Genomic DNA, 57671 nt, shown 5'->3' on the forward strand with positions numbered 1-57671 from the left:
CAATCACCACTTCAATAAGCTGTTCCAGCTCCTCGTACTCAATCAGTAACGAGATATCGCCCCCCGGGTCGCCCAATGCTTTTTCGATGGATTCAGGATCATTTCCCAAGGTTCCTGGAAAACGGTGCGCAAAATGGCGGGAAAGGAGCTGGAAGAAGCGCTCAATGAACGGTCGCGCATCTGGCTCGCCTGCCGGCCCGTTCTCGGTCCAGCAGCCGACAATCTGGGTCAGGCGCTCAAGGGTTGCAGCTGCCAAGTGCGACTTGGCTCCATCGAAGCGAAACCAATCCCAGCACGCGTAAGCGGTCACGGGAAATACGGCCGAAGGAAAGCCTCCCCCTTCGTCGATTTCGAGGTCAGGAATTGTGTACTTCCGAGGGACAAAAGGAGTAAGCGCCGACTGCAATGCGGCAGCGACGTCGTCCTTGTTATACTCCTTGCCGAACGCAAGGGAGTAGCCAAGCACGGCGCGGGATTGTACGTCGAGCAGGACAAGGATCCAGATACGGTGAAGCTCGAGAGTTCGCTCGAAGCCAAGTGGGTCCTTGAGCCTAATGGTAAGACGCAGATCCAGCTTATGACCGTCGAATTCGATTACTTGGAACGGCCGGGTGGCTGCCGGCGCCTGTTCCTCATCCCCTGGTGCTGCACCGGTGCGCTGCCCTCCAGCGTCGGTTGCGGCGTTTGGATACTTTTTTGCGCTCATTTTTCTCAGGTAGGTCTGCATAGTGCGAAACCCCTGCCGCTGCTCAGTAAATGGATACTCGTTGGACTTGATCTTCTCGGCCCGGCACGCTCTGATAAATTCGTCGTGGATCGCGCGTAGCGGCTTCCGGACTTGCCGTGCCCTCTTCTGCCCCTTGATCGGCCGAACTCGTTCGACGGCGCGCTTGAGCAAGAGTTTTTCGATCGGAGGATGTTCGCGGAGGAGCTGTGCGAAGGCGCCTGCGCATCCGCTGTATCCTTCCCGTTCCCCGTCGACTCGTTGCTGACGTTCATAATCCGCGAGCCGTTCGTATGGAATCACGGCTCGAAAACCATAAATTCTCCCGTCCGCGTGCTTTTGCCAGCACTTCTCGATCAACCGGTACAGGGTGGACCGCGAGACCCCCGTGTTCTTCAAAATAGCGTTGACCGGTACGTGTTTCTCTTCGATAAAGTCCTTTATCGCATCGCAGCGCGCTCTGAAAGGAGCCCGATCCTCTTCGCGCAACGCGGATGGGTCGACACTTGGCCAGGTCTGCAGGTCCGCAAGAAAATCCGGGATCGACGCCCGATCGAAGCGCAACTTGCCGTACGAAAGATTTTTCATGCAGGCGTGAACGTCATTGACGAATTGAGAGGAGAATGCTCAAGCTGCGGACAAAGCGCCAGGCCTCGGTGTAGCAGAGAAAAGAGCGCAACGCGGGCGAGCACTGGGTCCTGATCGTCAAAGTCTTGCTCGAGCTGCTCAAGAGCGAGGCCATCTTCTATCGCTTTATGGACCTCTTCAGAAAGCGCCCGAGGAACGTAACGGGCGAACGCGGAAAGATCCCGGATAATCAAGCCCCAATTCTCCAGTAGTACGAGGCGGCGCACATCGTCCGCAGGATCGACGAGTACGACCGGCGTGCGACTCGCGTCGAGCCATGATTGCACCTTCTTCGGCAGAGATATTTTGCCCTCTTCCGGCAGCTCGGATTGTCTCAGCAGAATGACAAAACATTCGCTATCTTTCCTTCGAACCCAGAAATCGACAATACGACTCGTTTCCGGTATTACTAGCGGCCTCTCGCAGTAGGTCTCGACGCTTGGGTCTGCTTCGAGACTTGTCCACGCAAGCAAAGCGGGCCGGCCAAAAATCGTAAGTTCACGGCTAACCTTCGGACCGAACACGTCATAACGATGGGCTTTCGAATTACGGGCGTTACTCGCTGGACGTACAAAGCGCGGGTTAGGTGCCATGACCATCCTTTCGCTGACGACCCGGATCCCGCGAGCAGACCGGCAGCACAAGCCCCCCGACGCCTCCGTCAAACTCCGTTGTCCGCTGTGCCAAGAGAAGTGCAGACCGAAGCACGCCAGCGGCCCCTGCCTGTGGCGGCGCCAGCCTGTTTTCATTCGCCAACGTCGCGATGCCTGTACCGATCATGTTGCACCTCGTTCTAGTTAACTTTTAAATATCTTAATAGAAATCTGTCAACAGGTCGACAATGCGTCGAAGTTCGAAGTAAAATTGGGACACTTCGGAGGAATTTATCCAAATATTCAGTGGTTTAGCTTGCCGCGATAGTCTCTAGACTGGTTTTCTCGTGCGGAAGTTCGGCAGCAGTGTGCACTCATTGGCGAGTTTCAAAATTACTTCATTCGAGTATGAAGTAATTTTGAAACAGGCGAAAAAAAAGCACTGACGAATCAATGCTTTGCGTGTTCATGGGGTGACCACTTTTACTTCACTGGACGGCCGAACGACGAGGTATGTAAAAACGTCCGCACCTCGAATGCGTATGCCCGGGGTCGGGTTGCGCATCAGGAGCCATGCAAGCATGCGCATCACACGTCGTTGGATGGATATGCCATCCTGTACGCATTCCCGAGGACGGTGCCGCTGACCGCTCTCGCGCAGGACACGCGACTGTACGAACGGTTAGCAAGCGATGGGCTTCCGAAATACCGCGTCTGTTTCACGTTCCAGCGCACCAATGGGAAGATCAGCTGCGTCAGCGTGCACCACTCGGCCAATTTGGTTCGGGTGAAAACCACCAAACCGATCCTGCCACGGCGTTCTCAAGCAACGTGGCCGGGGAACGCTACAGGAGCATCTACGCTTTCATGGGCGATAAAGAACAACCAACTTTGGTCAAAGCAGCCAAGGGATCGGCCGGCATGAAGGTATCCGCCAGGTACCGCCAGCTCGCCGCAAGACAGCCTGGCAAGCGCTGGCACGCGCTCAACGCGTCCCGGGTTGCAGACCAGCCCCTAGCTGTTCCTACCCGAGCGCAAGCTCTGTGTCGGGAGCGTGATGGCGAGTGCATGCATGGCATCCGGGTGCTTTTCCCAGCATTCGACAGGGAAGTTTTCGGCGTTTCGGGGCGTGACCGGGGTTGTGGAACGAATCGCGATCACACGAAAATCTGCGATGGAGGCCGTTCGGACGCTAGCGCGCATAGGCTGGCTTGATCAAGGGACCACTTCCGGTCGGGTCCGCGCTGCTGTTGAATAAAGTCGACACACAGTCATGGTCGCGGGCGGGGACCTGCTCTACGGAGTCCAAGAAGCTTGGCGTCACCCAACTCGACAATATTTTGCGTAATGTCGAGTTGTATATTCGATGCGGAATAGGCGCTTTTCGCGTACGTTCGAGCAAATTTTAGCGCCGTTGATCAGTAGTCGGCGCGGAGCCGGCGCGCATCCAGCATGGAGTCAAAGCGAGCTCAATGCACAGCCGAACCAGATGCATCCAGCCCGAAAACAGCATTTGCCGATCCGGTCTTCCTTCCCCCTGGCCTGGCACGCCTTCCACACTGCCACGCCAGCCGACCTCCGCTCCCACCCGCAACACCTGAGCCGCCAGGCCAGAGGCGCACGCCTCCACCCGCACTTCCCGCCCCACCCTACGCAATCCTGCGCACCGACTCCCTCACCATCAATCCCAGCTGCGGCGCCTCCACGTCCACCTGCTTCTGGCCCAGCATCCCCAGCATCATGCGTCCGATGCCCTTCCCCACCTCGTACAGCGGCTGCCGCACCGTGGTCAGCGGCGGCGTCGTGTACATCGAGCTGTGTAGGTCGTCGAAGCCGACGATCGAGATGTCGTCCGGCACGCGGATGCTGCGCCGGTACAGGGCCAGCCGCGCCCCATAGGCGCTCAGGTCGTTGCTGGCGAAGATGGCGGTAAAGCTCTGCTTCTCGGCCAGCAGCTGGTTCACCGCCAGCAGCCCGCCCGATTCCTGGAAGTCGCCCGGCACGACCAGCGCCGGATCGGCCGCGATCTTGTGGCGCGCCAGGGTGTCGAGGTAGCCGGCCAGGCGGGCGCGCGCATCCTCGTGGTCGTCGGGGCCGGTGATGAAGGCGATGCGGCGGTGCCCCTGCTCCACCAGGTGCTCGACAGCGTCGCAGGCGCCCTGGTAGTTGTCGAGGCGCAGGCTCATCAGGCGCTCGCCTTCGAGCTGGCGGCCAAAAGCGACGATCGGCACGCGCTGGGAATAGCCGACGATCTGCTCGTCGCTGAGCTTGCCGGTGAGGATGGCGACGCCGTCGACGCGGCGCCCGATCAGGAGCTCGACGCGTTCGGCTTCCTCGTCGGCATGCCAGTGGCCGCTCATGATGAGAAGCGCATAGCCCGACGCCTTGACGGCGTCCTCGATGCCGATCATGGCCTGGCTGAAGTAGCCGCTCTCGAGCGACTGGGTCAGTACGCCGATGGTGCGGGTGCTGCCCATCTTGAGGCTCTGCGCCAGGCGGTTCGGCTTGTAGTTGAGTTCCTCGATGACGCGCTCGATGGTCCTGCGCTTGTCGTCGGACACCTTGGCGGTGCCGTTCAGGAAGCGCGACACCGTCGCCGGCGACACACCCGCCGCACTCGCGACTTCGTACAGGGTAGCGGTACTGCTGTCGTCGTTCTTCATCGTGTAGGCACCGTGGCGCCGTCGCCGGCTAGTTGACTGAAGTATATCACGCGGGTTTTTCTCCTTTTTACAACACCTGTTCGCGGCTAGTTCGCACACAAGAGCGGCCGGCCGCTTCCATGAAACGCTTTCATGCCAGCACTGCCAAGTCTAAGAAAACACGCTCCGCAACACTGTTGCAAATTTTGTTTGACTTTCGAATAAGTCCAAATGTAGCATGAAATCGTTTTCACGGCGGATGAAATCGATTTCTTACAAAAGCTGCCGGCTGACGCACAAATCAATAATTCCACATTGGAGACAACCATGGAAACCCTTGCACCGCAACGCGGGCGGCACGTCAACGCCCAGATCCAGTTCGCCATCCTGACCTTGCTGGCCGGCATCGCCAGCGCCCACGCCCAGACCGCTCCCGCCGACCAGACGCCGGAGGCGAACGCCGCCGCTGCAGTGCCGCAGCCCGCCGCTGCCGACACCAACGTCATCCCCGAAGTGCGCATCACCGCAACCAAGCGCAACACCTCGTTGCAAAAGACCCCGGTGGCCGTCACCGCGCTCTCCGCCGCCACCCTGGCCGACAACCACGTCCAGACCATGCTCGACGTGGTGGCCCTGGTGCCGGGCTTCCAGGCAACCGCCCAGGGCGACCACGGCGTTACCACCATGACCCTGCGCGGCATCGGCAACGACAGCGCCAAGACCCAGTACGCCGATCCGGAAGTCGCCTCGTTCGTCGACAACGTGTATTCGCCGCGCGCCGAAGGCGCGACCGCCCTGCTGTTCGACGTCGAGGGCATCGAGGTGCTGCGCGGTCCGCAGGGTACCCTCTGGGGCCGCAACTCGACGGTTGGCGCGGTGAACATCCAGACCGTGAAGCCGACCCTGAACAGCCGTTCCGGCTATGTCGAGGGCGGCATCGGCGACTACAAGCGCTACGGTGCGCGCGGCGCCTTCAATGTGCCGCTGTCCGATAACGCAGCCCTGCGCTTTGCGATCGTGCACGAGCAGCACGACGGCTACGTCGATTACCAGAAATTCCCCGGCGTGCCGCTCGCGGACCAGCAGGCCGCCTTTGTGGCCGCCGGCGGCGACCCGGCCGCCTTCCGCCCGATCAACCCGAACAACTACGTGGTCGGCAACCAGAAATACAGCGCCCAGAACCAGACCGCCGCCCGCGTCAGCCTGCTGTGGCAGATCAATCCCGACCTGCGCTGGAACATCGCCTACGAAAACTTTGCCGACCGCGGCACCCCGAGCGCCAACCTGATGCAGACCCCGCGTCCGGGCCAGAAGCACTGGTCGACGCTGAGCGACAGCGCTCCCTGGATCGACCGCGACAGCCACAACATCCGCAGCCGCCTCAGCTGGGACCTGAACCCCGACCTGGCCTTCCACTATATTGCCGGCTTCTCGAAGTACCGCGGCTCGATGCGCTTCGACCAGGACGGCGGCTCGGTGCTGCCGACCAGCATCCGCTCGGGCGGCATCTGGCAGGAACACACGACGGTCGACTCGAACTACCGCAGCCACAGCCATGAACTCGAACTGCAGTCGCTCGGCAGCAAGACCGTCGACTGGCAGGCCGGCCTGTATTATGCGGCCGAAAAGAACGACATCCGCTTCGACATCCCCGCCTTCGACGGCACCCAGGACGGCACGGTCCGCTGGCAGGGTTCCTTCATCCAGCCCGAGGAAACCGTGGAATCGAAGGCTGCCTTCGGCCAGGCCACCTGGAACTTGAACGCCGCCCTGCACCTGACCGCCGGCGTGCGCTATACCCACGACCGCCGCGAGAACGTGGGCGGGCGCGCCTTCAACTGGGTCGGCGGGCCGGGCCTGGCGGTGATTCCGCTGAACCCGTCGATCGACCCGAGCGTGCCGGGCCAGGGTTTCGTGGCCGGCGTGCCGGGCAACGACGGCGTGTTCAAGGGCAGCAAGGTCACCGGCCTGCTGCGCGCGAACTTCGACATCGACCGCAACCATATGGTGTATGCGAGCGTGGCCACCGGCTACAAATCCGGCGGCGTGCAGGACCGCGGGCTGCCCTACCAGCCTGAAACGCTGACAAACTACGAGATCGGCAGCAAGAGCACCTTCCTGAACGGCGGCCTGCGCATCAACAATGCGATGTTCTATTCGGACTTCAAGGACTTCCAGTTCAATTCGCCAGTGAACTTCTCTGACGGCAACCGCGGGCTGGCCATCGAGAATGCCGAAGGCGCCAAGGTCAAGGGGCTGGAAAGCGAGATCGCGGCGCGCATCGGCGACAACGGGCGCCTGCAAGTCACGCTGGCCCTGCTCGACGCCAAGCTCGGCCGCCTGGTGGCCGGTTCCAACGACTACGCACTGCCGCGCTGCACGGTGGACACCACCATCGAAACCTGCGTCGACGTCACCGGCAACAAGATGCCGCACGCGCCGCGCTTCTCGACCACGGTCCAGTACCAGCACAACTTCCACATCGGCAGCGAAGGCACCCTGTCGCCGCGCATCACGGCCCACTACGAGACCGATGCCGAGCTGAGCGTGTTCAACCTGGGGCCGGAAGACCGCCAGGAAGCCTACACCACGGCCGACGTCGGCCTGCGCTACCAGAATGGCCGCGGCTGGTGGATCGACGCCTGGGTGCGCAACGTCAACGACAAGCGCATCAAGACCAGCGCCTTCAACGGCTTTGGCCCATGGCTGGCCCAGTACAAGCCGCCACGCACGGTCGGCCTGAATACCGGCTTCGATTTCTAGGCCGGCGCCCGCCTTTCCGTACTACCGCATCGCCCTTGGCCACCTGCATCGGCCAGGGCGGCGCACATCCCAGCATAACCACGAGCTAACGTATGAAACCGATTTCAATCTCTGCCCGGCAGTTTCCGAGCGACTTCGTCTGGGGCACCGCCACCAGTGCCTTCCAGATCGAGGGCGCGTCCAGCGCCGACGGCAAGGGGCCGTCGATCTGGGACAGCTTCTGCACCCGCCCCGGCGCCATCAAGGACGGCAGCGACGGCAAGGTCGCTTGCGACCATTACCACCGCTACCGCGAGGACGTCGAGCTGCTGGCCGGGCTGAACGTCGACGCCTACCGCTTCTCGATGGCCTGGTCGCGCGTGCAACCCAGCGGCAAGGGCGCCTGGAACGAGGCAGGCTTCGGCTTCTACGACCGCCTGCTCGACGCCCTGGCCGAAAAACGCATCGCGGCCCACCTGACCCTGTACCACTGGGACTTGCCCCAGGCCCTGCAGGACGACGGCGGCTGGCTGAACCGCGACACCGCGCACCGCTTCGCCGACTATGCCTACGAGGTCAAGCGCCGCTTCGGCGACCGCATCGCCGCGATCGCCACTCACAACGAGCCCTGGTGCACGGCGAACCTCGGCTACGGCAATGCCCAGTTCGCGCCCGGCGTGGCTGACCTGAAGCAGAGCGTGCAGGTGTCGCACCACCTGCTGGTCTCGCACGGGCTGGCGATGCAGGCGATGCGCGCCGCCCCCGGTTCGGCCCGGCTGGGCATCGTGCTGAACCAGTGGACCGCCGATCCGGCCACCGACTCCGAGGCCGACCGCGCCCTGGCCGAATGGGAATACGCGCGCTCGGTGCAATGGTTCATGGACCCGATCTTCAAGAAGCGCTACCCGGAACTGGCCCTGCGCGGCTACGGCGAGAATGCACCCCGGGTGCAGGAGGGCGACTTCGACATCATCGCCCAGCCGCTCGACTTCCTCGGCTGTAATTATTACTTCCGCGCCTGGTGCAGCGCCGAAGACCCGCCCCGCCCTGCCCCCGCGCCGCTGGGCACGACGGACATGGACTGGGAAATCTATCCCGAAGGCTTGCCGGAACTCCTGCTGAAGCTGAAGGCGGAATATCCGCTGCCGCCGCTGTACATCACCGAGAACGGCATGGCGCGCGCCGATGCGGTCGAAAACGGCAGCGTGCACGACCCCGAACGCATCGCCTTCGTCCAGGCTCACCTGGCGGCGCTGCACCGGGCCATGTGCGAAGGCGTCGACGTGCGCGGCTATTTCCTGTGGAGCTTGCTGGACAACTTCGAGTGGAACTCGGGCTATGCCAAGCGCTTCGGCATCGTCCACGTCGACTACCAGACCCAGCGCCGCACGCTGAAGGACAGTGCGCGCTGGTACCGCGATTTCCTGGCGCGCGCTGCGCGCTGAACCGAGGAGACCCCATGCATCCCGGCCCGCACACTCCCTTCCACATCGATGGCCCGCGCCTGCTGGCCGACATCGGCGGCACCAATGCCCGCTTCGCGCTGGAGCGCGCGCCAGGCCAGATCGGCGCCGTGCGCACCCTCGCCTGCGGCGACTATCCCCGCTTCGAAGATGCCGCCGCGGCCTACCTGGCCGGCGCCGGCATCCTGGTGCGGCACGCGGCGATCGCCATCGCCAATCCGGTCGACGGCGACGCCATCCGCATGACCAACCATGGCTGGGCCTTTTCGACGGCGCGCGCGGCGCGCGAGCTCGGACTGGAAACCATGCTGGTGGTGAACGACTTCACGGCGCTGGCGATGTCGCTGCCGGTCTTGCCGCAAGCGAGCCTGGTGCAGATCGGCGGCGGTACGGCGCGGCCCGGCTGCGCCATCGGGCTGGTCGGCGCCGGCACGGGCCTGGGCGTGTCGGGCCTGGTGCCGGCGCCGGGCGGCGGCTGGACGCCCCTGCACAGCGAAGGCGGCCACGTGGCGTTCTCGCCGGCGGACGAGCGCGAGATGGCGGTGCTGCGCCATTGCTGGCAGCGTTACGCCCACGTGTCGGCCGAGCGCCTGGTCTCGGGGCCGGGCCTGGTGCTGGTGCGCGAAGCGCTGGCGGCGCAGCAGGGACTGGTGTTCGAGACCCTGGACCCGGCCGATATCGTGGCGCGCGCCCTGGAAGGAGGCGATGCCCTGTGCCTGGAAACGCTCGAGTGTTTCGCTGGCATGCTGGGCACGGTGGCGGCCAACCTGGCGGTGACCCTGGGCGCGCGCGGCGGCATCTATATTGGCGGCGGCGTGGTGCCGAAACTGGGCGCCTGGTTCGGGCAATCGCCGTTTCGCGCCCGCTTCGAGAATAAGGGGCGCTTCAGCGCCTTTACGGCCGCGATCCCGACCTTCCTCATCACGGCACCCTGCCCGGCCCTGCTGGGTGCGGCGCGCATGCTGGCCAGCCACCTGGGCGAGGATGCGGCGCCGGCTGCGGCAACTGAAGCGGCAACTGAAGCGGTAACTGAAGCGGCAACGGAGCCGGCGCTGGTGACCGCAGCGTCAGCGGCCCCGCACGAGGAGCGCGAACATGTCCATTGCTGAGCGCCGCCGTTCCCCGCTGCTCTGGGTGCCGACTGGCTATTTTACGATGGCCCTGGGCTACGTGATGCTGACCAGCGTCACCGCCATCATGTTCAAGAACCTGGGCATGGACAACGGCAAGGCGGCCCAGTATTCGAGCCTGCTGATCCTGGCCTATACCGTCAAGCCGCTGTTCGCGCCTTTCGTCGAGATGTACCGCACCAAGAAGTTCTTCGTGCTCTGGGCCCAGGTGCTGATCGGCGCCGGGTTTGCCGGCGTGGCGCTGGCGATGGCGCTGCCCGGCTACATGTCGCTGCTGATGGCGCTGTTCTTCGCGCTGTCGTTCATCGGCGCGACCCAGGACATTGCCAGCGACGGCGTTTACGTGACTTCGCTCGACACCCGCACCCAGTCGCTGTATTGCGGGCTGCAGAGCCTGTCGTGGAATGTCGGGCCGATCGTGGCGGCCGGCGGCATGGTCTACCTGAGCGGCTACCTGCACACCCATGTGTTCGGACACGACCCGGCGCGCTTCGGCCCGGAGTGGATCGAATCCTGGCGCCTGATCTTCCTGCTGGTCGGCGCCGTGGTGCTGGCGATGGCCGCCTGGCATGCACGCACCATGCCCGAGGGCGCGCGCGCCGCCGACACCCCGGCAAGCGTGCGCGATGCCGGCCGCATCCTGTTCGACGCCTTTGTCACCCTGTTCCAGAAACGCGGGATCTGGCGCATGCTGGCCTTTGCTTTTCTTTTCCGCCTGAGCATAGGCTTCCTGGAAAAGATCGGCCCCTTCTTCATGGTCGACCCGATCAGCAAGGGCGGACTCGGGCTGTCCAACGAAATGCTGGGGCTGGTCTACGGCACCTACGGGCTGGCCGCCGTGCTGCTCGGCTCGCTCCTGGGCGGCTGGTACGTGGCGCGGCGCGGGCTGAAGGCGACCCTGTTCGTGCTCTGCTGCGCGGTGAACATCCCAAACCTGACCTTCCTGCTGATGAGCATTTATCTGCCCAGTTCGCTGTTGGTGATCACGGCCGGCGTCGTGATCGAGAAATTCTTCTTCGGCTTCGGCGCGGTCGGCTTCATGATCTACCTGATGCAGCAACTGGCGCCGGGCAAGTACACGACCACGCACTACGCCTTCGGCACCGGCGTGATGGGTTTGTGCGGGCTGGTGACAGGTGTGGTGAGCGGCCATTTGCAGGAGTGGCTGGGCTATGTGCATTACTTCGTGTTCGTGATGGTGGCGACGATTCCGTCCTTCCTGGCGACCTGGTTCGCGCCGTTCTACCACGACGACGGGATGGGCGCGCCCGGCGCCGCGGGGAATGGCAAGGCGGACGGCAAGGCGGTGCCGGCATGAGGCCGCCGTTCTTGCGTGTTCGCCTGGGCCTGGGTTTACACCTGGGCCTGCTCCTGGCCGGCAGTGCCGCCGCGGCCGGCCCGGTCCCGGGCATCAAGCTGAACCAGATCGGCTACCTGCCCCAGGCCAGCAAGCTGGCCCTGGTCCCGGCCGCGCCCGGCGCCGGCGCCGCGTTCGACGTGGTGTCGGCCGACACCGCGCGGGTGGTCCTGCAAGGCCGGCTCGGCCCCCCCGCCAATTGGGCGCCGGCGCACGACACGGTGCGCGTGGCCGATTTCTCCGCCCTGCGCACACCCGGCCGTTACCGCCTGCGCGTGGCCGGCCAGCCGGAGTCCGACGTGTTCACAATCGGCGCCGACTCCTACCGCGCGCTCGACGGCGCCGCCCTGAAGGCCTTTTACTTCAACCGCAGCGGCACCGCCCTGGCGGCGCGCCATGCCGGGCCGTATGCGCGCCCGGCCGGCCATCCCGACGACCGGGTGCTGGTGCACCCATCGGCGGCCTCGGGCACGCGCCCGGCCGGCACCGTGATTGCCGCCGCGCGCGGCTGGTACGACGCCGGCGACTACAACAAATACATCGCCAGCTCAGCCATCTCCACCTATACCTTGCTGGCTGCCTACGAACACTTTCCGCAGTGGTTTGCAAAGCTGGAGACCGGCATTCCCGAATCCGGCGACGCCGTGCCCGACATCCTCGACGAAGCGATGTGGAACCTGGACTGGATGCTGGCGATGCAGGACCCGGAGGATGGCGGCGTCTACCACAAGCTGACCAATTTGCGTTTCGACGCCATGGTGCTGCCGCACGAAGCGATGCGCGAGCCGCGCTACGTGGTGGCGAAAAGCACGGCGGCGGCGCTTGGCTTCGCCGCGACCATGGCCACCGCCAGCCGCGTGCTGGCCGGCCACGAGGGGCGCTGGCCGGGCCTGGCGGCGCGCACCCTGGCGGCGGCCGAGCGCGCCTGGGCCTGGGCCGAGACGCATCCGGCGCTGCCGTTCAAGAATCCGCCCGACGTGTTGACCGGGGAATACGGCGACGCCCATCTGGATGACGAGTTCGCCTGGGCGGCGGCCGAGCTCTACATCACGACCGGGAAGGATAGCTATTACGCGGCGCTGGCGCCGGAAGCCGTGTCGGCCACGGTGCCGGCCTGGGACGACGTGCGCGGCCTGGCCTGGATGTCGCTGGCCCATCACCGCAACCGGCTAGGGCCGGGCGCCGACCGCGCGCTGATCGCCAGCCGCGTCGATGGCCTGGCGGCGCGCCTGGCCGCCGAGTGGCGCGCATCCGGCTACCGGGTGGCCATGAAGGGCGCCGATTTCGTCTGGGGCAGCAATGCGGTGGTGCTGAATGGGGCCATGATGCTGCTCCAGGCCTACCGCCTGAACGGCAAGCGCGACTATCTCGACGCCGCCCAGTCGAACCTCGACTTCGTGCTGGGCCGCAATCCGCTCGGCCTGTCCTTCGTTACCGGCTTCGGGGCGCGCACGCCGCAGCACCCGCACCACCGGCCGTCGCTGGGCGATGCGGTGGCGGTGCCGGTGCCCGGCTTCGTGGCCGGCGGGCCGAACCCGCTGCAGCAGGACCGCGCCGAATGCCCGCCGTATCCATCAACCCTGCCGGCCCTGTCTTACCTCGACCATGCCTGCAGCTATGCCAGCAACGAAGTGGCGATCAACTGGAACGCGCCGCTGGTGTACGTGCTCGGCGCCTTGTCCACCCTCACTCCCGGAGAAGCGTCCATGCCCCAGACAGACTACAGCCTGGCCCAGTTGCAACGCCAGGAAGACCTGCTGCAGTTCGACAGCTTTGGCAACGGGGCGGCGCTCGACATCGGGCTGAAACTGGTGGCGCTGGCGCGCGCCGAGGGCAAGGCGGTGGCGGTCGAGATCCGGCGCAACGGCATGCTGCTGTTTGCCCACGGCATGGACGGCACGGCGCCCGACCATGCCGACTGGATCCGGCGCAAGAGCAATCTCGTGAACCGTACCGGGCACAGTTCGTATTACATGCACGCCCAGGTCAAGGCGGACGGCGGCGACATCGACGCCATGCCTGCCTTTGACGCGCGCGAGTACGCGGCGCATGGCGGCGCCTTTCCGGTGCGCGTGCGCGGCACCGGGCTGGTGGGCAGCATCACGGTCTCTGGCTTGCCGGGCGTCGAAGACCATGCGCTGGTGGTACGCGCCTTGCAGGATTATCTCGGCGTGAACGGAGCACTGTGAGTATGCCAACCGGAGCGACCATGGCAAGGACTATACGTTGGGGCATCCTCGGCACGGGCGGCATCGCGCGCGCCTTTGCCCAGGCATTGCGCGACACGCCGGACGCGCAATTGGTGGCGGTCGGCTCGCGTACGCTGGCGTCGGCGCGGGCATTTGCGGACGAATTTGCAGATGGATTCGAAGAGGGATGCGGCGTGGCGGCCTGCCCATCCTACGAGGCGCTGGTGGCGCTGCCGGAGGTTGACATCGTGTATGTCGCCACGCCGCACACCATGCATGCGCAGAATGCCCTGCTTGCGCTCGAGGCCGGCAAGCCGGTGCTGTGCGAAAAGCCGTTTGCCATGAACCTGCGCGAAGCCGAGGCCGTCGTTGCCATGGCGCGCGAGCGCGGGCTGTTCCTGATGGAAGCGATGTGGACGCGCTTCATGCCGGCCCTGGCCGAGGTGCGGCGCATCGTCGACGCCGGGGAAATCGGCGAGGTCGCCCTGGTGCAGGCCGATTTCGGCTTTGCCGCCACGCGCGATCCCGAACACCGGGTCAACCGGCGCGAGCTGGGTGGCGGCGCGCTGCTCGACCTCGGCATCTATCCGCTGTCGGTCGCCATGGCGTTGCTGGGGCCGGTGGAGAGCGTGCGCGCCGGGGCCAGCATGGGACCGACGGGAGTCGACCTCAGCACCGGATTTACGATGCTGCACCGGGGCGGGACGGTGTCGGTCTCGAACTGCTCGTTGCGCGCCCGCACGCCGTGCGAACTCAGCATTTCTGGTGAGCGTGGGAGCATTCGGATGGAAAGCATGTTCCACATGGCGCGCGCAATTAGCGTCACGGCGGCCGACGGCAGCACGCGCCGCATCGCCACGCCTTTTTTGGGTAATGGCTATGTGCACGAGGCGATGGCCGCCGGCGATGCCTTGCGCGCCGGGCTGCTGGAACATCCCCTGATGAACCACGAGGAAACGCTGGCTGGCATGCGCGTGCTGGACGAGATCCGGGCGCAGATCGGCTTGCGCTATGCGGCCGACGGGGAGGACGGGCGTGTCGGCCGCCTCGGCCGCCTCGGCACCGTATCCGGTAACTAGGCGACAGGCGCCCGGGCGCGCGCTGCCGGTTACCGCGCGAACATGCGCTGGAAGCCGGCAGCGCGCACTACCGCTCGCAGGGGCGACAATCGACTCCAAACACGCGGATTGCCGCTCACCGCGGCAACGCTGAACCCGGCTTCACGTGCTGAAAACCGGTCACCGAGCCACTGGTTACCGGGCTGTCGGGCGCCAGGACGCTGATCACCGGGCTGCTGAGCGTCAGGGGCAACGATCATCCGGCTGCTGAGCGCCGGGGCAACGACCACCCGGTGTCAACCGCGTGCGCTACCGGTCACCGAGGCAATGATCTCGTCATGGCGCTCGTTGTCGGTCTTGTGCAGGTAGGCCGCGGTGGTGGCGATGTTCGCGTGGCCCGCGGTATCCTGCAGGGTCTTCAGTTGCACGCCGTTGTTGGCATGGTTGGTCAGCATGCTGTGGCGCAACCAGTGTGCGGAGGCGTGGCGCAGGGTGGCGGCGGTGTCGCTGTCGCCGTCCCGGGCCGCGCGCGCGGCGGCTTCGGTGAAGATGCCCTTCAACGCCTCGGATGCTGCTTCGTCGCTCAGGCGCGTGATTTCGCGGCTGCGGCTCGACAGCACCAGCGGCGTACGGTCGACGCGCGCCGTCTGCGGCGGCAAGCCGTAGGCTTCGCGGTAGCGCCGGAAGGCGGCGAGCATGTCGTCGGGCACGGGCAGGCGGCGCGGCTTGTTGCCCTTGCCGAGCACGTCGATCCACCAGCGTCCGCCGCCTTCGGTGTAGATAGAGCCCATGTTGGCGCCGACGATCTCGTTCAGGCGCGCGCCGGTATGGGCGAACGCGATCAGGAGAAAGCGGTCGCGCTCGCGGCGCCGCTCGGCGGCGGGCGAATCGGCCAGGCGGTTGGTGACCGTGTCCAGGGCCAGGGCAATGGCGCCCGGCGTGAGGTAGCGCGTGATGCGGCTGGCAATCGGCGTACGCACGTTGCGCACCAGGGCGCCGGGATTACGGCGCAGGTAGCCGGTTTGCTCGGCAAAGGCGAGCAGCCCCTTGACCGCGATCATGGCCTGGCGCCGGCTCGGATCGGACAGCGGCCCGCTGAATGGACGGTAACGCGGGTCGCTGCGCGGCCACTTGGTGGTGGAGATCCAGTCCGGCGGTGGGTTGCGCAGGAAGTCCTTGTAAGCGTTCAGGTCGGCCACGTTCAGCTGGGACAAGGTCTTTTTCGCCTCTTCGCGGCACCAGGTGAGGAAGCGGAACAATTCCTTTTGCGAATTGGCGATCGAGGCCGGGGTAAGTTCGCCGTTGGCGATGAACTCGCGCGCGATCTCGATGTCGGTTTGCGCTTCGGTGATCGGGTCGTCGGCGACACGGAACATCTTGACGCCGAGCCGGCCGCTGGGACCGCCGGCAGCCGGGACTTCGGTGTCGGGACGGGCGGGGCCGAGGTCGATGGGAGCGAACTTTGTCATGGTGAGGCTCAAAAATACTGTATTCATATACAGTATAACATTCAGCCAACATCAGGCACAGCCCCGTCTCTGCCGTGCTACCCTGTCCGCTTGATGTGTATCCATACAGGGAGGACTGCTTTTATGAATCCGATTCGTCTGCAAGACAGCGATGCCTTGCTCGTCATCGACATGCAATACGACTTTCTGCCCGGCGGCAGCCTGGGCGTGCCCGAGGGCGACCAGGTGCTGGCGCCGGTCAACGAGGCCATGGCCAGGTTTGCCGCACTCGGCCTGCCGGTATATGCCTCGCGCGACTGGCATCCGGAAAACCATTGTTCATTCGCAGAACGTGGCGGCCCCTGGCCTCCGCATTGCGTGGCCGAGACCCGGGGCGCGGCGTTTTCCGAGGAACTGGCGCTGCCGGCCGACACGGTGATCATCTCGAAAGCCGACAGCGCCGACGCCGACGCCTATTCCGCCTTCAACGGCACCGCGCTGGCCGAGCACCTGCGCCAGCACGGCGTCAGCCGCGTCTTTGTGTGCGGCCTGGCCACCGACTACTGCGTGCTGAACACGGCGCTCGACGCCCGCACCGAAGGTTTCGAGACCGTGATCCTGCCGGAAGCGATGCGCGCGGTGAACGTGCAGCCGCAGGATGGCGAACGCGCGATCGCCCGGATGCGCGAGGCCGGCGTCACGACGGCGACGCTGGCCGAGCTGGGCGAGGTCGCCGCCGCGGCCTGAGCCGGCCCGCATCGACTATCCCGGTCAAGGTCACAAACAAAAACGGCGCCCGTCGGATTGACGGGCGCCGTTTTCATGTCAGCCTGAAGCGATCAAGCCTTGGTGTTGTTCAACAGCGAGCGCTGGCGGGCGTAGCCGAAGTAGACGACCAGGCCCAACGCCAGCCAGATGGCAAAGGCCACCCAGGTATGCCAGCTCAGGAAGGACATCAGTGCCACGCAGAAGATGATGGCCAGGGCCGGCACCACCGGGACGCCCGGGCAGCGGAAGGCGCGGTGCAGGTCCGGACGCTTCTTGCGCAGGATGATGACAGCCAGCGACACCAGCGAGAAGGCGGCCAGGGTGCCGATGTTCACCAGCTCGGCCAGCACGCCCAGCGGCACGACGGCGGCGATCAGGCCGAAGATGATGCCGACCATCCAGGTAGCGAAGTACGGGGTGCCGTATTTCGGGTGCACTTCCGACAGTTTCTTCGGCAGCAGGCCGTCGCGCGACATGGCGTACAGGATGCGGGTCTGGCCATAGGCCATGACCAGGATCACGGTGCTCATGCCCAGGATGGCGGCCAGGTCGACGAAGCCGGCAACCCAGTCCTGGCCGGCGTATTGCAGCGCCAGCGACACCGGGTGGTCGACGCCCTTGAAGTTCATGTACGGGACGATGCCGGTCATGATGGCCGCGACCACCACGTACAGGATGGTGCAGATCCCCAACGAACCGATGATGCCGATCGGCAGGTCCTTGGACGGGTTCTTGACTTCTTCCGCCGCCGAGGTCACCGCGTCGAAGCCGATAAAGGCGAAGAACACCAGTGCGGCGGCGCTCATCACGCTGCCCATGCCGAATGGCATGAAGGGCTGCCAGTTGTCCGGCTTCACATAGCTGACGCCGACGAAGATGAACAGCAGCACGACGCCGGTCTTGATCAGCACCATGATGTTGTTCACGCGCGCCGATTCGCGCACGCCGAGCGAAAGCATGAAGGTCAGGACCAGCATGATCAGGAAGGCCGGCAGGTTGAAGACGGTGTTCACGCCCGGGATCGCACCCGGCGCGGCGCGCAAGGCTTCCGGCAGCACGATGCCGATCCCTTTCAGCAGCGACTGGAAATAGCCGGACCAGCCGACCGCAACCGTCGAGGTCGCCAGGCCGTATTCGAGCAGCAGGTCCCAGCCGATCATCCAGGCGACGATCTCGCCCAGGGTCACGTAGGAATAAGTGTAGATCGAGCCGGCCACCGGCACGCTGGAAGCGAATTCAGCGTAGCAGAGCGCGGCAAAGCCGCAGGCAATCGCGGCGATGACAAAGGAAAGCGTCAGCGCCGGGCCGGCCGTGACCGCGCCGGTACCGGTCAGCACGAAGATACCCGTGCCGACAATTGCCCCGATACCCATCAGGATCAGGTCCATCGGTCCGAGGACCTTCTTCAGCCCGCCAGGGGTGCGGGCGTCCGCCACCATGGTATCGAGGTTCTTCGTCCTAAAAATACTCACTACGTGTTCTCCTGTTATGCATTGTCGTCTCCTCCTGGAAGGCCGCCGCTGTCCCTGGCGCGCCCTCGCCGCTTCCCTGCAGACCTGCTGTCGTTTGCCGCCTCATGTTGTGCTCGTCTTGTACGCATGCGCACCCTGGCCGCCCGTGCATGCAAGGACATGCGCGGGAGCACAGGATACGGTCATCATCGGAACGGGGGAAAGCGCCTGCACAACTGCCAGGCGCCAATCGGTTCACATGTTCAGCCCTGCGTCTTTACACGCAGCCGCGAAAAGCGATAACAATAAGCCAGCACATCCGCATTATTGCTCCGGCAACCCCTGTTGAGCAAGCGCCCGCCGAACGGCATCGGCTTCCGGCTCGCCTTTTTCGATGGCCTCGTAGTATTGCCTGGCCTGGGAACGGGTGATATGGGGCGGCAGAGGCGGGATATTCGCCTCGCTGACGATGTCGAGCACGAAGGGTTTATCGGCGGCGAATGCCGCGTCCAGCGCCGTGCCGAGCCCGTCCGGACTTTCCACGCGCGCGCCGTCGAGCCCGAGCAGGCGTGCGTAGTCGGCGTACGCCACGTCGGGCAATTGCTGGGAGGTTTCGAACTTCGGCTCGCCCGCCATGCCGCGCTGCTCCCAGGTGACGAAGTTCAGGTCGCGGTTGTTCAGCACCAGCACGATCAGGCGCGGGTCGCGCCACTGCTGCCAGGTGCGGGCAATCGTGATCAGGCCATTCATTCCGTTCATCTGCATGGCGCCGTCGCCAACCAGCGCCACCACCAGGCGGTCCGGATAGGCCATCTTGGCGGCAAACGCATACGGCACCGCCGAGCCCATCGTGGCCAGGCCGCCCGACAGCGAACCCAGCATCCCCTTGCGGGCGCGGATGTCCAGCGCATACCAGGAGGTCGAGGAACCCGAGTCGCCGGCCAGGATGGCATCCTCGGGCAGGCGCTGCGACAGTTCCCAGAAGGCGCGCTGGGGATTGAGCTCAGGCGTTTCCTGCATCGCCTTCTTTTCCAGCAGCTGCCAGCTCTTGCGCACATTCTCCTCGATGCGCTCTTGCCAGCGACGGTCTTCCTTGCGCTGCAGGAGCGGGATCAGTGCGCGCAGGCTGGCCTTGGCGTCGCCGATCAGGTTGCTCTCCATCGGATAGCGCAGGCTGAGCATCTTGCCGTCGATGTCGATCTGCACGCCGCGCGCCTGGCCTTCCTCGGGCAGGAACTCGGAATACGGGAAGCTCGAACCGACCATCAGCAAGGTATCGCACTCGTTCATCATGTCGAAGCTGGCCCGGGTGCCGATGATGCCGATCGAGCCGGTCACGAACGGCAGCTCGTCGGGCACGACCATCTTGCCCAGCAGGGCCTTGGCGATGCCCGCCCCCAGCAGCTGGGCCACCTCGATCAGTTCGTCGGCCGCACCGTGTGCCCCGGCGCCGGCCAGGATGGCCACCTTCTTGCCGGCGTTCAGGATATCGGCCGCCTCTTGCAAGGCCGCTTGCGGTGGCACCCCGGCGCGGGCCATGCTGCCGATGCCCGTGACGATGCTGCCGTGCTCGCGCGGCGGCGCGGTGACCGCGTCTTCGTCCTGCAAATCGGACGGAATGATGATGCAGGTGACACAGCGCTCGGTGCGCGCGATACGGAAGGCGCGGTCGACCAGGTGGCGGATCTGTTCGGCCGTGGTGGCCATCTGCACGAAGGCGCCTGCCACGTCCTTGAACAGGGTGACCAGGTCGACTTCCTGCTGGAAGTGTCCGCCAAGCGAGGCGCGCTTTTGCTGGCCGACGATGGCGACCACCGGCTGGTGGTCGAGCTTGGCATCGTACAGGCCGTTCAGCAGGTGGATGGCGCCCGGCCCCGAGGTGGCCATGCAGACGCCGACCTCGTCGGTGTACTTGGCGTGGGCGCAGGCCATGAAGGCGGCCATTTCCTCGTGGCGGGTCTGGACGAAGTCGATGCGGTCCTGGCGCCGCATCGCGGCCAGGATGCCGTTGATGCCGTCGCCGGGGTAGCCGTAGATGCGGTCCACGCCCCATTCGTCGAGTCGTTGCAGAAGGAAATCGCCTACCGTCATCGTCATGAATCTCTCCTGGAAGGGCCCGGGCAGCGGGCCGGATGCACTGCGGACGAGCATAGCACCCTGCCCGTCGGGTCCCCGCACGTTACCCTGCGTTCATGTGCGGCCCCGCCCCTACCGCGCCCGCCACATCGGCCGCAGGACGATCCAGCCATACAGGAGCAGGTTGATGCCGACCACGCCGGCGGCCAGCGCCAGCTGCAGCTCGCGCGTCAGGCTGCCGGGATAGATCAGCGGCAGCAGGTAGTGTTCGACGAAGCTTTCGCCATAGCCGGCCTGGCCGGCGCGCATGCGCAGCAAATTCTCGAGCGTGGTCAGCGGGCAGCCGCGTCCGCTTGCTTCGATATAGAAACCCCAGGCGGCCGCCGGCAGGTGCAGCCAGGCCAGGCGCGGCCAGCGCGCCACCAGCAGTGCACCGAACACGACGAAGAGCACGAACGCGAGGTGCAGCAGCAGGACGGCGGCAGCGGCGGCGGAAAAGGCCATGGGGTCCTCGTGATCAGTCGGCAGGCGGCTCCTCCATGCGCGCCTGAGCAAAGGCGGCCAGGTGGCCGATGGCGTGCGCGGCCGAGCGCAGGTAGAAGGCCTGCAAATGGAATACGTGCCAGCGCCCAGTGTATTCCTCGAGCTGGCATGGTACGCCGCATGCGCGTGCATGTGCAGCCAGGCGCCAGGCATCGTCGCGCAGGATTTCCTGCTCGCCTACCTGGACCAGTATCGGCGGCATACCCGTCAGGTCCTGGGTCAGCGGCGCATGAACGCCCGCGTCAAGCGGACTAGCGTACCAGGCGATGCCCTGCGCCACCCAGGAACGGCGCACCATCGGGTCGATGTGGGCGTTGGCTTCGACCGAGGGACTCGACAGGGACGGATCGGTCAGTGGCGAGATGAGCGCCAGCCCCGCCGGCAGGGCCAGGCCCTTGTCGCGCAGCGTCAGGGCAAGTGCCAGCGCCAGCCCGCCGCCGGCCGAATCGCCGGCCAGCACGATCCGGTGTGCGGGAGTGCCGCTGTCCAGCAGCGCCTGGTAGCAGGCCAGTGCATCGTCGAGTGCGGCCGGATACGAATGTTCGGGCGCCAGCCGGTAATCCGGCGCCCAGACGGTGATGCCCGCGTCGCGCGCCAGGCGTGTGGTGATGCTGCGGTGGGAGGCGGGATTGCCGAGGCAAAAGGCGCCGCCGTGCAGGTAGAGAATGGCGCCTGCTCCATGTTGCTGTGCTTGCCCCTGCGGGATGACGGCCTCGGCCGGTACCCCGCCCAGCGCGCGGCGCACCCGCCGCACCCCGCGCACGCCCGGCATCAGCGGCGCGAGACAGGCGACCAGGGCCCGTTGCAGGCGCGGGCCGGCGGGCGGTCCGATCAGGGGCCGGAAGCAGGCGCGCAGGAACAGGCGCTGGAAGCCGGCCTGCAGGCGTTCGCCCAGGCTGGGCGGCGCGGCAATGCGCAGGTTGCCGGGTTCAGTCGGCAAGGGCGAGGCGAAACGGTAGGCAGCCAGGCTGGCATGCCGCGCCAGCCAGCGGTAACTAAAGCTGAAGCCGGGCCAGTTGGTGACGTTGCGGCCCTGGCGGTCGAGGTACCAGCTGTGGCAGCCGTTCCAGACCGTCCTGCCCAGATGTCGGCGCAGCCTGGCATTGAAATCCTGGTGCACCGCCGGCTCGACCTCGACCGTGGTGGAACCCGTCTTGCGCAGGGCATCGAGGCAGCGCATCACGTGGGCTACCTGGCTTTCGAGCATGTAAACAATGGAATTGTGGCCCAGGTTCGTATTCGGTCCGTACAGCATGAAAAAGTTCGGGAAGTGCGGCATGCTCACGCCCAGGTAGGCTCCGGCGCCCTCGCGCCAGGCCCGGTTCAGGTCGACTCCGGCACGGCCCTGGATCGCCATCGGGGCCAGGAACTCGGTGGCCGTAAAGCCGGTGCCGTAGATGAGGATGTCGGCCTCGTGCACCTGTCCCGACGCCGTTTCCACACCCTCCGGAACGATGCGGCGGATCGGCTCGCTGACCAGGCGCACCGCCGGATGGGCCAGGCTGGCCAGGTAATCGTCGGAGAGCAGGACCCGCTTGCAGCCGATCGGATAGCCCGGTGTCAGGCGCGCGCGCAGCGCCGGGTCGGCCACGTCGCGCGCCAGCATGCGCCGGAAAGGCTGGCCGACGGCAAGTTCCATCATGCCCTTGAAGCGGGTAAAGGCCAGCGCGCGCGACTCGTATTTTGCATAGATCAGGGCGCGGTGCAGGCGCATCGCCAGCGGCAGGCGCCGGAACAGGCGCCTGCGCCAGTCCGGGTAGGCGCGGTCGCCGCGCGGCTTGAGCCAGGCCGGCGAGCGCTGGAACACCAGCAGCTCCTCCACCTGGCCGGCAATGGCCGGGATGAACTGGGTGGCCGAGGCCCCGGTGCCGATCACCGCCACCCGCCTGCCGGCCAGCGGCAGCGCATGGTTCCAGCGCGACGAGTGGAAGGCGGCCCCGGCAAAGCTGTCCATGCCGTCGATCCTCGGCAGTGCCGGCCGTCCCAGCAGGCCGATGGCGCTGACCAGCAGGCGGGTGTGCAGGCTGCTGCCGTCTTCGAGCGTCACTTCCCAGGTGGCGCTCGCTTCATCGTAGCGGGCGCCGCTGACCTCGCGCTTGACGCGCAGATGTGGCGATAAGCCAAAGCGGACGCTGCAGTCGCGCAGGTAGGCCAGGATCTCGGCCTGGGTGGCAAAGGTGCGCGGCCAGTCGGGGTTCGGCGCGAAGGAAAACGAATACAGGTGCGAAGGCACGTCGCAGGCCGCGCCGGGATAGCGGTTGTCGCGCCAGACCCCGCCGATGTCGTCGGCACGCTCGAGAATGAGGAAGTGCTTGATGCTGGCGCGCAGCAAGGCCCGGCCCATGCAGATGCCGCCGAAACCGGCGCCGATGACGATGGCGTCAAAGGGCGACGCAGGGGTGGTCTGCGGGATGCTTGACTCGTGGAAGATGCCAGTGGCTGCCGGGCCGCCGGCGGGAGGATGCGAGGTCATGCCGGGATCTCCAGGTGAGCACTGCGCGGTATTGGATACGTTTCCGTAAAGATACTACGAATGCGGGCCTGGCGGCTTGCCGGAGAGTTGCTGTAGGATGCCGCTTTCCGGCCCCCGCTTTCATTGCACGCCATCGTCAACTGGAGAATCCATGCCTTCCCGAACCACCCTGTCTTTCCTGCTGCCGCTCCTGTTCGCTCAGCCACTCCCGGCAATGGCTGCCCAGCCCGCTCAGCCCGTTGTCGAGGTCTACAAGACCGCCACCTGTGGCTGCTGTAAACAATGGATCAGGCACCTGGAAGCGAACGGGTTCAGCGTCAAGGCCCAGGATGTGGCAAATCCCGGCGACTACCGCGCCAAGTTCGGGATCGCCGACGAGCATGGCTCCTGCCACAGCGCGAAGGTGCAGGGTTATGCGATCGAGGGGCATGTGCCGGCGTCCGACATCAAGCGCATGCTGGCCACCCGTCCGCAGGCGGCCGGCCTGGCGGTACCGGGCATGCCGATGGGGTCGCCGGGCATGGAAGGCGCGCACAGCGAGCCATACGAGGTATTGTTGGTGAAGAAGGATGGAACGACGAGCGTCTACAAGCGCTACCGCTGACGCTGGGTCCTGTCCTACAGCGGCGCCGCCGGGATGCCGATGGCGCCCGCCGCTGCGCTTGGCATAATCGGACCATCATGCAACCAGGATGCGGGAGGACGACGATGAATGCAGGGACGAGGAACGGATCGGGGCAGAATGAGGCTGCCGGTAGTGCTGCGGATAATGCTGCGGATGGCGCCGCGATCGGCGTGGGCGGTGTAACCAGTGGTCAGGAAGGAGCAACACCCAGCCATGAAACGCAGCAGGAAACCGGTGGCAGTGGTGGCGAGCAATTGACCGCAAGTCAGGGCAACGGCGAGGAAGCGACAGCCGCCGACGCGCGAGGTGCGGCCGTGCAGCCGGATGCAACGCCCGCGGCGGCGCCCGGCGCGGCGCCGGACCCTGCGGAGCCGGATGAAACCAGCATGCACAGCGGCGCCCGTGGCGCCTTCGATACCCGCTCCGGCCAGGCCGGCGGCACGGGCACCGGGATCGGCTCGCCGGAAAGCGGCGCCAACCAGTCGCCCGAAGACCTGGCGCCGCCCGCCGGCGAAACGAAACTGGTGCCGCCCAGCGGCGGCAAGGCTTAAGCCAGCGGCAAGCCCCGGGCTTTGTTTCGGCAAGGTCCGGGGCCGCCCCAGGTCCAGGCTCTTCCGGCGAGGCCAGCCGGCGACCAGCGCTGCGACGCGGACGCTGGCCCTGCCCTGGCTGCCCTCAGTTCTCCAGCTTGATCGTGCCGTGCTCGCCAGGATCGACGTCCGGCGTCGTGCCGGTCACGGCCGCCTTGGCCATCTGGAACAGGCGCACCATCTTGCTGTCGTTCGAATCCCAGTATTCGGCGCTGTGCGGCGCCACGCGCACCAGCACCACGTGCTCGTCGTCGGGGCCGTGCGGGAACCAGGCCTGGACCATCGGGTTCCACAGCGCACGGATGCGCTCGCGGTCGACCACGCGCTCGGCGGTGCCGCTGATCGACACGTACAGGCTGTCCTCGGGTTGGGCGAAGCTGACGTTGACCTCGGGCTGCATTGCGATGTTCTGCCACAGCGGCGTGTGGATCGAGGTGTAGAACCAGAGCCCGCCCTTGGCATCGGTATCCTGGTTGGTCATCGGATGGCTGATCAGGTGGCCGTGTTCGTCGACGGTCGTAAACATGGCAAAGCGCATCGAGCGAATCTTGTCCGCCAGTGCAGCGGCCTGGACGGAAGCGTTCGTTGTGGACATGGCATACCCTTCAAAGTTGTCTGAAGCACCATCCTAGCCTGAGCAGGCAGCCGGCATCGGTGCGGCGGCGAACGCAAGGCCCCGGCAGGGGACGCCAATGCCCGCCGGACCCATCATCCGTGCCTTGTTATTAGGCCCGCCCAGCCCCGCGAGGTTCGGTCGCGCACATTGATACGCCTCAGCCACCTCCCCCGACGCACACCGATACTGTGGCTTCGCGCGGCCAGCCAGGCCGCACCTCTCCACCACAGCCGACGGAGGAAACGTGACGCAGCCGGGCGAGAACGCGTGTGGTATCCAGGACCCCAGGCAGGAATCCGTGCAGGACGACGCGCAGGGCGGCGGGCAGGCCGGCGGGCACGGCGGCTTCCTGCACAGCCTCGACCTGTTCACCCGCCAGCACCGCGCCGGGCACTGGGCCGGCACCTTCGGCGACTTCCTGGCCACCATCCTGCCCGCTGCGCCGGAACGCGTCGCGCGCAGTTCGCACCAGTACATCTGGGACATGATGCGCGCCACCTGCCTCGACGATGCGGGCGGCGCCCTGCGCTGCAGCCTGTTCGCCGACGACCTCTTCGGCATCGACGAAGCGCTGGCGCGGGTGGTCGACTATTTCAAGGCGGCCGCGGCCGGTTCGGAAGTCGGCCGGCGCCTGCTGCTCCTGCTCGGCCCGCCTTCCGGGGGCAAGTCGACCCTGGTCATCCTGCTCAAGCGCGGCCTGGAGGAGTACAGCCATACCGACGACGGCGCCCTGTATGCGATCGCCGGCTGCCCGGTGCGCGAGTCGCCGCTGCACCTGGTGCCGCACACCATGCGCGCCGCCTGCCGCAACACCTACGGCATCGACATCGCCGGCGACATCTGTCCGCATTGCCGGGCCCGGCTGGAAGAGCAGTTCAACGGCGACTTCATGCGCATGCCGGTCGAGCGCGTGTTCATTTCAGAAGCCGGCCGCAGCGGCATCGGCACCTATGCGCCGCACGACCCCACCACGGCCGACCTGGCCGACCTGGTCGGCTCGGTCGATCTGTTGAAGGTGGCGCAGTATGGCGACGAAGGCGATCCGCGCGCCTGGTCCTGGTCCGGCGCCATGTACGCGGCCAGCCGCGGCGTGCTGGAAATGATCGAGATCCTGAAGGTCAAGCGCGAATTCCTCTACCTGCTGCTCACGCTCACCCAGGAAAAGAACGTCAAGGTGGCGCGCTTTCCCCTGATCTACCTCGACGAGACCATCCTGGCGCATACCAATCTCGCGGAATTCCGCAAGTTTTTGCAGGAAAGCGAAAACGAAGCCCTGCTCGACCGCATGGTCATCATCCAGGTGCCGTACACCCTGAACTACCGCGAGGAAGCGCGCATCTACCGCAAGCTGATCTCGTCGGCGGCGCCGGCCTTCCGCAACGTCCACCTCGACCCGCACGTGCTGCATGCGGCGGCGGTGTTCGCCATCCTGTCGCGCATCCAGGACGGCGACGACAAGGAAGCCGAGCTGGTCAGGAAGGTGCGCATCCATGCCGACGAGGAAGTCGATGGCGTGAACCGGGCCGACATCCGCCGTGTCAAAGAAAAGGAAAAGGCGCCCGACGAAGGCCTGGCCGGGGTCTCGCCGCGCTTCGTGATCAACGCGCTGTCGAACGCCATCATTGGTTCGAACCAGAAAAGCCTGTCGACCATGGACGTGCTGCTGGCCCTGAAAGATGCCATCGAGAACGACGCCCGCATCGAGGCGCGCAGGAAGCGCAAGTGGGTCGACTACCTGGTCCTGACGCGCAAGGATTTCTACAACCGCTGGGTGAAGCAGGACGTGCACAAGGCGCTGTTCGTCTCCTTCGAGGGCGAAGCGCTCGAGCTGCTCAACAAGTACCTCGACGAGGTGGAAGCCATGCTCGACAACCGTACCGTGAAGGACCCGATCACCAACGAGGAGCGGCGGCCCGACGAGCGCTTCCTGCGCGCGGTCGAGGAAAAGATCCACATTTCCGAATCGGGCAAGCAGTCGTTCCGCCAGGAAGTCGTGCGCAAGGCCATGGGCGCCTACAAGCGCGGGGTCAAGTTCGGGCTCGACAGCCACATCCAGCTCAACGACGCCGTCCAGCAGTATTTGTTCGAGGGGCGTCGCGACGTGCTGCGCTTGGTCAGTTCCAGCAAGCGGCCCGACGACGATGTGCGCACCAAGATCTCGGCCGTCGAGAAACGCCTGGTCGACGAGTACGGCTACGACGCGCACAGTGCGCGCGAAGCGCTGAACTACGTCACCACGCTGCTGGCCCAGGAATGAGGAAGCGGACCATCCCATGGCGCTCACCATCAGCACCGAATGGTACGAGCTGTTCTCGCGCGGGGCGCGCGACTGGCTGCGCCACAACGACAAGGTGCGCGAAGCAGTGCGCCAGCACCTGCCCGACCTGATCGCCGGCCCCGACCTCATCACCGGACCGCAGCAGCGCAGCGTACAGGTGCCGGTGCGCCTGCTCGAACATGCGCGCCTGCGCCTGGCCGAAGGCCGGGTTGAGACCGGCGCCGGCCAGGGCCGCGGCGAACCTGGCGACATCCTGCGCCATGCCGAGGACGACGACGAAGGCGACGATGGCGCCGGGGGCAACGAGGACGGCGAAGTGAAACTGCTGCTCGAGTTCTCGATCGACGAGATCATGGACTGGCTGTGGGAAGATTTGTGCCTGCCCGACCTGAAGCCCGCGGCCAGCCCGGCCATCCCCGACACCGAACTCGTGCGCGAAGGCTGGGACCGCCGGGGCGCGCGCTCGCGCCTCGACCGGCGCCGCACCCTGAAAGAAGCCATCAAGCGCCGCGCCGTGCAGGACGATCCGCTGCCGTTTACCGACGAAGATTTGCGCTTTCGCCAGCTGGTCAGCCGGCCGCGGCCGGCCACGGCGGCGCTGATCTTCTTTGTCATCGATGTTTCCGCCAGCATGACCCAGCTCGAACGCAAGCTGGCCAAGTCCTTCTTCTTCTTTGCCCTGCAGGGGCTGCGCCGGCGCTACGCCAAGGTGGCGGCGCGCTTCATCGCCCACACCACGCAGGCCTGGGAATTCAACGAAAGCGATTTCTTCCAGGTGAGCGGGATCGGCGGCACGATCGCCTCGAGCGGGTTCCGGCTGGTGCTCGACATCATCCGGCGCGAACGGCTGGCCGGGCAAACCAACCTCTACCTGTTCTATGCTTCCGATGGCGAGAACTTCACCGAAGACCGCGGCGCTACCCACCACAGCCTGAAGGAACTGGCCGGCATGCTCAACTACATGGGCTTCGTTGAAACCCTGCCCGGTGCCACCCGCTCGCTCGGCAGTTCGCTCGATACCGAGATGCGCCGCCTGTTCACTGACCTCGAGGCGCGCGGCCTGGCGGTGGGCGCCAGCGTGCTGTCGAATGCCGACGATGTCTGGCGCGCGCTGCGCCGCTTCTTTGGCGAGACGACCGATGCGCGGGCCGCGGGCCTGGGCCCGCCGCGAGCCGACTTGCGAGCCGATTTGCGAGCCAACCTGCAGGCCGATCTGCGCACCGGTCCGCTCGCCAGTTCACTGGCCAACCCCGGAGAGGCGCGCGCATGAGCAATCCCCTGTCCGGTGGCCCCTCGTCCGATGAGTCCCTGTCCGGCGACCGCCTGGCCGATTATGCCGCCCGCCTCGAGCAGCTGGCGATCGAGCATGGCCTGGATTTCGACCCCGTGCACTTCGACATGGTGCCGAACAACTTCATGCTGGAGATCGCCGTCTACGGCTTGCCGGTGCGGATGCGCCACTGGTCGTTCGGGGTGCGCTACATCCACCAGCTGGTGCGCCAGCACATGGGGCATTCGCGCATCTTCGAGGTGATGTTCCCGGGCGACCCCTGCCGCGCCTTCATGCTCGAACATAATTCGTTGGCCGAGAACACCCTGGTCACCGCCCACGTGCTGGGACATGCGGACTTCGCCAAGAACAACGCCCTGTTCCAGCGCTTCATGGGCATGGCAGGCGGCCATATCCTGGAACAGAGCGCGGCGCGCGCGCACCGGCTGGAGGCGGCCCTGGCCGAGCATGGCCAGGAGCGGGTCGAAGCCGTGCTCGACGCCGCGCTGGCGCTCGAGGCCCATATCGACATCGACCAGCCGCTGCACCGGCCGCGCTACCCCGACTACCTGGCGCGGTCCGGCGACGCGGCGGCCGGTGAACCGGCGGCGGCTGGCTCGCCCGGCACCGGTACGCCGGCCGCCGCCGGTTCGCCGGACCGCGCCTTCCGCGACCGCTACACCCGCCTGCCGGGCGAGGACGAGCCGCCCGCGCCGGACACGCGGCGCCAGCGCGCACCCTTGCCGCCGTACCCCGAGCACGATCTGCTGTGGTTCATCGCCCAGTACGGCGCCGAACTCGAGGAATGGGAGCGCGACATCTTCCTGGCCGTGCGCGAGGAGGCATATTATTTCCACCCGATCTACGCCTGCCAGATCATGAACGAAGGCTGGGCCTCGTACTGGCATGCGCGCCTGCTGCGCGAGGCCGGCTTCCTGCCGCACGAACTCTACCTGGCGGCACTGAAATCGCATTCGGACGTGGTGCGGCCGTATGCAGGCGGCCAGCAGCTGGCGCTGTCCCTGAACCCCTACCATCTCGGCTTCGTCATGTGGGAGCACATCATCGAACGCGAGGGCCTGGAGGCGGCGCGCCGCATCATGCGCGAGGAAGACGATTTCGGCTTCGTCCGCAACTACCTCGACGAGGAGCTGGCGCGGGAACTCGATCTGTTCGTGCACGAAACACCCAAGGACGGCGAAACGCGGATCGCCAACCGCGACATCCACGCGATCCGCGAGGCGATCCTGGCCCCGAAGTACAACTATGGCGCACCCTCGGTGGCGGTCACGCTGCTGAAACCCGACGGCAGCCTCGAGCTGCGCCACGACTTCCAGCACGACGGGCGCGGACTCGACCTCCAGCAGGCCGAGCGCGTGATGGAATACGTCGACCGTATCTGGCGCCGGCCGGTGTCGCTGAACACGGTCGACTTTCGCGGCGTGGTGCGTACCCTGCCGGCGCGCAAGATCGGTTTCTGAAGCGGCCGTCATGCCGCTACCCAGGTGCCGGTCTGTGCGTGCCGATCCGCATACCTGGTCCGCACGAGCTGATCCGCATCTCCCGGTCCGCACGCCTCACCCTGGCGCCTGCGGTGCAGGACCGGATCGCGCTTGCGGCCAGGCGGCGCGCCGCGGCTGCATGGCCGAACGCGTTCACGCATGCCGTCAGCACGCGTCCTGCCGCGCCGCCACGCCTGGCTCGTATCGTCCGGGCGCCAGGATGCCCTGCGGATCGAGCGCCGCCTTCAGCGCCGCCACCGTGCGCCAGTAGCTGTCGCCGTCCGGGTCGAGCGCCGCCATCGAGTGGTTCCCGGCGCGGTAGGGAATGTAGCCGGCCTCAAGCATCTGCGCGAACACGGCGTCGTGGCAGGCCCGGGCACGCGCGGTTTCCTCGGGGTCGTCGCGGTCGTAGGCCACGGTCAGGACTCCGCCCAGCGTGCGCTCGTTGATCATGCTGAAGGTGGCGAACAGATCCAAGCCATGGCGGTCGAACTGGGCCTCGGCCAGGGCGTACACGGCCAGCATGTCTTCACCGCGCAGCGGCAGCACCGGCGACACCCACAGCAGGCCGCAGCCATCGCGCGCCGGATCGGCGCCTTCGGGAAAGCCGCTCGGCAACCCGCCGCGCCGGCGCCAGTAGGCGCCGGCCAGGAAGCGCCCGTTCGGCACGCCGCGGTTCATCTCGAACAGCGATTCGCCCAGCGCCACGCGCGTGCGCAGGCGTTGCCCGGCCCCGGTGTTGCCCAGCAGCCGACCAGCCAGCGCCCCCCATTTCAAACCGCGCTCGCTGACGAAGCGTGCCCGGCCCCGGGTACCGCGCAGGGCATGTTTTACCGCCGCACGCGCCAGCGCCAACTGGGCCTTGCTGCCATACAGGGCACCGGAAACCGTCCAGGCGCCCAGGCCGGCGCACAGCCGTGCGCGCACCTCGGGCGCCAGCCGCGAAGACGGCGCTGGTGTGCAGCCTGGGTAGGATTGCGCATCGGCCCCGAATCCCATTCCCGGTTCCGCCTCCGATCCAGGCCCCGGGTCAGGCCTGGCTACGCGCCTGGCTGCCGCCCCCGTTGCGGCACGCCCCGCCCGCCCCGCGGCATCGCGCGGAAACACCCGCCCGCCCGACAGCACCCGCAGGTCGTTCCCGATATGCAGGATGCTGCGCAAGGTGCCGTCCAGGCGCAGCGGACGCAGGGCATCAACCACGGCGGCGATGTCGCCATGGGCCGGCACGCTGCACAGGAAATGGTTCACGCAGGCGGCCTGGGGCATCAGCCAGATGCCCAGGCGCGTGACGATGCCCATGTTCGACTGCGTGAACAGGCCATCGAGGAAGGGGCCGACGCCATACGGGAACAGGTGGGTGGCACGCGCCTGGCGGTAGTGGCCGAAGCCGGTGTCGAGCACTTCGCCGCTGGCCAGCACCACCTGCATGCCGGCCACGTGCTGCAGGCGGTTGCCATAGGGCGAGTGACCGAAACCGCGCTCCATGATGTTGCCGACATAACTGGTATCCGGTCCGGCCCCGGTACAGTCGGCCCACAGCGGGTAGCGGTTGTCGCGCAGGAAGTCGGACAATTGGCGCTGGGTCACGCCGGGTTCGATGACGGCATAGGCCAGCTCGGCGTCGACCTGGACGATGCGGTTCATGCGCGACAGGTCGAGGATGACCTGGGCGGCGCCGACCGCGCAGGCATCGCCATAGCCCCAGTTCTTGCCCGTGCTGAGCGGATACACGGCGAGCCGGTAGGCGGCGGCGATGCGCACCAGTTGCGCCACCTCGCCGGCGCCGGCCGGCCGCACCACCGCCAGCGGCCGCACCGGGCGCGCGGCCGTGCTGCGCGCATAGCGTTCCAGGGTGGCGTCGTCGGCCAGCAGGTGCGCGGTGCCGACCACGGCCTCCATGGCGCGCAGGGCGGCGCCGGTATCCACGGCTTCCTGCAGTTCGTTCATGGCGGTCATGTCCGGTCCTCCCCCTGGCACAGCGCGGCCAGGCGCGCGCTGATCCCGGCTTCTTCGCGCAGCGGGAAGAAATACGGGTAGAAGGAGCGTTCGGCGCCGGCCGCCTCGAAGCTGCCGCTCCAGCGGCGGATACGCTCGCCCATCACGTCCAGCGGCAGGCGCAGCAGCACCGCCGGCGCGCCGACCCGGCTGCAGTCGCGTTCGCTGCCGAAGACGGCGAAGCCGAGCATGCGCTGGTAAAAGGCGACGTGGCGCGGGTTGACCTCGATGATGTAGTCGCTAAAGCCGCGCAGCCGGTGCGCATATAGGTAGGAAATGTGGATCAGCGCGGCGAAGACCCGCTTCGACATGCCCTTGTCGATGGCCAGGCGCGAAGGCTCGCACAGGCGCCGCCCGGCCAGCCGCAGCGGCGCCAGGAGGTCGCCGAAGTTCTCGTCGGCCGGCAGGCGGCCGTGCAGGTCCAGCGCCAGGCTCATCGTGCCCACCAGTTCGCCGTCGGTTTCGGCATAGAAGGTGACGCGGGCGCCGTCCTGGCGTGCCGCCGGGTCGAGCGCATAGCCGCGCCAGGCGTACATGCGGCGCACCAGGACCCCCGCCGCGTCCTGCCGGCCGGCCGAGCTCGCCAACCGGACATTGAATACCTGGGAGCGGCCGGGCTCCGGATCGGGAAGGCCTGGCCGGGGCGGGTGTTGCGCGGTGTACGCCGCCAGTTCCGGGGACGGGATGGTTGCAAATGTTGCGATGGGCATGTCATCGACCAGCATGCTGTTTCCTCCTGAGTGGCGTCCCGCCGTTATTGGCGAAAACGGGATAGCTGCCAGTCAGACAAGGTCAGCCGTAGCCAGTTCCCGACCTTTCCCGTGATTCTTTTCTGTCTGAACATAGATCAAGCCGGAGAGAAATTTGCCACAAGCATGGGCCGCATTCCGGCGCACGTTGCGTCCACGGATGACAGCGCAAAGGCCTCTTTTGACAGGTATCAATTGAAAAAAGGGTAGCGAAATGCATGGTTTTCCCAGCCATATAATCGACAGACGGCAAGGGCTGCGCGCCGCGCCACCAGGCTTTCACTGGAGAATCCGACATGTTGCTCAACTCACGCCGTGAACCGACCCGGCCGCACTTGCCGTCCGCGCCGTCCCTGGCGCGCTCACCGTCTGCGCAAGTGGAGCGGGCATGAACGCGCGCTTCCTTCCTTCCGGCCCGGATGCCGGCGCCGAACTGCTGGTGCTCGCTCCCTGCCTGCCGCGTCCCGACGGCGATGCCGCCAGCCTGCGCTGGTATCAGCTGCTGCGTTTCCTGGGCCGCCATTTTCGGGTACATCTCGGCTGCAGCGCCGACCCGCTGCGCGACGGCGCCCAATTCAGCCGGGTGCGCGCCCTGTGCCATGAAACCTGTTTCGTGGCCCCGCCCGGGATTGGCCGCAGCATGCGCCTCGCTGCGATGCGGCTCGGCGCCGTGCGCATGGACCCGGCGCTGCAGGCCTGGGCCACGCGCCTGTGCGCGCGGCGTCCGGTGGCCGCCGTGCTGGCCTGTGGGGCGGGCATGGGCGCCTGCCTGGCGGCCCTGCCCCCGGGCCTGGTACGCGTGGTGGACTTCGTCGAGCTCGAGTCCGACCGGCAGCGCCGCCGCGGCGCGGTGCGGCCCTGGCCCGGCGCTGCGCTATGGCGGCGCCAGGCGCGGCGCCTGCTAGCCATCGAGCGCGGCGCCGGCGCGGCGTGCGATGCCGCGCTGTTTGCCGGCGCCGCCGACGTCGCCCGCTTCCGGCTGTTCGCGCCGGAATCGGCGCACAAGGCGCAACTGCTGGCCAGCGGCGTCGATCCCGAGCATTATTCGCCGCACATCCTGCAGCGCTCGCCCTACAGGCCCGGAGAACGGGTCCTGCTGCTGGCCGGCCCGCTGCAGGGCGACGCGGCCGACGCCGCGCGCTGGCTGGCCGCCCAGGTCTTCGCGCCGCTGCGCGCCGCCGATCCGACACTGTCGCTGTACCTGGCCGATACCAGTGCGCATGCAGGCCGGCGCCCGTCCCTGGGTGCCCTGGCGCGCCAGGCCGGCGTGACGCTTGTCGGCGGCCAGGGCGCCCCGTTCGACTCGCGGCCCTACCTGGCCCACGCCGCCCTGGTACTGGCGCCGCCCGCCGACGGTCACGCGGCCGGCATGGCGGTGCTGGCCGCAATGGCGATGCAAAAGCCGGTGCTCGGCCTGCCGCGCTCGCTTTCCGGCCTGGCTTGCCTGCAATTGCCGGAAGCCCTGGCGGCGGCGGACGCGCCGGGTTTTCGCGCGCGCATTGCCGCCGTCCTGGCCGAAATCGGAGACGGAGCCGGAAATGGAGCCGAGAACGGAGCCGGAAATGGAGCCGGAAACGGAGCCGGCCAGGCAAGCGCGGTCGGGCGCGCGGCGCGGGCGCGGGTACTGCGCGAGCACGACTGGAACCTGCGCCTGGCCGGCTTGCCGGCCTTGATGGCGGGCGCGGTGCAGTTGTTGGCCAGTGCCGGCTGAGCATGCCATGGGCAACCTGCCGCCAGACGCCGTCGCGCACAGCGCCGCCTTGCCGCTCGTGGCCCACCTGGTCGAGCGGCTCGACGCGGCAGCCCCCAGCCTGCTCGAACTGGTCGAGCACTCGCCGGCCGGACGCTACCGCCATGCCGTGGTCTGCCTCGGCGGGCACAGCGCCCTCCATGCCGAGTTGCGCGAGCGCGGGGTCGAGGTCGTCGATGTGGCGCGGCGCGCCGGCCCCGGCTTCTACCTGGCCCTGTACCGCACGCTGCGCGCAATGGCGCCCGACCTGGTGCACACCCGGAATGCCGGCAATCTCGATGGCCAGCTGGTGGCCGCGCTGGCGGGCGTGCGCTGGCGCGTGCATGGCGAATACCCGCGCGACGGCCGCCGCCAGCCCGGCGCCGAGGCGAGCGCCGGCCTGTTCGGCGCCGCGCGCCTGAAGGCGGCGCGGCGCCTGCGGATGCAATTGCTGCGGCGCGCCTGCTGCCCGCTGGTGAACCACTATATCGCCGCCGGCGCCGAGCAGGAACGCTGGCTGATCGAAGCCATCGGCGCCGCGCCGTCGCGGGTCACGCGCATCCTGGCCGGCGTCGACAGCCTGCACTATCACCCGCGCCTGGGTCCGCATACCGCCGTCGGTCCGGCCGGCTTCATGCGCGACGAAGTCTTCGTCATCGGCAGCGTCGGCCGCATGGACGAAGCCGGGGGACACGCCACCCTGGTCGATGCCTTCCTGCGCCTGATCGCCTCGCCCCATCCGGCGCACCGGCGCCTGCGCCTCCTGATCGCCGGCGACGGCCCCCTGCGCGCCGCTTGCCAGGCCATCCTGGAGCGCGCCGGCGCCGGCGCGCGCGCCTGGCTGCCGGGCGAACGCGCCGACACCGCCCAGCTGATGCGCTCGATGGACTTGATGGTCTTGCCGGCGCGTTCCGCCGGGTCGGGCACGGCGCTGCTGGAAGCGATGGCCAGCGGCTTGCCGGTGGTGGCGACCGCCGTCGGCGGCCACCGCGAACTGGTCCAGCCCGGCCTGACTGGCATCCTGGTGCCGCCGCTCTCGCCCGAGATCATGGCGGCGGCCATCGCCGACTATTGCCGGATTCCGGAAATGGGCCTGCGCCACGGCGCCCGCGCGCGTGGCCAGGTGATCAACCACCACAGCCTGGCGGCCATGGCGCGCAGCCACTGCGCGGTGTACGACGCCCTGGTCCAGGGTGCGGCCGCACCGGGGCAGCGCTGAAAGCCTGCCCCGCCGCCGCTGCAGGCGTGGGGCAGGCTTAAGGTGCCTTCAGGACAGCACCAGCGGCGCCACCGCATCCTGGCGCGTGCCGTGGGCGCAGCCATCGTGGCGCTGTCGCGCGAACCACCCCTCCAGCATCATCAACTGCCATACGGTGCGGCCATGCAGTTCCGGGGCTTCCGGCAGGCGCCGCGACAGCAGCAGGTCGAGGAAGTCGCGGCGCAGGATGCGGCGCCGCGCCAGGTCGTTCAGGCTGTCGCAGGCCAGGGCGCGCAGGCGGGCATCACGCTGCAGCCAGCGCCCGAGCGGCAGGGACGGCGCCGCGGCGTGGCGCCAGGTGCAGCCGGGAGCGAGTTCGCGCAATACCGCCGCGAACAGGCGGCGCGGCCCGGGTCCGGTCTTGGCTGCCGGCGCCAGGCGCGCCGCCATCGCCACCACCGCGTCGTCGAGATAGGGAAGCAGGGGTTCCACGCCAGCGGCGGTGCAGGCGCCGGCAAAGGCCGGCAAGACCCGGCCCGGCAAATCGAGCTGGAGTTCGAGCTCCACCTGGCGGTTCGCCGCGCTGCGCGCCTGGGCGCCCCACCACAGCGCTTCCTGCAGCGCGGCCGGCGAATCGGGGTCGACCAGTTCCAGGAAGCCCGGCTCGAACATCGCCGCCACCCCGTGGCCGGATACGGCGTTGGCGCGGCGCAGGCGTGCCGGCAGCGGCGCCAGCGACAGCTCGATGCGCGCACGCAGGCGCGCCAGCACGCCCGGCACCTGCGCGGCGAGGTTGAACAGCAGCGGCTCGATGGCCAGCTGGCGCAACGCGCCCGGCAGGCGCTCGTAGCGTCCCGGACGCGCCAGCTGGCCCAGGCGGCGCCCGCAGCCGAACAGCTGGGCCGCGCCCTGGGCACCGGCCAGGCGCAGCGCGCCCTCGGCACGCGCCGCGCGCGCCGCCGCCAGCAGGGTCACTGCCGCCGGATCGCCGCAGGGCGCGTCGCAGGCGGCCACCAGCAGCGGCACGGCATCCATCACGTCGCGCGGGCCGACCAGGATGTCGCGGTGGCGGCTGCCCAGGCGCCGTGCGGCGCTGCTGGCTGCCTCGGGCGCGGCGCCGCCCTCGAAGCCTACCGCGATGGTCGTGACCGGCTCGCCGCCGGCACGCTGCAGCAGGCCGGCCAGGGCCACGCTTGCCGCGCCGCCGCCGAGCAGCACCGCGGGTTGGTCCGTCCCCTGGCTTGCAGCCTGGCCGGCCTCCTGCCCCTCGGCCGCGCAGGCCAAAGCATCGAGCAGCGCTGCCTGCGGCCTGGGGTCGAGCGCGTGCTCGGTGAAGCGCATGCGCCAGTAGCGCAGGCGCTCGGCGCGGCCGCCGCGCAGGTGCAGGCATTCGCCCGGCGCCAGGCGGCGCTGGCCGCTGTGCAGGGTGCGCGGACCGGGCAGCGCCTGCAGGTACACGTAGTCGAAGATGGCTTGCGGGTCGATCTCGCGCCCGGCGCCGGGGTGGCGCGCCAGCGCTTCGCCGCTGCTGGCGAACAGCAGGGTCCGGCCCACCATCTGGTAATACAGGGGCCGGGTGCCGCAGCGGTCGACCGCCAGCAGGGCCTCGGCGCGGCGTTCGTCGAGCAGCGCAAAGGCGAACTGGCCCGACAGCGCAGTGCAGGCCTTGGCGCCATGGCTGTGCCAGAGCCGGGCCAAAGTCTCGGGCCGTTCGCCCCAGCAGGCGATCAGGAGTCCGTCTTCATGGTACAGGCCGGGGGCGCCGGCCAGGGCCACGGCGCCCAGGCCGTGGGCGGCGCAGCGCACCGGCGCGCCAACCGATCCGCGCAGGGGCGCCGCCATGTCGAGCACCGGCAGCGCGCCCGGCTCGCGCGAAAACCATCCGCACAGGCCGCTCATGACAGGGCCTCGGCAAACAGCGGCGCCAGTTCGCCGGCCAGCAGCGCGCGGTCGATCTGGCCGTCGCGCGCACGCGGCAGCGGCGAGCGGCGCACGTCGACCATGGCCGGCAGCATGTGCCGCGGCAGGCGTTCGCGGCAGGCTCCGAACAGGATGCTGGAATCGAGGCGGGCGCCGGGGCGCGCCGTGGCCAGCACCGCGATCACCTGGCCCAGCACCGGATGGGCGACGCCGACCGCCGCCGCCTCGGCCACCAGGCCGGTGCCGACCACGATCTTCTCGACCTCGCGCGGGCTGACGCGGTAGCCGCCGGTGGTGATGGTGTCGCTGCGCGCATCGACCAGGTAGAGGTAGCCGTCCATGTCCTTGCGCGCGACCGCGCCCGGCCAGCGTCCGCTTTCGCCGCGCGCCAGCCCGGGCAGCGGCGGCAGCTGGCGAAATTCCAGGCTGCTGCGCTGCGGGTCGTTCCAGTAGCCGAGCGTGACCTGCGGCCCGCGCTGTACCAGTTCGCCCGCCTCGCCGGGCGCGCATTCGCGGCCGTCGGCGCGCAGCACCAGCCAGTCCGAGTATGGCAGCGCGCGCCCGATCGAACCGGGGCGCTCGTCCAGCAGGGCCGGCATCAGGCTGGTCGAGCGGCAGGCGGCGCCGACGTCGTACATCAGGTGGATGCGGGTGCGCGGCAAGGCGCGGCGCAGCGCCTCGACCGCCGCGCGGCCCGGGCTGCCGCCGGCGCTGGCCAGGTAGCGCAGGCAGTCGGCGGCGCGCCCCAAGCGCATCTGCGCCAGCGCTTCCCAGGTGGCAGGCAGGGCCGAGAGGCCGGTCGCATCGCCACGTTCGAGAAGCAGCGCCAGGCCGGCTGTATCCGGGGGAAGGTCGAGCAGCGCGGTGGCGCCGGCGGCCAGGGTGGCCAGCAAGGCGTTCAGGCCGTAGTCGGTATGCAGGGGCAGCGCCGCCAGGATGCGGTCGCCGGCGCCGAGGCCCAGGCAGCGTGCGGTGGAGGCGGCGCCGGCCACCAGGTTGCGCGGCGAGTGGGCGCTGGCCGCCGGCTTGCCGGCTTCAGGCTGGTACAGCAAGGCGCCCAGGGCCGGCATCCCGGGCACGCCTGCCGCCCTGCCGGCGCCGGCCAGCCAGTCGTCCCAGCCGACGCTGCGCGGGCCGGCGCCGTGCCCGGCCGGCTTGCGCTGCGCGCCGCCCAGCACCACCACCTGGCGCAGCGCCGGGCAGTCGGCCAGCAGGCCGGCCAGCGCCGCGGCCTGCGCCGCGCCGGCGATCAGCACCCGGGCGCCGCTGTGGCGCAGCCGGGCCAGCAGGTCCGGCGGGTCGAGCGCCGGATCGAGCGGAACAAAGGCGCAGCTTGCGGCCGAGGCGCCGAGAATGACGGCCACGCTTTCGGGACAGGCGGGCAGGCAGAGCGCGACCCGCTCGTCGCGCCCGGCGCCGCCCCCGATCAGGGCGCCGGCGACGGCCGCGGCGGCTGCCGCCAGTCCGGCATAACTGACGCGCGCCGCGCCATGGCGCAAGGCGGTAGCGGACGGTGCGCGCGCCGCAATGCGCTCGACCAGTTCATGGATCAATTGGGCCATCTCGTCTCCAATGATGCTGTGCATAAAGATTCATCATTGAGAAAATCTGCACGGGGATCATTGACACGTATCAATTGATATCGCAACCGTTCCGCTGTCGGCAATCAAGACGCCACGCCCGAGCGCGTGTCAAATGACATAAATGCATGTTCCTGACATGTTCACCCGGCTCCGACACGCACGTCACCGACGCGCCGCGCCGCGCCAGTGCAGGAGATCCACGCCATGAATGCCCCGCTCTTGTCCACGCCGCGCGTGGAACCCTTCTTCTTCGACGCCGAACCGGGCACGCGCTTCAGTTTGTATCACGCGCCGAATCCCCAGGTGGCGCCGCGCGGGGCAATCCTCTACGTCCATCCCTTCGCCGACGAACTGACGCGCACGCGGCGCATGGCGGCCCTGCAGTCGCGCGCATTCGCCGAGCTCGGCTTCGCGGTGCTGCAGATCGACCTGTTCGGCTGCGGCGACAGCTGCGGCGAATTCAGCGCCGGGCGCTGGCACCTGTGGCGCGAAGACCTGGTGCTGGCCGCGAACTGGCTGGCCGAGCGCGATACCGGCCCCCTGACCTTGTGGGGCCTGCGCCTGGGCGGCCTGCTGGCCCTGGACGTGGCGGCGCAGGTCAGGCCGCGCCGCTTGCTGCTGTGGCAGCCATATCTGAGCGGACGCGCCTGCATCAACGGCTTCCTGCGCCTGTCCGAGCAACTGCGCGACCCGGCACCCGGCGCGCCGCGCAGCACCTCGGCCCTGCGCGCCCAGCTGGCGGTGCACGGCGCGATCGAGGTGGCCGGCTTCGAGGTGGCGGTGCCGCTGGTGAAAGCCATCGACGCCTGCGACGCCGCCCAGCTGACCCTGCCGCCCTGCGACATCCACTGGCTGGCCTACGCCGGATCGGCGCCGGCACGCGCCGCCGCCGGCGCCGCGCGCATGCAGGCGCGCTGGGCCGCCGGTGGCGCCCAGCTGCATTACTACCAGCTCGAAGGCGCGCCCGACTGGAGCGGCGCCGGTCACCTCGACTGCCCCGAGCTGCGCGCCGCCACCGCCAGCGTGTTCGCGGGAGAACCGACATGAAGCTCGAACAGCGTGCCCTGCGTTTTTCTTCCGGCCGCAATGCCCTGATCGGCATCGTCGACGTGCCCGAACGCCCGCTGGTGCGTGGCCTGCTGGTGCTGGCCGACAGTCGCCAGTACCGTACCGGGAGCCATCGCCAGTTCACGCTGCTGGCGCGCCTGCTGGCCGGGCGCGGCGTGGCGGTGATGCGCTTCGACCGCAGTGGCGCCGGCGACAGCGAAGGCCGCGAGAGCGAGCGTTCCGACGACAGCGACCTGGCCGCCGCGATGAACGAATTTTTCATCCACGTGCCCGAAATGAAAGAATCTGTCATCCTCGCCGCCGGCGACGCCACACGCGCGGCGGCCCTGTATGCCGCGGGCGACGCGCGCGTTACCGGCCTGGCCTTGTTCAATCCCGAGCTGCCGCCGCTGGAGTCTGGTACGGCCGGCGCCACCCTGCGCTACATCCACCGCCTGGCGCCGAAGCTGTTGCGGCGGCGCCTGCCGGGCCTGCGCGGCGCACCGCCCCCGGCCCTGCCGCCCGAACTGGCCAGCGCCTTTGACGCCTACGACGGCCACATCCTGCTGGTGCTGGGCAGCGCCGACCCGGCGTTCGAGCGCACCGCGCGCCTGCTCGAGCGGCGCCGCGCGCACTGCCGCCGGGTCGAGATCGCCGGCGCCGACGTGGGCTTCAGCCGCAGCGACTGGCGCGAAGCGGTGGCGGCGGCCAGCACCAGCTGGCTCACCTCGTGGTAAGCCGATGGCCGCTGCCGCCGCGGGGGCAAGACGGATGGGTGCCAAATCGTCTATAGTGACGCTCTTGTCCAAACAGTAGACTTGCCATGAAATTTGACGTCGCAATCGTCGGCAGCGGTCTGGCCGGCCTGTCGGTGGCTTTGCATCTCGCCCAGACGCGCAAGGTAGCAATCATCTCGAAACGCGCCCTCCTCGACGGCGCCAGCAACTGGGCCCAGGGCGGCATCGCCGCCGTGCTCGATTCCGGCGACAGCCACGACCAGCACATCGCCGATACCCTGGTGGCCGGCGCCGGCCTGTGCGACGAAGCGGCCACCCGCTATATCGTCGAACACGGGCGCGAAGCGATCGAATGGCTGATCGAACAGGGCGTGCCGTTCACCCGCGACGCCTCGGCCGAACTCGGTTTCCACCTGACGCGCGAGGGCGGCCACAGCCAGCGCCGCATCATCCACGCCGCCGACGCCACCGGCCACGCGGTGCAGGTGACCCTGGAACAGAAGGTGCGCGCGCACCCGAACATCGCGCTGTTCGAACACCACTGCGCAATCGACGTCATCACCTCCGATAAACTCACCGGCAAGGGTGTCCATGGCGGCACCCCTGCCCTGGTCGGCCAGCCGCGCTGCCACGGCCTGTACGTGCAGGACGAATCGACCGGCAAGGTCCTGACCTTCGAGGCCGAGCACACGGTGCTGGCCACCGGCGGCGCCGGCAAGGTCTATTTGTATACGACCAACCCGGACACCGCCACCGGCGACGGCATCGCCATGGCCTGGCGCGCCGGCTGCCGCGTGTCGAACATGGAATTCATCCAGTTCCACCCGACCTGCCTGTACCACCCTTATGCCAAGTCCTTCCTGATCACCGAGGCGATCCGCGGCGAAGGCGGCCTGTTGAAACTGCCGCCGGAAGCCGGCGTCGCGGCCGGCACGCGCTTCATGCCGGCCCACGACGAACGCGGCGAACTGGCCCCGCGCGACGTGGTGGCGCGCGCCATCGACTTCGAGATGAAGAAGCGCGGGCTGGACTACGTCCACCTCGACATCAGCCACCAGAGCCCGGAATTCCTGCAGGAGCACTTCCCGACCATCTACGCACGCTGCCTGGAACTGGGAATCGACATCACGAAAGAACCGATTCCCGTGGTGCCGGCGGTGCACTTCACCTGCGGCGGCGTGGTCACCGACCTGGCCGGGCGCACCGATATCCCCGGCCTGTACGCGGTCGGTGAAACCGCCTGCACCGGCCTGCACGGCGCAAACCGCCTGGCCAGCAATTCGCTGCTCGAATGCGTGGTCGTGGGCCGCGCCTGCGCCAGCCAGATCGCCGCCGCCCCGCGTGTCGAAAGCCCGGTCTTGCCGCCCTGGGACGAAAGCCGCGTCACCAACGCCGACGAGGAAGTGGTGATCGCCCACAACTGGGACGAGCTGCGCCGCTTCATGTGGAACTACGTCGGCATCGTGCGCACCACCAAGCGCCTGGAACGCGCCCAGCACCGCATCGCGCTGCTGAAGGAAGAGATCGACGAGTACTACCGCAACTTCCGCATCACGCACGACTTGCTGGAACTGCGCAACCTGGTCGACGTGGCCTCGCTGATCGTGAACAGCGCGCTGTCGCGCCGCGAGAGCCGTGGCCTGCACTACTCGCGCGATTATCCCGACACCCTGCCGAAGGCCCTGCCGAGCGTACTCACGCCGCTCCGGCGCTGAGTCTGGGCCAAGCGTCGGGGAACCCATGAACCGCAAGCTCACCGTCTCCACCGCCCTGCTCCTGACCGTGCCGCCGGTGCTCTGGGCCGGGAACGCCATCGTCGGGCGCCTGGTGCGCGACGCCGTGCCGCCCATGACCCTGAACCTGCTGCGCTGGTCGATCGCGCTGCTGGTGCTGTTGCCGCTGGGGCGCGCGGCGCTCAAACAGGGCAGCGGCCTGCTGGCCAACTGGCGCCGCTACGCCCTGCTCGGCCTGTTCGGCATCGGCCTCTACAACTCGCTGCAATACCTGGCCCTGCAAAGCTCGACGCCGATCAACGTGACCCTGGTGGCGTCGGGCCTGCCGGTCTGGATGCTGCTGGTCGGGCGCCTGTTCTTCAAGGTGCCGGTCAAGGCGCGCCAGATCGGCGGCGCGGTGCTGTCTATCGCCGGGGTGCTGGTGGTGCTGTGTCGCGGCGACCTTGGCCAGCTGGCCGCGCTGCGCCTGGTGAGCGGCGATTTGTACATGATCCTGGCGACGATCGCCTGGTCCTTCTACAGCTGGCTGCTGATGCAGCAGCGCGACGTGCCCGGCATCCGCGCCGACTGGGCCGCCTTCCTCCTGACGCAGGTGGTGTACGGCGTGCTGTGGTCGGGTGTCTTCTCCGGTGTCGAGTGGGCGGTGAAGGGTGTCGACGTCGCCTGGAGCTGGCCGGTGGCGGCCGCCCTGCTGTACGTGGCGATCGGACCGGCCATCATTGCGATGCGCTGCTGGGGCGCGGGCGTGCAGCGCGCCGGGCCGGCGCTGGGCGCCTTCTTCATCAACCTGACGCCGCTGTTCACGGCGCTATTGTCGTCCGCCTTTCTGGGCGAGGCGCCGCACCTCTACCATGCGCTGGCCTTCCTGCTCATCGTGGGCGGTATCGCCGTGTCTGCGCGCCAGGGCTGATGCGGGAGTGCTAGGATCGGCGCACAGGAGGAGGCAGCACCATGTCTGAAGGATTCACGATCACCGAGCGGGCCGAGGTCTTTGCCGAGATGCTGGCGGCCTTCCTGGCGCGCCACCCGAACACACTGGTGCTGACCGGCGCCGGCCTGTCCACCGCTTCGGGCATTCCCGACTACCGCGACCGCGACGGCGTGCGCCGCGGCCGCCAGCCGATCCAGGGGCCGGAGTTCCGCAAGCTCGAAGCCGTGCGGCGCCGCTACTGGGCCCGCAGCATGGTCGGCTGGCCGACGCTGGCGCAGGCGCGGCCGAATGCCGGCCACGCGGCGTTGGCCGCGCTGGAATACGCGGGGCGCATCGGCCCGGTGCTGACCCAGAACGTCGACGGCCTGCACCAGCAGGCGGGCAGCCGCGCCGTGCTGGAGCTGCACGGGAACATTCACACCGTGGTCTGCCTCGATTGCCGCACCCTGATGCCGCGCGCCCTGGTGCAGGGCATGCTGGAGGCGGCGAACCCGCACCTGCTCGGGGCCATGGCCGTGCCGCTGCCGGATGGCGACGCCCAGATCGAACCGGAGTCGCTGGGCGAGTTCACGCTGCCGGTTTGCCCGCAGTGCGGCGGCACGCTGATGCCGGACGTAGTGTTCTTCGGCGATAACGTGCCGCCCGCGCGCACGGCACACGCGCTGGCGCTGATGGAGGCGGCCGACGCCCTGCTGGTGGTGGGGTCGTCGCTGATGGTGTTTTCGGGGTTCCGCTTTTGCCGCATGGCGGCGGCAGCGGGCAAGCCGATCGCCGCCGTAAATTTGGGGCGCACGCGTGCGGATGACCTGATCTCGATGAAGATCGAGGATTCGGCGGAGCAGTTGTTGCCGCAGGTGGTGCGCCTGCTGGGGTGAGGTGGAACGCAGACGTTGCAGGTGCCGGGCGGCGGCGGGAGACACGGCGGTTCTATACCGCGTGGACACAGGTGCCTTGCGCGGCCCGGTCCACCCTACGGACCGCCATGCGCACACCCTGTGGGTACAAGTACCCACCCTACCCGACGATGCGCAGCGAGAAATCGGTGGCGCAGTTTCGTAGGGTGGGCTCTCGAGCCCACGCGGTGCGGCAGTGGCGACCACGGCACGCCTGACAACGACTCGCAAGCTGGGCGATCTGAGGTTGTCGTACGTGACGCTAGGGTACGACCTGGTGGGTACAAGTACCCACCCTACGGACCGCCATAGCGCATAGCCGGTGGGTACAAGGTCCCACCCTACCCGTTCAGCCGACGATGCGCAGCGAGAAGTCGGTGGCGCGGACGTCTTTCGTCAGGCTGCCGATCGAGATGCGGTCGACGCCGGTTTCGGCGATGGCGCGCACGGTGTCCATGTTGATGCCGCCCGAGGCCTCCAGCAGCGCGCGGCCGGCGTTCACTTTCACCGCTTCGCGCATGGTGTCCAGGTCGAAGTTATCCAGCAAGACCGACTGCACGCCGGCGGCCAGCGCTTCTTCGAGCTGGGCGATGGTCTCGACTTCGATCTGCACGGTCACGCCGGCATTCAAGGCTGCGGCGTTTTCCAAGGCGCGGGTCACGCCGCCGGCGGCGGCGATGTGATTTTCCTTGATCAGGATGCCGTCGTACAGCGCCATGCGCTGGTTCTGGCCGCCGCCCACGCGCACCGCATACTTCTGCGCCTGGCGCAGGCCCGGCAGGGTCTTGCGGGTATCGAGGATGGCGGCGTTCGTGCCCTGCACAACGTCGACGTAGGTACGAGTGGCGCTGGCCACGCCCGACAGCAGCTGCATGAAGTTCAGCGCCGCGCGCTCGGCCGTCAGGAGCGAACGCGGCGAGGCCTCGATCGTGCAGACCACCGAATCGGCTGCCATCAGCTCGCCCTCGGCATACTGCCAACTGATCTCGGTATCCTGGTCGACAGCCAGCATCACGCCCTCGAACCAGGGCGCGCCGCACAGCACGGCCGCTTCGCGCACGATCACGCGCGCCTGCACGCGTGGTTCAAGTGGGACCAGCATGCCGGTCAGGTCGCCGGTGCCCACGTCTTCCAGCAGCGCGGCGAGGATGTTCTGTTCGAAGGCGGCTTGCAATTTGTCGTCGAACTGGGAATGCGGATTACGCAAGGTCGTCATGCTGGGCCTACTCCGGAGAAAAGCGTGGTGTTCTGTTCGAGCGCGCCGGTTGGCAGCGCTTTTGCCTTCTTGGCGGCGGCGAAATCGAGCATGCGGTCGATGGCGCGCACGGCTTCCTTGCCGACGGCCGGGTCGACGAAGACTTCGTTGGCGCCGCTTTCCACGCCGTTTTCCAATGCGTCGGCCAGGTTCTTCAGGCCGTTCATCGCCATCCACGGGCAGTGCGCGCAACTCTTGCAGGTGGCGCTGTTGCCGGCGGTCGGGGCTTCGATGAAGGTCTTGCCCGGCGCGGCCATGCGCATCTTGTGCAGGATGCCGTTGTCGGTGGCGACGATGAAGGTGGTGGCATCCATCGTTTGCGCGGCGGTGATCAGCTGGGTGGTCGAGCCGACCACGTCGGCCTGGGCCACCACGTTCGCCGGCGACTCCGGGTGCACCAGCACCTTCGCATCGGGATGCTCGATCTTCAGCAGATCGAGTTCGATGCCCTTGAATTCGTCGTGCACCAGGCAGGAACCCTGCCACAGCAGCATGTCGGCGCCGGTCTCTTTCTGGATGTAGGAGCCCAGGTGACGGTCCGGCGCCCACAGGATCTTTTTCCCCTGCTCGTGCAGGTGCCTGACGATGTCGAGGCCGATCGACGAGGTCACCATCCAGTCGGCGCGCGCCTTCACGGCGGCGCTGGTATTCGCGTAGACGACCACGGTGCGGTCCGGATGCTGGTCGCAGAAGGCGGCGAATTCGTCGGCCGGGCAGCCCAGGTCGAGCGAGCAGGTCGCTTCCAGGTCCGGCATCAGGATGGTCTTCTCGGGGCTGAGGATCTTCGCGGTCTCGCCCATGAAGCGCACGCCGGCCACCACCAGGGTCTTGGCCGGATGGTCGCGGCCGAAGCGCGCCATTTCCAGCGAGTCGGAGACGCAGCCGCCGGTTTCCTCGGCCAGGTCCTGCAGCTCGGGGTCGACGTAGTAGTGGGCGACCAGGACTGCCTGTTTCTCTTTCAGCAGGCGCCGGATGCGGTCTTTCAGTTCCGCCTTTTCGGCAGGCGTCGGGGTGGCGGGGACCTTGGCCCAGGCGTGGGCGGTGCAGGCGGCGCCGTCCTGCGGGTGGTCGTATTCGAAGGTTTTGATGGGAATGTTCATCGCAGCGGATTCGTCAATGAATACAAAAACGGCGCCGGATCAGCGGCGCCGGTTGAACGCGTGGACGGCACAGCCGTCCACGATGCGAACATGAATCGATTTAATCGATTCCCTGGCTGGTCAGGTACTCTTCGTAGGTACCGCGGAAGTCGACGACTTCGTTTTCCTTCACTTCGAGCACGCGCGTGGCCAGCGAGGAGACGAACTCGCGGTCGTGCGAGACGAAGATCAGCGTGCCTTCGTATTTATCGAGCGCGATGTTCAGCGACTCGATCGATTCCATGTCCATGTGGTTGGTCGGCTCGTCGAGCAGCATCACGTTGTGACGGCCCAGCATCAGTTTACCGTACATCATGCGGCCCTTTTCGCCACCGGACAGGACCTTGACCGATTTCTTGACTTCGTCGCCACCGAACAACAGGCGGCCCAGGATCGAGCGCACGGCCAGGTCGTCGTCGCCCTCTTTCGTCCAGCGGCCCATCCAGTCGGTGAGGATGTCGTCTTTCGGGAATTCCTCGGTCGGATCCTGCGGCATGTAGCCGACGTTGGCGTTCTCGGCCCACTTCACGCGGCCGTGATCGGCGTCCAGGCCGGTGATGTCCTTGCCGCCGATGCAGCGCAGCAGCGTGGTCTTACCCGCACCGTTGGCGCCGATGATCGCAATGCGCTCGCCCGCTTCGACCATGATCGAGAAGTTCTTGAACAGGGTGCGGTCGTAGGACTTGGTGAGACCCTCGGTTTCCACCGCCAGGCGGTGCAGTTTCTTCTCGCCTTCGAAGCGCACGAACGGATAGGCGCGCGAGGACGGCTTGAATTCCTCAATCTTGATCTTGTCGATCATCTTGGCGCGCGAGGTGGCCTGGCGGGCTTTCGACTTGTTGGCCGAGAAGCGGCGCACGAAGTCCTGCAGCTCGGCGACCTTCTCTTTCGCCTTGGCGTTGTTGGCCAGCTGCTGGTTGCGCGCCTGGGTCGAGGCCAGCATGTAGTCGTCGTAGGAACCCGGGTACACCTTCAGGGTGCCGTAGTCCATGTCGGCGATATGGGTGCAGACCTGGTTCAGGAAGTGACGATCGTGCGAAATAATGATCATCGTCGAATTGCGCTGGTTCAGCACGTCTTCCAGCCAACGGATGGTGTTGATGTCCAGGTTGTTGGTCGGTTCGTCGAGCAGCAGGATGTCCGGGTTCGAGAACAGGGCCTGGGCCAGCAGCACCCGCAGCTTCCAGCCCGGCGCCACGGCGCTCATCGGGCCCTGGTGCAATTCGCTCGCGATTTCCAGGCCGAGCAGCAGTTCGCCGGCGCGCGCTTCGGCCGAGTAGCCGTCGTATTCGGCGACCTTGCCTTCGAGCTCGGCGGCTTTCATGTAGTCGTCGTCGGTGGCTTCCGGATTGGCGTAGATGGCGTCGCGCTCGGCGATGGCGTTCCACAGTTCGGTGTGGCCCATCATGACGACGTCGAGCACGCGCACGTCTTCGTAGGCGAACTGGTCCTGGCGCAGTTTACCGAGGCGCTCGCCCGGGTCGAGGCTGACGTTGCCGGCTGATGGTTCCAGGTCGCCGCCCAGGATCTTCATGAACGTCGACTTGCCGCAACCGTTGGCGCCGATCAGGCCGTAGCGGTTGCCTTCGCCGAACTTGACGGAAATGTTCTCGAACAACGGCTTGGAGCCGAACTGCATGGTGATATTGGCTGTACTGAGCACTGGGGTGACCTTTAAAGCAGGGTTTGCGCGAAGTTCGGACAGGGTTTGTACGAACTTTGCAATTAACCGTCGATTTTACCATTTTCGCCAGCGGCAAGCCTAGGAATGTCGATCCGATACGCGATGGCGGGCCGTGACCGCGACGGCAGAAGGTCGCGCAGGCCTGCCGCGACAGCCCTTTTACCAACTGGTGCGGCACGAGGGCATGCATCCGGCGCTCGGCCTGGCGTTGTCGCTGCTGGTGGGGTTGCCGCCATTACCTCGTCGAAAAGCCGGCGCGTCTTCAGGCGCAGCGGATGGTCGGGTAATCCGAGAGTTTGATACTGAACCCTTCGGCATCCGACGCCAGGCGCGCCTGGGCGCCGAAAGGAATCGTTACCCGGGACGGGCCATGGCCGAAGCGCAGGCCTGTCAGCACCGGCAGCGGCAGCGTGGCGCGCAAGTGTGCCAGCATGGCGTCGAAATCGTAGCCGTTGTCCATCGGCCCCAGCCTGTAGCCGGAAAAATCGCCCAGCACCAGCGCCTGCTGGCGCGCCAGCACCCCGGCCTGCATCAATTGCAGCAGCATGCGCTCGACCCGGAACGGGTGCTCGCTCACGTCTTCCACGTACAGGATGCCGCCTTCGATGGAAGGGAAATACGCGGTGCCGAGCAGCGACACCAGCATCGCCAGGTTGCCGCCCCAGATCGTGCCGCGCACATCCAGCGCCGGGTTGCCGCGGGCCTGCTCGACGATGGTGTGCGTCGGCCCCGCCAGGCAGGACCAGAACTGGTCGAGCGTGAAATCGACCGGCTCGGGCGCGCCGAAGTCGCCGGCCAGCATCGGCCCGGCATAGCTGAGCGCACCGGTTTTCGCGTACAGGCCCATGTGCAGGGCCGTGATGTCGGAAAAGCCGACGAACAGCTTGCCGCTGGCGGCCAGGCGTTCGAAGTCGATGTCGGGCAGCAGGCGCGTCAGGCCATAGCCGCCGCGCAGCGCCATCACCACCTGGACGTCGGGGTCGTCGGCCGCCGCGTACAGCTGGGCCAGGCGGGCGGCGTCGGTGCCGCCGAAGCGCAGGTGGACGGCGTCGGGATCGTAGTAGTTGTGGACCAGGCAGCCGCGCGCTTCGAGACGGGCGATGCCGCGGGCGATGGAATCGAGGTCGTGCGTATGGCCGGCGGGCGCGACGATCGCGACGCCGAGTTGGGAGGTGATCACTGTTTGACGAAGAGGCGCGGTGTTGAGTCGAAAGCCATCTTACCGCGCGCATGGGCGTCGATCAAGGCGAGCATCCGCTCGTTCAGCTGGGCCGGCAGGTCGTGGCCCATGCCTTCGATGACCTCCAGGCGCGCACCCGGCACCTGGGCCGCCACGTCTTCGCCGCAGGCAAGCGGCACCAGCGGGTCGCAGGCGCCGTGGATCACCAGGGTCGGCGCCGTGATCGACTGCAGCAGCGCGCTGCGGTCGGCGGCGCCGGCAATCGCCAGCATCTGGCGCGTGACACCGGCCGGGCAATGGCAGCGCCGCAGCGAGCGCGCGGCGCGCCGGCGCAGCTGCTTTTCCGGCGTCGGATAGGCCGGGCTGCCGATTGCCTGTTGCACCGCCACTGCCTGGTCGAGGATGGAATCGACGTCCTTCGGGTCGGCCGGGGCGCGCAGCAGCGCATGGCGCGCCGAGGCCGTGGGGCCGGGCAAGCCGCGCCGCCCGCTGCTCGACATGATGGACGTGAGGCTGAGCACCCGTTGCGGGTGGCGCGCCGCCAGAATCTGGCCGATCATTCCGCCCATCGAGACGCCGACCACGTGGGCGCGCGCGATGCCGAGCGCGCTGAGGACGCCGAGGGCGTCGTCGGCCATGTCTTCCAGGCCATAGGGCGGCTTGAACGGCAGCTTCAGGCGCGACTTGATCCAGCTCCACACCAGGCTGGGCTTGCCGGCGCTGTCGAACTTGGTGGACAGGCCGCAGTCGCGGTTGTCGAAGCGGATGACGTAGAAGCCCAGCTCCACCAGGCCGTCGACGAATTCGTCGGGCCAGTTGGTGAGCTGCATGCCTAGGCCGTGGATCAGCAGCACCGGCGTGGACTTGGCGTCTCCGGCGGTGTCGAAGGCGATGCGGATGCCGTTGGCGTTCAGCGTCGGCATGGCGGTGCGGCCGGCATGCTGGGTTGCCGGCTGGTGCTTGGATTGAATAGGCTCGGGCAGAACAAGGCTGGTCTCCTCGGCTGCCTGTCGGCAGCGCGCAAAACCAGCATAGCATTTTCAGCGCGGCGGCGGCGCTCAGGGGCAAGCGTGCGCCGGGGCTATGGGGCAGCATGCCGCGCCGGGCAGCGCCTTAGAGTTGCGCCTGGCCGACAGTTTTGCGCGCAGCGGCGCGGCGTTCGGCAAAGAAGCTTTTCAGCATCGCGCTGGCTTCCTCGGCCAGCACGCCGCCGGTCACCTCGGTATGGTGGTTCAGCATATCGTGCGAGAACAGATCGAGCACCGAGCCGCAGACGCCGGTCTTCGGGTCGCTGGCCGCGTACACCACGCGCGCCAGGCGCGCATGCATCATCGCGCCCGAACACATGGCGCAGGGTTCGAGCGTGACGTACAGTTCGCAGCCGGGCAGCCGGTAGTTGCCGAGCTTTTCGGCGGCGGCGCGCAAGGCGCTCACCTCGGCGTGGGCGGTGGGGTCGTGGCGCCCGATCGGCTGGTTGTAGCCGACCGCCACCACTTCCCCATCCTTCACCAGCACGGCGCCGACCGGCACCTCGCCTTCCAGGCGTGCGCGCTCGGCCTGCTCCAGCGCGAGGCGCATGAAGGTCTGGTCGCGGGTGTCGGCTTCCGGCTCCGGCACCACGGATTGCGCAACATCAGGCATCGGTGATCTCGGCCCAGCAGTTCGGGGTCTCGTGCAGCACCAGCTTGTGCAGGCGCAGGCCGGTGCCGAAGCGGTCGGTATACGCCGCCTTCAGGATGCCGAAGGCGACCTGCGCCAGGTTTTCGACGGTCGGGATACGGTCGATCACCACCGTCTTGTGGCCCGGCAGGCTGGACAGGAACTCGCGGACCTTGTCGTCCTTTTCGTACACCAGGAAGGCATGGTCCCAGACATCGACCAGGTGCTCCTTGGCGAGCGCCTTGATGTCCGAGAAATCCATGATCATGCCGTTGTCGGAATTGCCTTCAGCCTGGATGACTTCGCCGATCAGCGTGATTTCCAGGGTGTAGCGGTGCCCGTGCAGGTTGCGGCACTGGCTTTTATGGTCGGGAATCCGGTGGCCGGCATCGAATTCGAGTTTGCGGGTGATGGTCAGCATCAGCTTGTCGTCCAGTTAAGGTATTTGCAGGAGTTTATGGGTCTGGAGGCTGAGCTTCCATTTCGGGTTGCGGCGGCAGGTCTCGATTGCCAGGCGGGTGTTCTGGGCGGCCAGCAGGCCATCCATCGGCTGCACGAAGAAATGCTCGAAGTCCAGGTGCTCGTAGGCCGCCAGGTCCTGGTTCGCCTGCGGGATCACGACCTTGATCTCGTTGCCCTTCCCGACCACCAGCGTCGAGCCCATCTTCGGGCTGACGCAGACCCAGTCCACGCCGGCTGGTACCGGCAGCGTGCCGTTGGTCTCGATGGCGATGGTGAAGCCGCGCGCATGCATGGCCTCGATCAGGGCCGTGTCCAGCTGCAGCAGCGGCTCGCCGCCGGTGAAGACCACGTACTTGCTGGGCGCGTAGGTGGCCGGCCACAGGCCGTCGATCTCGGCCGCCAGGCTGGCGGCGTCGCGGAACTTGCCGCCGCGCTCGCCGTCGGTGCCGACGAAGTCGGTGTCGCAGAACTGGCAGACCGAGGTGGCCCGGTCGGCTTCGCGCCCGGTCCACAGGTTGCAGCCGGAGAAGCGGCAGAATACCGCCGGCCGCCCGGCATGGGCGCCTTCGCCCTGCAAGGTGTAGAAAATCTCTTTGATGCTGTAAGTCACGTTAAGCCTCTCGTCAACCGGCCATTATAACCGCGCACTGCCCCCTTTGCCGACCCCCGGGCCATCCACCCCTCGCCGCTGTGGTTATTGCCATACGGCACGGGCTTTGAGCGCCAACAACACCCGCCGCTACGACAAGCGGTAACTTGTGTGCCGGAAAGTTCTGATAACCCGTCGGAAGGATCGCCATGAAGTCAGCCTTTGTTCGTACAGCCGGTGCCGCCCCAGGCCTGATGATCGTGGGCGCCTGCGCGCTGGGCGCCGGCCTGCCCGGCAGTGCTTTCCCCTCCTCGGCCGTCACCGCGCTGATCTGGCTGCTGGGCGCGACCGGCGCCCTGTGCCTGCTGCTGCGCCGCAGCATCGACCTCGACGACCGGGCGCGCGACCTCGCCGCCCGCCTCTGCCTCGAGCAAAAGGCGCGCCAGGTGGCCGAGGGCACGCTGGCCGATACGCAGACCGTGCTGACGCGCGTCGTGCGCCAGCAGGAAAGCGTGCGCGACGGCGAGCGCAAGCGCATCGCCCGCGACATCGACGACGAGCTTGGCCAGGTCCTGGTCGCCCTGCGCGGTGAAATGTCGCTGCTGCAAGTGGCGAGCGCCGGCATCCACCCGGCCACCCACCAGAAGACGGGCGCCATGATCGGCACGCTCGACCTGGCGCTGCGCGCGCTGCGCGTGCTGGCCGGCGAGCTGCGTCCGCTGGCCGCCGGCGAACGCCTGGGCGACGCGATGGCGCGCCAGCTGGCCGAGTTCACCCGGCTGAACGGCATCGCCCATGATTTTGATGTGAATGTCGGCGTTGACGCTAGCGCCGACAGCGCCGACAGCGACGCCGACGCCGACGCCCTGCTCTACCGCGCGCTGCAGGAAACCCTGGCGCAGATTGCACGCAGCGCCCGCGCTACACGCGTTGGCGTGCAGCTGAGCCGCAGCAACGCGCGCCTGTCCCTGTGCATCGAGGACGATGGCGATGCCGACGGCAACTGCGCCGGCGCCGTGGCGGCGCTGCGCGAACGGGTGGCGGCGGCCGGCGGCGCCGTGCATGCCGAGGCCCTGCCGGGCGGCGGCAAGCGGCTGGCGATCGTGGTATCCGGCCTGCATGGGGTGGTCTCCGGCTGAGAAGTCAAGCCTGTGAATATTGCTGCACGTCAATAGCTCGGAAAGCCTGAGGTAGCAGAATCGGTCCTTGTCAGCGATCAATAGATTGCTTAACGGAACTTCGATAAGGCCGCCTCATGACCAGCACACACATGCAGCGCTCGCTCGATGCCATGCCCGGCATCGTGGCGCATGGCAAGGACCTCGGTTTCGCCCACCAGTTGATGGAAAGCCTGGCGATCCCCGTCTTTGTCCTCGACAGCAGCGCCCATGTCCTGATCTGGAACCGCGCCTGCGAGCGCCTGACCGGCGTGCCGGCGGACGAGATCGTCGGCACCAACAAGCACTGGAACAGTTTCTACGACCACCCCCGCCCTACCCTTGCCGACCTGGTGCTGCAGAACCGCACCGACGAAGTGCGCCATATCTACCCGCGCCACGGCAAGCCGCAATCGCTTAATGAGCCGCTGATGCAGGCCGTGAATGCCCACCTGTCGGTGGAAACCTGGTGCGACATGCCGCGCGCCGGCAAGCGCCGCTACCTGGCCGTCGACGCCAGTCCGATCTTCGACCAGCACGGCCAGGTCACGGCGGTGCTCGAATCGCTGCGCGACCTGACCGATGAAAAGATGGCGCAGATGGCGCTGGAAAAGCTGGCGACGCGCGACGGCCTGACGGGACTTGTGAACCGGCGCTGTTTCGACGAGACCCTGAACGCCGAATGGCAGCGCGCCCTGCGCCAGCACCAGCCGCTGTCGCTGCTGATGGTCGACGTCGACAATTTCAAGGCCTATAACGATGCCCATGGCCACCTCGGCGGCGACGAATGCCTGAAGCGCATCGCCACCGCGGTGGCCAGCGAAATGCGCGCCAACGACCTGGTGGCCCGCTACGGCGGCGAGGAGTTCGCCGTGATCCTGCCGAACCAGTCGCTCAAAGGGGCGGCCATCGTCGCCGAGCGCATCCGGCGCCGCGTCGAGCAGCTGCGCGTCCCCCTGTACGGTCCGGCCGGACCGGCGCCGCTGCAGCACGTGACGGTCTCGATCGGCGCCGCCACCGCGATTGCCGGCGCCGACAACAACGCCAGCCAGCTGGTGGCCATTGCCGACGCCGCCCTCTACCGCGCCAAGCACCTCGGGCGCAACCGCATCAGCCTGCCGCTGGTCGAACCCGGCTGAGCGGCGGCGTCCCGCCTTTTTCTCGCATTGCAGGCCTGTGGCCGGCATGCATACGTGATAAAACTGTTCATTCCCTGGGGAATATCTTATGCTTCGTGCCAGATTTTTTCCAAGGAGACAGTGTGTCCAAACTCTTCCCGATGGCGCTGCTCGCGCTGTCCGCGCCCGCATTCACCTTGCCGGTCCAGGCGGCGCCGGCCCAAGCCGCCCCTGCCGGCAAACCCGCCGGCAACGACGTCCTGCCCTTCAAGGCAACCGAGAAGACCCTGCCCAACGGCCTGAAGGTGATCGTGGTGCCGACCGGCTTCCCGAACCTGGTGTCGGTGACCATTCCGGTACAGACCGGTTCGCGCAACGAAGTCGAGCCGGGCAAGTCGGGCTTTGCCCACTTCTTCGAGCACATGATGTTCCGCGGCACGAAGGCCTATCCGCCCGAGAAGTACCAGGAAGTCATCACGAAGGCCGGCGCGCGCCAGAACGCCTATACCAGCGACGACCTCACCAACTACTACACCACCTTCGCCAAGGAAGACCTGGAGACCGTGCTGAAGGTCGAGGCCGACCGCTTCCAGCACCTGTCCTACCCGATCGAGGCGTTCAAGACCGAATCGCGCGCCGTGCTGGGCGAATACAACAAGAATAGCGCGAACCCGATGCAGAAGCTGTTCGAGGTGCAGCGCGACGCCGCCTTCACCACCCATACCTACAAGCACACCACGATGGGCTTCCTGAAAGACATCGAGGACATGCCGAACCAGTACGAGTATTCGAAGGTCTTCTTCGACCGCTGGTACCGCCCCGAGCGCACGACCATCATCGTGGCCGGCGACGTCGAGCCGCAGAAGGCCATCGCCATGGTCGAGAAATACTGGTCGAAGTGGCAAAAAGGCAGCTACAACGCCCCGGTGCCGGCCGAGCCCGCTCCACGCGGCGCCCTGTACCGCCACGTGCCCTGGCCGACCGCGACCCTGCCGCTGGTGACGGTGGCCTTCCGCGCCCCGGCCTTCTCGGATACGCAAAAGGACGGCGCCGCGCTCTCGATGCTGCTGTCGCTTTCCTTCGGTTCGACCTCGCCCTTGTACAAGCGCCTGGTGCAGGACGAGCAAAAGGTCGATCAATTGTTTGACTACACGCCGAACCGCGTCGATCCCTCGCTGGCGACCATCGGCGCGCGCGTAAAGAAGCCAGCCGACGCCCTCTACGTGCGCGACGCCATCCTGCAGACGATCGCCCAGCTGCGCGATACCCCGGTCACCGAGAAGGAACTGGCGGACGCGAAGTCGGCCAACAAGTATGGCCTGATCCGCTCGCTCGACAACACCGAGCAGATCGCCGCCACCCTGGCCTCCTACGTGCACTTCAACCGTTCCTACGGCACCTTGAACCGCTACTACCGCCTGGTCGACAGCCTGACCCCAGCCGATTTGCAGGCCGCGGCGCGCAAGTACCTGGTCGACGACAGCATGGTCGTCACCACGCTGGCGCACGACGCTTTGCCTGCCGGCATCGACGCCCTGCCGAAGCTGGCTACGCTGGCGCCCAAGGCATCGGATGCGAAGTTCGACGTGCTGGTGCAAAAGTCCGCCCTGCCGCAGGTGCGCTTCAAGCTGCTGTTTGCCGCCGGTTCGGCGCATGACCCGAAAGGCAAGGAAGGCCTGGCGGCGCTGACCGCGTCCATGGTTTCGGAAGCCGGTTCGCGCGAGCGCAAGATCGACGAGATCACCAAGTCGCTGTTCCCGCTGGCGGGCAGCTTCTCGGACCAGGTCGACAAGGAAATGACCACCTTCTCCGGCTCGATCCACAAGGACAAGTGGAACGAGTTCCTCGACATCGCCCTGCCGCAATTGATCGAGCCGGGCTTCCGCGAGGAAGACTTCCGCCGCCTAAAGGACGCGCAGAAGAACGCCCTGCAACTGGACCTGAAGGACAATAACGAGGAAGAGTTCGGCAAGGAACGCCTGCAGGCCAACGTCTACGCCGGCACCGGCTACGGCCACCCGGTACTGGGCACGGCGAAGGGCATCGATGCCATCACCCTCGACGACGTCAAGGCCTTCTATAAGCAGGCCTATACCCAGGGCGCGGTGCGGGTCGGGATCTCGGGTGACGTCAGCGACGCCGTGACGGCCTCGCTGAAGACTGCGCTGGCGCGCCTGCCGCAGGGCGCCGGGCTGCCGGCCACCACGGTGCCGCAGGGCCGCAAGCCGCAGGGCCTGGAAGTCGAGATCATCGAGAAGAACACCCGCGCCACCGCGATCTCCTTCGGCCTGCCTTTGGCGGTGACGCGCCGCCATCCGGACTTCCCGGCCCTGTGGCTGGCCAAGACCTGGCTCGGCGAACACCGCGCCTCGAGCGCCCACCTGTACCAGCAGATCCGCGAACTGCGCGGCCTGAACTACGGCGACTATGCCTACATCGAAGCCTTCCCGGGCGGCATGTACGGCTTCTTCCCGCGTCCTAACCTGGGCCGCAAGGCGCAATTGTTCGAGGTGTGGATCCGTCCGGTCGCGCCACAGAACGCGCATTTCACGCTGCGCCTGGCGCTGTCGGAACTGGGCAAGATGGTCGACAACGGCATCTCGCAGGAAGACTTCGAGACCACCCGCGGCTACCTGATGAAGAACGTGTTCGTGATGACGGCGACCCAGGACCAGCGCCTCGGCTACGCCCTCGATTCGCAGTGGTACGACACGCCGGAATTCACGCAGATGATGCGCGACGGCCTGT

43 protein-coding genes (2 of these 43 running past the window's edge) are annotated in these 57671 nt (G+C 67.3%); 22 read left to right on the forward strand and 21 right to left on the reverse strand.

Going from position 1 to position 57671, the window contains the following annotated elements:
- The 3 genes from ACWYRN_RS21690 to ACWYRN_RS21700 all read right to left on the reverse strand — a co-directional run.
- Positions 1–1312, reverse strand: partial view of a Mu transposase C-terminal domain-containing protein gene (locus ACWYRN_RS21690; protein ID WP_290423433.1) — the 5' portion only. It extends 767 nt beyond the left edge of the window; only the first 1312 of its 2079 coding nucleotides appear in the window; it begins with the start codon at positions 1310–1312; its stop codon lies off the left edge, out of view.
- Positions 1309–1944, reverse strand: coding sequence for a hypothetical protein (locus ACWYRN_RS21695; RefSeq protein ID WP_290423434.1), 636 nt, complete (start codon positions 1942–1944; stop codon positions 1309–1311). Before ACWYRN_RS21695 ends, ACWYRN_RS21690 begins: the two co-directional genes overlap by 4 nt.
- A gap of 1649 nt (positions 1945–3593) precedes the next feature.
- On the reverse strand, positions 3594–4607 hold the full coding sequence (locus ACWYRN_RS21700; RefSeq protein ID WP_488689776.1) for a LacI family DNA-binding transcriptional regulator: 1014 nt from the start codon (positions 4605–4607) through the stop codon (positions 3594–3596).
- Positions 4608–4913: 306 nt separating this feature from the next.
- On the opposite strand from ACWYRN_RS21700, the gene ACWYRN_RS21705 reads away from it, so the two are divergent.
- From ACWYRN_RS21705 to ACWYRN_RS21730, 6 genes are all read left to right on the forward strand, one after another.
- On the forward strand, positions 4914–7349 hold the full coding sequence (locus ACWYRN_RS21705; protein ID WP_488689777.1) for a TonB-dependent receptor: 2436 nt from the start codon (positions 4914–4916) through the stop codon (positions 7347–7349).
- 92 nt (positions 7350–7441) lie between these two features.
- On the forward strand, positions 7442–8773 hold the full coding sequence (locus tag ACWYRN_RS21710) for a GH1 family beta-glucosidase (RefSeq protein ID WP_488689779.1): 1332 nt from the start codon (positions 7442–7444) through the stop codon (positions 8771–8773).
- Between the two features lie 14 nt (positions 8774–8787).
- Positions 8788–9900, forward strand: a complete 1113-nt coding sequence (locus ACWYRN_RS21715; RefSeq protein WP_488689781.1) for a glucokinase — start codon at positions 8788–8790, stop codon at positions 9898–9900.
- A complete protein-coding gene (locus tag ACWYRN_RS21720) occupies positions 9887–11239 on the forward strand; it encodes an MFS transporter (protein WP_488689782.1) in 1353 nt (450 codons plus the stop codon). The genes ACWYRN_RS21715 and ACWYRN_RS21720 overlap by 14 nt, the downstream gene beginning before the upstream one ends.
- Positions 11236–13467, forward strand: coding sequence for a heme-degrading domain-containing protein (locus ACWYRN_RS21725; protein WP_488689783.1), 2232 nt, complete (start codon positions 11236–11238; stop codon positions 13465–13467). Before ACWYRN_RS21720 ends, ACWYRN_RS21725 begins: the two co-directional genes overlap by 4 nt.
- Before the next feature lie 20 nt (positions 13468–13487).
- Entirely contained in the window at positions 13488–14546 is a 1059-nt protein-coding gene (locus ACWYRN_RS21730) for a Gfo/Idh/MocA family protein (protein ID WP_488689784.1), read from the forward strand.
- Between the two features lie 275 nt (positions 14547–14821).
- Here the strand turns inward: ACWYRN_RS21730 and ACWYRN_RS21735 are convergent, their stop codons facing one another.
- Positions 14822–15994 (reverse strand): tyrosine-type recombinase/integrase, encoded by a 1173-nt coding sequence (locus ACWYRN_RS21735; protein WP_488689785.1) that lies wholly within the window; start codon positions 15992–15994, stop codon positions 14822–14824.
- Positions 15995–16117: 123 nt separating this feature from the next.
- Between ACWYRN_RS21735 and ACWYRN_RS21740 the strand changes: the two genes are divergently transcribed.
- Positions 16118–16720 (forward strand): nicotinamidase, encoded by a 603-nt coding sequence (locus tag ACWYRN_RS21740; protein WP_488689786.1) that lies wholly within the window; start codon positions 16118–16120, stop codon positions 16718–16720.
- A gap of 92 nt (positions 16721–16812) precedes the next feature.
- On the opposite strand, the gene bcaP is transcribed toward ACWYRN_RS21740, so the two are convergent.
- The 4 genes from bcaP to ACWYRN_RS21760 all read right to left on the reverse strand — a co-directional run bounded on the left by bcaP (position 16813) and on the right by ACWYRN_RS21760 (position 23284).
- On the reverse strand, positions 16813–18213 hold the full coding sequence (gene bcaP / locus ACWYRN_RS21745; protein WP_488689788.1) for a branched-chain amino acid transporter BcaP: 1401 nt from the start codon (positions 18211–18213) through the stop codon (positions 16813–16815).
- Positions 18214–18516: 303 nt separating this feature from the next.
- On the reverse strand, positions 18517–20289 hold the full coding sequence (locus tag ACWYRN_RS21750) for a thiamine pyrophosphate-requiring protein (RefSeq protein ID WP_488689789.1): 1773 nt from the start codon (positions 20287–20289) through the stop codon (positions 18517–18519).
- 111 nt (positions 20290–20400) lie between these two features.
- Complete coding sequence (locus ACWYRN_RS21755; protein ID WP_488689790.1) at positions 20401–20772, reverse strand: DUF2784 domain-containing protein; 372 nt, start codon at positions 20770–20772, stop codon at positions 20401–20403.
- A gap of 13 nt (positions 20773–20785) precedes the next feature.
- On the reverse strand, positions 20786–23284 hold the full coding sequence (locus ACWYRN_RS21760) for a flavin-containing monooxygenase (RefSeq protein ID WP_488689791.1): 2499 nt from the start codon (positions 23282–23284) through the stop codon (positions 20786–20788).
- A 151-nt stretch (positions 23285–23435) separates the two neighbouring features.
- Between ACWYRN_RS21760 and ACWYRN_RS21765 the strand changes: the two genes are divergently transcribed.
- Entirely contained in the window at positions 23436–23888 is a 453-nt protein-coding gene (locus ACWYRN_RS21765) for a DUF411 domain-containing protein (RefSeq protein ID WP_488689792.1), read from the forward strand.
- Positions 23889–24163: 275 nt separating this feature from the next.
- A complete protein-coding gene (locus ACWYRN_RS21770) occupies positions 24164–24460 on the forward strand; it encodes a hypothetical protein (protein WP_488689794.1) in 297 nt (98 codons plus the stop codon).
- 124 nt (positions 24461–24584) lie between these two features.
- Here ACWYRN_RS21770 and ACWYRN_RS21775 read toward each other — a convergent pair whose 3' ends face one another.
- A complete protein-coding gene (locus ACWYRN_RS21775; protein ID WP_488689796.1) occupies positions 24585–25094 on the reverse strand; it encodes a pyridoxamine 5'-phosphate oxidase family protein in 510 nt (169 codons plus the stop codon).
- A gap of 265 nt (positions 25095–25359) precedes the next feature.
- On the opposite strand from ACWYRN_RS21775, the gene ACWYRN_RS21780 reads away from it, so the two are divergent.
- From ACWYRN_RS21780 to ACWYRN_RS21790, 3 genes are read left to right on the forward strand one after another with little or no spacing between them, the layout of a single operon-like run.
- Entirely contained in the window at positions 25360–27372 is a 2013-nt protein-coding gene (locus ACWYRN_RS21780) for a serine protein kinase (RefSeq protein ID WP_488689797.1), read from the forward strand.
- Positions 27373–27388: 16 nt separating this feature from the next.
- Entirely contained in the window at positions 27389–28663 is a 1275-nt protein-coding gene (locus tag ACWYRN_RS21785) for a DUF444 family protein (protein WP_488689798.1), read from the forward strand.
- Entirely contained in the window at positions 28660–30144 is a 1485-nt protein-coding gene (locus tag ACWYRN_RS21790) for a SpoVR family protein (RefSeq protein WP_488689799.1), read from the forward strand. Before ACWYRN_RS21785 ends, ACWYRN_RS21790 begins: the two co-directional genes overlap by 4 nt.
- 186 nt (positions 30145–30330) lie before the next feature.
- On the opposite strand, the gene ACWYRN_RS21795 is transcribed toward ACWYRN_RS21790, so the two are convergent.
- Together ACWYRN_RS21795 and ACWYRN_RS21800 are read right to left on the reverse strand one after the other, a co-directional pair.
- On the reverse strand, positions 30331–32121 hold the full coding sequence (locus tag ACWYRN_RS21795) for an FAD-binding protein (protein ID WP_488689801.1): 1791 nt from the start codon (positions 32119–32121) through the stop codon (positions 30331–30333).
- On the reverse strand, positions 32118–32885 hold the full coding sequence (locus ACWYRN_RS21800; RefSeq protein ID WP_488689802.1) for an N-acyl amino acid synthase FeeM domain-containing protein: 768 nt from the start codon (positions 32883–32885) through the stop codon (positions 32118–32120). Before ACWYRN_RS21800 ends, ACWYRN_RS21795 begins: the two co-directional genes overlap by 4 nt.
- 412 nt (positions 32886–33297) lie before the next feature.
- Here ACWYRN_RS21800 and ACWYRN_RS21805 point away from each other — a divergent pair, with 412 nt between their 5' ends.
- On the forward strand, positions 33298–34620 hold the full coding sequence (locus ACWYRN_RS21805) for a hypothetical protein (RefSeq protein WP_488689803.1): 1323 nt from the start codon (positions 33298–33300) through the stop codon (positions 34618–34620).
- Positions 34621–34627: 7 nt separating this feature from the next.
- Entirely contained in the window at positions 34628–35857 is a 1230-nt protein-coding gene (locus tag ACWYRN_RS21810) for a glycosyltransferase (protein ID WP_488689804.1), read from the forward strand.
- Between the two features lie 48 nt (positions 35858–35905).
- On the opposite strand, the gene ACWYRN_RS21815 is transcribed toward ACWYRN_RS21810, so the two are convergent.
- Positions 35906–37735: an asparagine synthase-related protein gene (locus ACWYRN_RS21815; RefSeq protein ID WP_488689805.1), complete on the reverse strand. Its 1830-nt coding sequence runs from the start codon at positions 37733–37735 to the stop codon at positions 35906–35908.
- Entirely contained in the window at positions 37732–39318 is a 1587-nt protein-coding gene (locus tag ACWYRN_RS21820; protein WP_488689806.1) for an AMP-binding protein, read from the reverse strand. Before ACWYRN_RS21820 ends, ACWYRN_RS21815 begins: the two co-directional genes overlap by 4 nt.
- A 225-nt stretch (positions 39319–39543) precedes the next feature.
- On the opposite strand from ACWYRN_RS21820, the gene ACWYRN_RS21825 reads away from it, so the two are divergent.
- The 5 genes from ACWYRN_RS21825 (at position 39544) to ACWYRN_RS21845 (ending at position 44662) form a co-directional block, all read left to right on the forward strand.
- On the forward strand, positions 39544–40386 hold the full coding sequence (locus tag ACWYRN_RS21825; RefSeq protein ID WP_488689807.1) for a hydrolase 2, exosortase A system-associated: 843 nt from the start codon (positions 39544–39546) through the stop codon (positions 40384–40386).
- Positions 40383–41123, forward strand: a complete 741-nt coding sequence (locus ACWYRN_RS21830) for an alpha/beta hydrolase family protein (protein WP_488689808.1) — start codon at positions 40383–40385, stop codon at positions 41121–41123. Before ACWYRN_RS21825 ends, ACWYRN_RS21830 begins: the two co-directional genes overlap by 4 nt.
- 86 nt (positions 41124–41209) lie before the next feature.
- Positions 41210–42838, forward strand: a complete 1629-nt coding sequence (gene nadB / locus ACWYRN_RS21835; protein WP_488689809.1) for an L-aspartate oxidase — start codon at positions 41210–41212, stop codon at positions 42836–42838.
- Positions 42839–42863: 25 nt separating this feature from the next.
- A complete protein-coding gene (locus ACWYRN_RS21840) occupies positions 42864–43766 on the forward strand; it encodes a DMT family transporter (protein ID WP_488689811.1) in 903 nt (300 codons plus the stop codon).
- Between the two features lie 41 nt (positions 43767–43807).
- Positions 43808–44662, forward strand: a complete 855-nt coding sequence (locus ACWYRN_RS21845) for an NAD-dependent protein deacetylase (protein WP_488689812.1) — start codon at positions 43808–43810, stop codon at positions 44660–44662.
- Positions 44663–45029: 367 nt separating this feature from the next.
- Here the strand turns inward: ACWYRN_RS21845 and nadC are convergent, their stop codons facing one another.
- The 8 genes from nadC to queE form a co-directional block, all read right to left on the reverse strand.
- A complete protein-coding gene (gene nadC, locus ACWYRN_RS21850) occupies positions 45030–45896 on the reverse strand; it encodes a carboxylating nicotinate-nucleotide diphosphorylase (protein WP_488689814.1) in 867 nt (288 codons plus the stop codon).
- Positions 45893–47035 carry a quinolinate synthase NadA gene (gene nadA / locus ACWYRN_RS21855; RefSeq protein WP_488689816.1) on the reverse strand — a complete coding sequence of 381 codons (1143 nt, stop codon included), beginning with the start codon at positions 47033–47035 and terminating at the stop codon, positions 45893–45895. The genes nadC and nadA overlap by 4 nt, the downstream gene beginning before the upstream one ends.
- A 100-nt stretch (positions 47036–47135) precedes the next feature.
- On the reverse strand, positions 47136–48737 hold the full coding sequence (locus ACWYRN_RS21860; RefSeq protein WP_488689817.1) for an ABC-F family ATPase: 1602 nt from the start codon (positions 48735–48737) through the stop codon (positions 47136–47138).
- A gap of 283 nt (positions 48738–49020) precedes the next feature.
- The gene (gene ldcA, locus ACWYRN_RS21865) at positions 49021–49938 is read right to left on the reverse strand and encodes a muramoyltetrapeptide carboxypeptidase (protein WP_488689819.1); all 918 of its coding nucleotides are present in this window, start codon (positions 49936–49938) and stop codon (positions 49021–49023) included.
- Entirely contained in the window at positions 49935–50861 is a 927-nt protein-coding gene (locus tag ACWYRN_RS21870) for an alpha/beta fold hydrolase (protein WP_488689821.1), read from the reverse strand. The genes ldcA and ACWYRN_RS21870 overlap by 4 nt, the downstream gene beginning before the upstream one ends.
- Before the next feature lie 190 nt (positions 50862–51051).
- Entirely contained in the window at positions 51052–51579 is a 528-nt protein-coding gene (tadA, locus tag ACWYRN_RS21875; RefSeq protein WP_488689823.1) for a tRNA adenosine(34) deaminase TadA, read from the reverse strand.
- On the reverse strand, positions 51572–52018 hold the full coding sequence (gene queD, locus ACWYRN_RS21880; protein WP_229435653.1) for a 6-carboxytetrahydropterin synthase QueD: 447 nt from the start codon (positions 52016–52018) through the stop codon (positions 51572–51574). The genes tadA and queD overlap by 8 nt, the downstream gene beginning before the upstream one ends.
- Before the next feature lie 15 nt (positions 52019–52033).
- The gene (gene queE / locus ACWYRN_RS21885; RefSeq protein WP_229435654.1) at positions 52034–52669 is read right to left on the reverse strand and encodes a 7-carboxy-7-deazaguanine synthase; all 636 of its coding nucleotides are present in this window, start codon (positions 52667–52669) and stop codon (positions 52034–52036) included.
- A gap of 188 nt (positions 52670–52857) precedes the next feature.
- On the opposite strand from queE, the gene ACWYRN_RS21890 reads away from it, so the two are divergent.
- The 3 genes from ACWYRN_RS21890 to ACWYRN_RS21900 form a co-directional block, all read left to right on the forward strand.
- The gene (locus ACWYRN_RS21890) at positions 52858–53787 is read left to right on the forward strand and encodes a sensor histidine kinase (protein ID WP_488689825.1); all 930 of its coding nucleotides are present in this window, start codon (positions 52858–52860) and stop codon (positions 53785–53787) included.
- Positions 53788–53990: 203 nt separating this feature from the next.
- Positions 53991–54944 (forward strand): sensor domain-containing diguanylate cyclase, encoded by a 954-nt coding sequence (locus ACWYRN_RS21895; RefSeq protein ID WP_488692864.1) that lies wholly within the window; start codon positions 53991–53993, stop codon positions 54942–54944.
- Positions 54945–55066: 122 nt separating this feature from the next.
- Positions 55067–57671, forward strand: the 5' portion of a protein-coding gene (locus tag ACWYRN_RS21900; RefSeq protein ID WP_488689826.1) for a M16 family metallopeptidase. The gene runs 257 nt beyond the window's last position; only the first 2605 of its 2862 coding nucleotides appear in the window; the start codon lies at positions 55067–55069; its stop codon lies beyond the right edge, outside the window.

Source organism: Massilia sp. BAP21 (genome assembly GCF_057801335.1).

What these genes read in the sequence shown, in the direction of transcription:
- ACWYRN_RS21895 (WP_488692864.1), top strand. Translation starts at nt 53,991, where the DNA reads ATGGAAAGCCTGGCGATCCCCGTCTTTGTCCTCGACAGCAGCGCCCAT.
- nadA (WP_488689816.1), bottom strand. Translation starts at nt 47,035, where the DNA reads ATGAACATTCCCATCAAAACCTTCGAATACGACCACCCGCAGGACGGC.
- ACWYRN_RS21700 (WP_488689776.1), bottom strand. Translation starts at nt 4,607, where the DNA reads ATGAAGAACGACGACAGCAGTACCGCTACCCTGTACGAAGTCGCGAGT.
- ACWYRN_RS21720 (WP_488689782.1), top strand. Translation starts at nt 9,887, where the DNA reads ATGTCCATTGCTGAGCGCCGCCGTTCCCCGCTGCTCTGGGTGCCGACT.
- ACWYRN_RS21890 (WP_488689825.1), top strand. Translation starts at nt 52,858, where the DNA reads ATGAAGTCAGCCTTTGTTCGTACAGCCGGTGCCGCCCCAGGCCTGATG.
- ACWYRN_RS21785 (WP_488689798.1), top strand. Translation starts at nt 27,389, where the DNA reads ATGGCGCTCACCATCAGCACCGAATGGTACGAGCTGTTCTCGCGCGGG.
- ACWYRN_RS21805 (WP_488689803.1), top strand. Translation starts at nt 33,298, where the DNA reads ATGAACGCGCGCTTCCTTCCTTCCGGCCCGGATGCCGGCGCCGAACTG.
- queD (WP_229435653.1), bottom strand. Translation starts at nt 52,018, where the DNA reads ATGCTGACCATCACCCGCAAACTCGAATTCGATGCCGGCCACCGGATT.
- ACWYRN_RS21750 (WP_488689789.1), bottom strand. Translation starts at nt 20,289, where the DNA reads ATGACGATGACGGTAGGCGATTTCCTTCTGCAACGACTCGACGAATGG.
- ACWYRN_RS21775 (WP_488689796.1), bottom strand. Translation starts at nt 25,094, where the DNA reads ATGTCCACAACGAACGCTTCCGTCCAGGCCGCTGCACTGGCGGACAAG.
- ACWYRN_RS21845 (WP_488689812.1), top strand. Translation starts at nt 43,808, where the DNA reads ATGTCTGAAGGATTCACGATCACCGAGCGGGCCGAGGTCTTTGCCGAG.
- ACWYRN_RS21730 (WP_488689784.1), top strand. Translation starts at nt 13,488, where the DNA reads ATGGCAAGGACTATACGTTGGGGCATCCTCGGCACGGGCGGCATCGCG.
- ACWYRN_RS21830 (WP_488689808.1), top strand. Translation starts at nt 40,383, where the DNA reads ATGAAGCTCGAACAGCGTGCCCTGCGTTTTTCTTCCGGCCGCAATGCC.
- ACWYRN_RS21825 (WP_488689807.1), top strand. Translation starts at nt 39,544, where the DNA reads ATGAATGCCCCGCTCTTGTCCACGCCGCGCGTGGAACCCTTCTTCTTC.
- ACWYRN_RS21800 (WP_488689802.1), bottom strand. Translation starts at nt 32,885, where the DNA reads ATGCTGGTCGATGACATGCCCATCGCAACATTTGCAACCATCCCGTCC.
- nadC (WP_488689814.1), bottom strand. Translation starts at nt 45,896, where the DNA reads ATGACGACCTTGCGTAATCCGCATTCCCAGTTCGACGACAAATTGCAA.
- tadA (WP_488689823.1), bottom strand. Translation starts at nt 51,579, where the DNA reads ATGCCTGATGTTGCGCAATCCGTGGTGCCGGAGCCGGAAGCCGACACC.
- ACWYRN_RS21795 (WP_488689801.1), bottom strand. Translation starts at nt 32,121, where the DNA reads ATGACCGCCATGAACGAACTGCAGGAAGCCGTGGATACCGGCGCCGCC.
- ACWYRN_RS21695 (WP_290423434.1), bottom strand. Translation starts at nt 1,944, where the DNA reads ATGGCACCTAACCCGCGCTTTGTACGTCCAGCGAGTAACGCCCGTAAT.
- ACWYRN_RS21715 (WP_488689781.1), top strand. Translation starts at nt 8,788, where the DNA reads ATGCATCCCGGCCCGCACACTCCCTTCCACATCGATGGCCCGCGCCTG.
- ACWYRN_RS21710 (WP_488689779.1), top strand. Translation starts at nt 7,442, where the DNA reads ATGAAACCGATTTCAATCTCTGCCCGGCAGTTTCCGAGCGACTTCGTC.
- ACWYRN_RS21870 (WP_488689821.1), bottom strand. Translation starts at nt 50,861, where the DNA reads ATGCCGACGCTGAACGCCAACGGCATCCGCATCGCCTTCGACACCGCC.
- ACWYRN_RS21810 (WP_488689804.1), top strand. Translation starts at nt 34,628, where the DNA reads ATGGGCAACCTGCCGCCAGACGCCGTCGCGCACAGCGCCGCCTTGCCG.
- ACWYRN_RS21705 (WP_488689777.1), top strand. Translation starts at nt 4,914, where the DNA reads ATGGAAACCCTTGCACCGCAACGCGGGCGGCACGTCAACGCCCAGATC.
- ACWYRN_RS21755 (WP_488689790.1), bottom strand. Translation starts at nt 20,772, where the DNA reads ATGGCCTTTTCCGCCGCCGCTGCCGCCGTCCTGCTGCTGCACCTCGCG.
- ACWYRN_RS21790 (WP_488689799.1), top strand. Translation starts at nt 28,660, where the DNA reads ATGAGCAATCCCCTGTCCGGTGGCCCCTCGTCCGATGAGTCCCTGTCC.
- ACWYRN_RS21760 (WP_488689791.1), bottom strand. Translation starts at nt 23,284, where the DNA reads ATGACCTCGCATCCTCCCGCCGGCGGCCCGGCAGCCACTGGCATCTTC.
- ACWYRN_RS21740 (WP_488689786.1), top strand. Translation starts at nt 16,118, where the DNA reads ATGAATCCGATTCGTCTGCAAGACAGCGATGCCTTGCTCGTCATCGAC.
- ACWYRN_RS21820 (WP_488689806.1), bottom strand. Translation starts at nt 39,318, where the DNA reads ATGGCCCAATTGATCCATGAACTGGTCGAGCGCATTGCGGCGCGCGCA.
- ACWYRN_RS21765 (WP_488689792.1), top strand. Translation starts at nt 23,436, where the DNA reads ATGCCTTCCCGAACCACCCTGTCTTTCCTGCTGCCGCTCCTGTTCGCT.
- ACWYRN_RS21725 (WP_488689783.1), top strand. Translation starts at nt 11,236, where the DNA reads ATGAGGCCGCCGTTCTTGCGTGTTCGCCTGGGCCTGGGTTTACACCTG.
- ACWYRN_RS21840 (WP_488689811.1), top strand. Translation starts at nt 42,864, where the DNA reads ATGAACCGCAAGCTCACCGTCTCCACCGCCCTGCTCCTGACCGTGCCG.
- ACWYRN_RS21735 (WP_488689785.1), bottom strand. Translation starts at nt 15,994, where the DNA reads ATGACAAAGTTCGCTCCCATCGACCTCGGCCCCGCCCGTCCCGACACC.
- ACWYRN_RS21815 (WP_488689805.1), bottom strand. Translation starts at nt 37,735, where the DNA reads ATGAGCGGCCTGTGCGGATGGTTTTCGCGCGAGCCGGGCGCGCTGCCG.
- nadB (WP_488689809.1), top strand. Translation starts at nt 41,210, where the DNA reads ATGAAATTTGACGTCGCAATCGTCGGCAGCGGTCTGGCCGGCCTGTCG.